The organism is Agrococcus sp. DT81.2 (assembly GCF_049844935.1).
Taxonomy (GTDB): Bacteria; Actinomycetota; Actinomycetes; order Actinomycetales; family Microbacteriaceae; genus Agrococcus.
This window is the reverse complement of sequence record NZ_JBNCLZ010000003.1, coordinates 112472-167996: the sequence shown is the minus strand read 5'-3', so window position 1 is coordinate 167996 and position 55525 is coordinate 112472. Positions and strand designations below refer to the sequence as shown.

54 protein-coding genes, 3 tRNA genes and 1 pseudogene (1 of these 58 only partly in view) are annotated in these 55525 nt (G+C 71.3%); 10 read left to right on the top strand and 48 right to left on the bottom strand.

The window, feature by feature from the left end; genetic code table 11:
• The 14 genes from ACLQ21_RS07230 to ACLQ21_RS07165 form a co-directional block, all read right to left on the bottom strand.
• Window positions 1-758 carry the beginning of a sensor histidine kinase gene (locus tag ACLQ21_RS07230; protein ID WP_425662579.1) on the bottom strand. It extends 892 nt beyond the left edge of the window, so the window shows 758 of its 1650 coding nt (coding positions 1-758); it begins with the start codon at window positions 756-758; the stop codon falls past the left edge of the window.
• On the bottom strand, window positions 755-2596 hold the full coding sequence (locus ACLQ21_RS07225) for a helicase HerA-like domain-containing protein (RefSeq protein ID WP_425662578.1): 1842 nt from the start codon (window positions 2594-2596) through the stop codon (window positions 755-757). The genes ACLQ21_RS07230 and ACLQ21_RS07225 overlap by 4 nt, the downstream gene beginning before the upstream one ends.
• A 71-nt stretch (window positions 2597-2667) precedes the next feature.
• Window positions 2668-3888 carry a multidrug effflux MFS transporter gene (locus ACLQ21_RS07220; protein ID WP_425662577.1) on the bottom strand — a complete coding sequence of 407 codons (1221 nt, stop codon included), beginning with the start codon at window positions 3886-3888 and terminating at the stop codon, window positions 2668-2670.
• Window positions 3885-5102 carry an amidohydrolase gene (locus ACLQ21_RS07215; protein WP_425662576.1) on the bottom strand — a complete coding sequence of 406 codons (1218 nt, stop codon included), beginning with the start codon at window positions 5100-5102 and terminating at the stop codon, window positions 3885-3887. Before ACLQ21_RS07215 ends, ACLQ21_RS07220 begins: the two co-directional genes overlap by 4 nt.
• A 92-nt stretch (window positions 5103-5194) precedes the next feature.
• Entirely contained in the window at window positions 5195-5608 is a 414-nt protein-coding gene (locus ACLQ21_RS07210) for an SRPBCC family protein (RefSeq protein ID WP_425662575.1), read from the bottom strand.
• The gene (locus tag ACLQ21_RS07205; protein ID WP_425662574.1) at window positions 5605-5946 is read right to left on the bottom strand and encodes an ArsR/SmtB family transcription factor; all 342 of its coding nucleotides are present in this window, start codon (window positions 5944-5946) and stop codon (window positions 5605-5607) included. Before ACLQ21_RS07205 ends, ACLQ21_RS07210 begins: the two co-directional genes overlap by 4 nt.
• A gap of 125 nt (window positions 5947-6071) precedes the next feature.
• Window positions 6072-7352, bottom strand: coding sequence for a multiple monosaccharide ABC transporter permease (gene mmsB / locus ACLQ21_RS07200; RefSeq protein ID WP_425662573.1), 1281 nt, complete (start codon window positions 7350-7352; stop codon window positions 6072-6074).
• Window positions 7336-8862, bottom strand: a complete 1527-nt coding sequence (gene mmsA, locus ACLQ21_RS07195; RefSeq protein ID WP_425662902.1) for a multiple monosaccharide ABC transporter ATP-binding protein — start codon at window positions 8860-8862, stop codon at window positions 7336-7338. The genes mmsB and mmsA overlap by 17 nt, the downstream gene beginning before the upstream one ends.
• Before the next feature lie 91 nt (window positions 8863-8953).
• On the bottom strand, window positions 8954-10081 hold the full coding sequence (chvE, locus tag ACLQ21_RS07190) for a multiple monosaccharide ABC transporter substrate-binding protein (RefSeq protein ID WP_425662572.1): 1128 nt from the start codon (window positions 10079-10081) through the stop codon (window positions 8954-8956).
• Window positions 10082-10155: 74 nt separating this feature from the next.
• Window positions 10156-11676, bottom strand: a complete 1521-nt coding sequence (gene araA / locus ACLQ21_RS07185) for an L-arabinose isomerase (protein ID WP_425662571.1) — start codon at window positions 11674-11676, stop codon at window positions 10156-10158.
• A complete protein-coding gene (locus ACLQ21_RS07180; protein ID WP_425662570.1) occupies window positions 11673-12377 on the bottom strand; it encodes an L-ribulose-5-phosphate 4-epimerase in 705 nt (234 codons plus the stop codon). Before ACLQ21_RS07180 ends, araA begins: the two co-directional genes overlap by 4 nt.
• Complete coding sequence (gene araB, locus ACLQ21_RS07175) at window positions 12374-14086, bottom strand: ribulokinase (RefSeq protein ID WP_425662569.1); 1713 nt, start codon at window positions 14084-14086, stop codon at window positions 12374-12376. The genes ACLQ21_RS07180 and araB overlap by 4 nt, the downstream gene beginning before the upstream one ends.
• 139 nt (window positions 14087-14225) lie before the next feature.
• Window positions 14226-15236, bottom strand: a complete 1011-nt coding sequence (locus tag ACLQ21_RS07170) for a LacI family DNA-binding transcriptional regulator (RefSeq protein ID WP_425662568.1) — start codon at window positions 15234-15236, stop codon at window positions 14226-14228.
• A gap of 86 nt (window positions 15237-15322) precedes the next feature.
• The gene (locus ACLQ21_RS07165; protein ID WP_425662567.1) at window positions 15323-15772 is read right to left on the bottom strand and encodes an SRPBCC family protein; all 450 of its coding nucleotides are present in this window, start codon (window positions 15770-15772) and stop codon (window positions 15323-15325) included.
• Between the two features lie 84 nt (window positions 15773-15856).
• On the opposite strand from ACLQ21_RS07165, the gene ACLQ21_RS07160 reads away from it, so the two are divergent.
• Window positions 15857-17224 (top strand): MFS transporter, encoded by a 1368-nt coding sequence (locus tag ACLQ21_RS07160; RefSeq protein ID WP_425662566.1) that lies wholly within the window; start codon window positions 15857-15859, stop codon window positions 17222-17224.
• A 17-nt stretch (window positions 17225-17241) separates the two neighbouring features.
• Here ACLQ21_RS07160 and galK read toward each other — a convergent pair whose 3' ends face one another.
• The 4 genes from galK to ACLQ21_RS07140 are packed head-to-tail and all read right to left on the bottom strand — an operon-like array spanning window position 17242 to window position 22143.
• The gene (galK, locus tag ACLQ21_RS07155; protein ID WP_425662565.1) at window positions 17242-18396 is read right to left on the bottom strand and encodes a galactokinase; all 1155 of its coding nucleotides are present in this window, start codon (window positions 18394-18396) and stop codon (window positions 17242-17244) included.
• Window positions 18389-19552, bottom strand: a complete 1164-nt coding sequence (gene galT / locus ACLQ21_RS07150) for a galactose-1-phosphate uridylyltransferase (RefSeq protein ID WP_425662564.1) — start codon at window positions 19550-19552, stop codon at window positions 18389-18391. The genes galK and galT overlap by 8 nt, the downstream gene beginning before the upstream one ends.
• Before the next feature lie 42 nt (window positions 19553-19594).
• Window positions 19595-20755: a cystathionine gamma-synthase gene (locus ACLQ21_RS07145; RefSeq protein ID WP_425662563.1), complete on the bottom strand. Its 1161-nt coding sequence runs from the start codon at window positions 20753-20755 to the stop codon at window positions 19595-19597.
• 2 nt (window positions 20756-20757) lie between these two features.
• Window positions 20758-22143 carry a cystathionine beta-synthase gene (locus tag ACLQ21_RS07140; RefSeq protein WP_425662562.1) on the bottom strand — a complete coding sequence of 462 codons (1386 nt, stop codon included), beginning with the start codon at window positions 22141-22143 and terminating at the stop codon, window positions 20758-20760.
• Window positions 22144-22231: 88 nt separating this feature from the next.
• Between ACLQ21_RS07140 and ACLQ21_RS07135 the strand changes: the two genes are divergently transcribed.
• Complete coding sequence (locus ACLQ21_RS07135; RefSeq protein WP_425662561.1) at window positions 22232-22603, top strand: MGMT family protein; 372 nt, start codon at window positions 22232-22234, stop codon at window positions 22601-22603.
• Window positions 22604-22610: 7 nt separating this feature from the next.
• On the opposite strand, the gene ACLQ21_RS07130 is transcribed toward ACLQ21_RS07135, so the two are convergent.
• From ACLQ21_RS07130 to ACLQ21_RS07100, 7 genes are all read right to left on the bottom strand, one after another.
• Window positions 22611-24458, bottom strand: a complete 1848-nt coding sequence (locus tag ACLQ21_RS07130; RefSeq protein ID WP_425662560.1) for an ABC transporter ATP-binding protein — start codon at window positions 24456-24458, stop codon at window positions 22611-22613.
• A 93-nt stretch (window positions 24459-24551) separates the two neighbouring features.
• Entirely contained in the window at window positions 24552-24764 is a 213-nt protein-coding gene (locus tag ACLQ21_RS07125; protein ID WP_425662559.1) for a helix-hairpin-helix domain-containing protein, read from the bottom strand.
• Window positions 24765-24837: 73 nt separating this feature from the next.
• Window positions 24838-25221: a 50S ribosomal protein L7/L12 gene (gene rplL, locus ACLQ21_RS07120; protein ID WP_425662558.1), complete on the bottom strand. Its 384-nt coding sequence runs from the start codon at window positions 25219-25221 to the stop codon at window positions 24838-24840.
• Between the two features lie 32 nt (window positions 25222-25253).
• Entirely contained in the window at window positions 25254-25772 is a 519-nt protein-coding gene (rplJ, locus tag ACLQ21_RS07115) for a 50S ribosomal protein L10 (RefSeq protein WP_425662557.1), read from the bottom strand.
• Window positions 25773-25992: 220 nt separating this feature from the next.
• On the bottom strand, window positions 25993-27519 hold the full coding sequence (locus ACLQ21_RS07110) for a sensor histidine kinase (RefSeq protein ID WP_425662556.1): 1527 nt from the start codon (window positions 27517-27519) through the stop codon (window positions 25993-25995).
• A 30-nt stretch (window positions 27520-27549) separates the two neighbouring features.
• On the bottom strand, window positions 27550-28293 hold the full coding sequence (locus ACLQ21_RS07105) for a response regulator transcription factor (RefSeq protein WP_164877027.1): 744 nt from the start codon (window positions 28291-28293) through the stop codon (window positions 27550-27552).
• 88 nt (window positions 28294-28381) lie between these two features.
• Entirely contained in the window at window positions 28382-29389 is a 1008-nt protein-coding gene (locus ACLQ21_RS07100; RefSeq protein WP_425662555.1) for a phosphotransferase enzyme family protein, read from the bottom strand.
• A 73-nt stretch (window positions 29390-29462) separates the two neighbouring features.
• Here ACLQ21_RS07100 and ACLQ21_RS07095 point away from each other — a divergent pair, with 73 nt between their 5' ends.
• Both ACLQ21_RS07095 and ACLQ21_RS07090 read left to right on the top strand, forming a co-directional pair.
• Window positions 29463-30059 (top strand): YqaJ viral recombinase family protein, encoded by a 597-nt coding sequence (locus ACLQ21_RS07095; protein WP_425662554.1) that lies wholly within the window; start codon window positions 29463-29465, stop codon window positions 30057-30059.
• Entirely contained in the window at window positions 30059-30814 is a 756-nt protein-coding gene (locus ACLQ21_RS07090) for an alpha/beta hydrolase (RefSeq protein ID WP_425662553.1), read from the top strand. The genes ACLQ21_RS07095 and ACLQ21_RS07090 overlap by 1 nt, the downstream gene beginning before the upstream one ends.
• Here ACLQ21_RS07090 and ACLQ21_RS07085 read toward each other — a convergent pair.
• On the bottom strand, window positions 30811-31482 hold the full coding sequence (locus tag ACLQ21_RS07085) for a DUF998 domain-containing protein (RefSeq protein ID WP_425662552.1): 672 nt from the start codon (window positions 31480-31482) through the stop codon (window positions 30811-30813). The two genes, ACLQ21_RS07090 and ACLQ21_RS07085, sit on opposite strands and share 4 nt — an antisense overlap.
• 115 nt (window positions 31483-31597) lie before the next feature.
• Here ACLQ21_RS07085 and ACLQ21_RS07080 point away from each other — a divergent pair, with 115 nt between their 5' ends.
• Both ACLQ21_RS07080 and ACLQ21_RS07075 read left to right on the top strand, forming a co-directional pair.
• Window positions 31598-32551 carry an NADP-dependent oxidoreductase gene (locus ACLQ21_RS07080; protein ID WP_425662551.1) on the top strand — a complete coding sequence of 318 codons (954 nt, stop codon included), beginning with the start codon at window positions 31598-31600 and terminating at the stop codon, window positions 32549-32551.
• Window positions 32552-32588: 37 nt separating this feature from the next.
• On the top strand, window positions 32589-34247 hold the full coding sequence (locus ACLQ21_RS07075; RefSeq protein ID WP_425662550.1) for a dipeptide ABC transporter ATP-binding protein: 1659 nt from the start codon (window positions 32589-32591) through the stop codon (window positions 34245-34247).
• 558 nt (window positions 34248-34805) lie between these two features.
• Here the strand turns inward: ACLQ21_RS07075 and ACLQ21_RS07070 are convergent.
• From ACLQ21_RS07070 to ACLQ21_RS07030, 9 genes and pseudogenes are all read right to left on the bottom strand, one after another.
• A complete protein-coding gene (locus ACLQ21_RS07070; RefSeq protein ID WP_425662901.1) occupies window positions 34806-35729 on the bottom strand; it encodes an ABC transporter permease in 924 nt (307 codons plus the stop codon).
• 14 nt (window positions 35730-35743) lie between these two features.
• Window positions 35744-36748: an ABC transporter permease gene (locus tag ACLQ21_RS07065; RefSeq protein ID WP_425662549.1), complete on the bottom strand. Its 1005-nt coding sequence runs from the start codon at window positions 36746-36748 to the stop codon at window positions 35744-35746.
• Between the two features lie 112 nt (window positions 36749-36860).
• Window positions 36861-38537 (bottom strand): ABC transporter substrate-binding protein, encoded by a 1677-nt coding sequence (locus tag ACLQ21_RS07060; RefSeq protein ID WP_425662900.1) that lies wholly within the window; start codon window positions 38535-38537, stop codon window positions 36861-36863.
• A gap of 167 nt (window positions 38538-38704) precedes the next feature.
• Window positions 38705-39430 (bottom strand): FadR/GntR family transcriptional regulator, encoded by a 726-nt coding sequence (locus tag ACLQ21_RS07055; protein ID WP_425662548.1) that lies wholly within the window; start codon window positions 39428-39430, stop codon window positions 38705-38707.
• 106 nt (window positions 39431-39536) lie between these two features.
• Entirely contained in the window at window positions 39537-40226 is a 690-nt protein-coding gene (rplA, locus tag ACLQ21_RS07050; protein WP_425662547.1) for a 50S ribosomal protein L1, read from the bottom strand.
• A gap of 80 nt (window positions 40227-40306) precedes the next feature.
• On the bottom strand, window positions 40307-40738 hold the full coding sequence (gene rplK / locus ACLQ21_RS07045; protein WP_425662546.1) for a 50S ribosomal protein L11: 432 nt from the start codon (window positions 40736-40738) through the stop codon (window positions 40307-40309).
• A 66-nt stretch (window positions 40739-40804) separates the two neighbouring features.
• Window positions 40805-41410, bottom strand: a pseudogene (gene nusG, locus ACLQ21_RS07040) (transcription termination/antitermination protein NusG); the annotation flags it as partial.
• A 120-nt stretch (window positions 41411-41530) separates the two neighbouring features.
• Window positions 41531-41737 carry a preprotein translocase subunit SecE gene (secE, locus tag ACLQ21_RS07035; protein WP_425662899.1) on the bottom strand — a complete coding sequence of 69 codons (207 nt, stop codon included), beginning with the start codon at window positions 41735-41737 and terminating at the stop codon, window positions 41531-41533.
• Between the two features lie 131 nt (window positions 41738-41868).
• Window positions 41869-41941, bottom strand: a tRNA-Trp gene (locus ACLQ21_RS07030).
• Between the two features lie 149 nt (window positions 41942-42090).
• Here ACLQ21_RS07030 and rraA point away from each other — a divergent pair.
• From rraA to map, 3 genes are read left to right on the top strand one after another with little or no spacing between them, the layout of a single operon-like run.
• Window positions 42091-42555, top strand: a complete 465-nt coding sequence (rraA, locus tag ACLQ21_RS07025) for a ribonuclease E activity regulator RraA (protein ID WP_425662545.1) — start codon at window positions 42091-42093, stop codon at window positions 42553-42555.
• A 49-nt stretch (window positions 42556-42604) separates the two neighbouring features.
• Window positions 42605-43798, top strand: a complete 1194-nt coding sequence (locus ACLQ21_RS07020) for a pyridoxal phosphate-dependent aminotransferase (RefSeq protein WP_425662544.1) — start codon at window positions 42605-42607, stop codon at window positions 43796-43798.
• Window positions 43799-43814: 16 nt separating this feature from the next.
• Complete coding sequence (gene map / locus ACLQ21_RS07015) at window positions 43815-44591, top strand: type I methionyl aminopeptidase (RefSeq protein WP_425662543.1); 777 nt, start codon at window positions 43815-43817, stop codon at window positions 44589-44591.
• Between the two features lie 21 nt (window positions 44592-44612).
• On the opposite strand, the gene ACLQ21_RS07010 is transcribed toward map, so the two are convergent.
• From ACLQ21_RS07010 to ACLQ21_RS06970, 9 genes are all read right to left on the bottom strand, one after another.
• Complete coding sequence (locus tag ACLQ21_RS07010) at window positions 44613-45080, bottom strand: SRPBCC domain-containing protein (RefSeq protein ID WP_425662542.1); 468 nt, start codon at window positions 45078-45080, stop codon at window positions 44613-44615.
• Between the two features lie 42 nt (window positions 45081-45122).
• Window positions 45123-45578 (bottom strand): VOC family protein, encoded by a 456-nt coding sequence (locus ACLQ21_RS07005; RefSeq protein ID WP_425662541.1) that lies wholly within the window; start codon window positions 45576-45578, stop codon window positions 45123-45125.
• Between the two features lie 69 nt (window positions 45579-45647).
• On the bottom strand, window positions 45648-46802 hold the full coding sequence (locus ACLQ21_RS07000; RefSeq protein ID WP_425662540.1) for a UDP-N-acetylmuramate dehydrogenase: 1155 nt from the start codon (window positions 46800-46802) through the stop codon (window positions 45648-45650).
• Window positions 46799-47239, bottom strand: a complete 441-nt coding sequence (locus ACLQ21_RS06995; protein WP_425662539.1) for a MaoC/PaaZ C-terminal domain-containing protein — start codon at window positions 47237-47239, stop codon at window positions 46799-46801. Before ACLQ21_RS06995 ends, ACLQ21_RS07000 begins: the two co-directional genes overlap by 4 nt.
• A complete protein-coding gene (locus ACLQ21_RS06990; protein ID WP_425662538.1) occupies window positions 47239-47685 on the bottom strand; it encodes an FAS1-like dehydratase domain-containing protein in 447 nt (148 codons plus the stop codon). The genes ACLQ21_RS06995 and ACLQ21_RS06990 overlap by 1 nt, the downstream gene beginning before the upstream one ends.
• A gap of 9 nt (window positions 47686-47694) precedes the next feature.
• A complete protein-coding gene (locus ACLQ21_RS06985; RefSeq protein ID WP_425662537.1) occupies window positions 47695-48690 on the bottom strand; it encodes a homocysteine S-methyltransferase family protein in 996 nt (331 codons plus the stop codon).
• 150 nt (window positions 48691-48840) lie between these two features.
• Window positions 48841-48914, bottom strand: a tRNA-Met gene (locus ACLQ21_RS06980).
• Between the two features lie 38 nt (window positions 48915-48952).
• A tRNA-Thr gene (locus ACLQ21_RS06975) sits at window positions 48953-49024 on the bottom strand.
• A gap of 59 nt (window positions 49025-49083) precedes the next feature.
• Window positions 49084-49995, bottom strand: coding sequence for a LysR family transcriptional regulator (locus ACLQ21_RS06970; RefSeq protein WP_425662536.1), 912 nt, complete (start codon window positions 49993-49995; stop codon window positions 49084-49086).
• A gap of 73 nt (window positions 49996-50068) precedes the next feature.
• On the opposite strand from ACLQ21_RS06970, the gene ACLQ21_RS06965 reads away from it, so the two are divergent.
• Window positions 50069-51013 (top strand): EamA family transporter, encoded by a 945-nt coding sequence (locus tag ACLQ21_RS06965; protein WP_425662535.1) that lies wholly within the window; start codon window positions 50069-50071, stop codon window positions 51011-51013.
• A gap of 8 nt (window positions 51014-51021) precedes the next feature.
• On the opposite strand, the gene ACLQ21_RS06960 is transcribed toward ACLQ21_RS06965, so the two are convergent.
• The 4 genes from ACLQ21_RS06960 to ACLQ21_RS06945 form a co-directional block, all read right to left on the bottom strand.
• On the bottom strand, window positions 51022-51150 hold the full coding sequence (locus ACLQ21_RS06960) for a methionine/alanine import family NSS transporter small subunit (RefSeq protein WP_425662534.1): 129 nt from the start codon (window positions 51148-51150) through the stop codon (window positions 51022-51024).
• Window positions 51147-52679: a sodium-dependent transporter gene (locus tag ACLQ21_RS06955; RefSeq protein WP_425662533.1), complete on the bottom strand. Its 1533-nt coding sequence runs from the start codon at window positions 52677-52679 to the stop codon at window positions 51147-51149. Before ACLQ21_RS06955 ends, ACLQ21_RS06960 begins: the two co-directional genes overlap by 4 nt.
• Before the next feature lie 74 nt (window positions 52680-52753).
• Window positions 52754-53677: a sugar ABC transporter permease gene (locus ACLQ21_RS06950; protein WP_425662532.1), complete on the bottom strand. Its 924-nt coding sequence runs from the start codon at window positions 53675-53677 to the stop codon at window positions 52754-52756.
• A complete protein-coding gene (locus ACLQ21_RS06945) occupies window positions 53677-55269 on the bottom strand; it encodes an ABC transporter permease subunit (RefSeq protein ID WP_425662898.1) in 1593 nt (530 codons plus the stop codon). The genes ACLQ21_RS06950 and ACLQ21_RS06945 overlap by 1 nt, the downstream gene beginning before the upstream one ends.
• Window positions 55270-55525 lie beyond the last annotated feature (256 nt).

Here is a 55525-nt window from a genome sequence, read left to right as displayed (position 1 = left end):
CGCGCCCCGTCGAGCACGCGGTCGAGGCTCGTGCCTGCGAGCGCGGGATGCTGGCTCAGCGTCGGGTTGGCGCGCACGATCTCGCCGTCGGCGTCGAGCAGCATGAGCCCGACGCGCGCCGTCTCGAAGATCGCGTCGAGGAGCACGCCGTCCGCCACGAGCTGGCGCTGCATCGCGGTCTTGTCGCGCTCGCGCTCGAGGATCGCGAGCTGCTGGTCCTCGAGCCTCCCGGTGTAGCTGTCGGCGAAGAACGCGGCGGCGACGAGGGTGAGCGGCACGAGCACTGCCCCGACCGCGTTCGCCGTCAGGGTCGTCCCCGTCGAGCCTGCGATCTGGAGCGACAGCGCCACGCCCATCGCGATGCCGCCGACGGCCGCCATCACGACGCCCGGTCGGCGCCCGACGAAGCCGAGCCAGAAGGCCGGCACGACCGCGAGCATCGCCGCGATCCGCGGCACGCTCGGCTCGCCGAGCAGCAGCATGATGACGAGGAGGTCCAGCGCCGGCACGAGCACCGGCAGCCAGGTCGCGTTGTAGAGCGGGCCCTGCCCCAGCAGGGCGAGCCCCGTCGCCGCCGCGACGACGGCCGCGCTCCCCCACAGCCACGGCCCGTCCCAGACACCCGGGGCGACGGCCGTCAGCACGATGACGACGAGCGCGAGCACGCCGACGGAGAGCAGTTGACCGCGGACCGTCTCCGTCAGCGCGGCGATGCGCCGGGGTCGCTCGTGAGCCGCGGAGCTCTCGATCACGCTCACCGGCGCCGGTTGCCGAAGACGCCGCGCACGATCTCGCGGATGATCGACTGCCCCGTGCGCGACCCGATGAAGTCGGTCACGACGTTGCCGCCCTCGCGGCCGGCGGTCCGCTGGCCGCTCGCGCGGCCCGCGGAGCGGTTCCGGCGCGCCTCCCGCTCGAGCCGCTTCGCCTCCTCCTCGGCCGCCTCGCGCGCAGCCTCGTCCTGCTCGGCGCGCTGCGCGGCTGCGAGCCTCGCCTGCAGCAGCTCGTACGCCGACTCGCGATCGACGGCCTCGCCGTAGCGCTCGAGCAGCGGCGACGACTCGACGCTCCGCCGCATCGCACCCTCGGGCGTGGGGTCCATCGAGCCCTGCGGCGCACGCAGGCGCGTCCACGCGACCGGCGTGGGAGCGCCGCGCTCGTTCATCACGGTCACGATCGCCTCGCCGATGCCGAGGCTCGTCAGCACCTCCTCGAGGTCGTAGCCGCTCCTCGGGTACGTGCGCACCGTCTGCCGCAAGGCCGTCGCGTCATCCGGCGTGTGCGCGCGCAACTGGTGCTGCACGCGCGAGCCGAGCTGGGCGAGCACGTCGGCCGGCACGTCCTTCGGCGTCTGCGTGACGAAGAAGATGCCGACGCCCTTCGAGCGGATGAGCCGCACGGTCTGGGTGATGGCGGTCAGGAAGTCCTTGGAGGCGTCCTTGAACAGCAGGTGCGCCTCGTCGAAGAAGAACACGAGCTTCGGCTTGTCGATGTCGCCGACCTCCGGCAGGTCCTCGAAGAGATCGGCGAGCAGCCACATGAGGAACGTCGAGAACAGCGCCGGCTGGCTCGCGACGCCCGGCACCTCGAGCAGGCTGATGACGCCGCGACCGTCCTGCATCGTGCGCATGAGCTCGCGGGAATCGATCTCGGGCTCGCCGAAGAAGACGTCGGCGCCCTGCTCACTGAACGCGGTGATCTCGCGCAGGATGACGCCTGCGGTCTGGGTGGAGATCCCGCCGAGTCGCTTGAGCTCTGCCTTGCCCTCGTCGCCCGTCAGCCACAGCAGCAGCTCGCGCAGATCCTTGAGGTCGACGAGCGGCAGCCGCTGCTCGTCGGCGTAGGCGAAGACGATGCCGAGGCTCGACTCCTGCGTGTCGTTGAGCCCGAGCACCTTCGAGAGCAGGGTGGGGCCGAACGACAGCACCGTGGCGCGCACCGGCACGCCGATCCCCTGACCGCCGAGCGCGAAGTACTCCACGGGGAAGGCCTGCCCTTCCCATGCCTGTCCGATGCCCGCGGTGCGGGCCAGCAGCTGCTCGCCGGACTCCCCCGCCGTGGCGACGCCCGACAGGTCGCCCTTGATGTCCGCGGCGAAGACGGGCACGCCCGCGGCGGAGAGCTGCTCGGCGAGCACCTGCAGGGTCTTCGTCTTGCCGGTGCCGGTGGCGCCGGCGATCAGGCCGTGGCGGTTGACCATCGCGAGCGGGATGCGCACCTGGGTGCCGGCGTCCGGGTCGCCGTTGACGAGCGCCCCGACCTCGAGCGCGGGGCCGTCGAAGGCGTAGCCGGCGCGGATCTCGGCGACCTCGTCGTCGGAGAGCGGACCCGTCGTCGAGGCCGGCTGGATCGTGTCGCCCGGCTCGGACGGATGCGCGGGATCGGCCGGTGCGGCCGCCGCCTCGGGCGCCTCGCTGTACGACTCCGGGACCGGCGGCGAGCCCTCTGGGGTCGCTTCGTCCGCGGGCGACGGGGGCAGGTCGGCCTTGGCGCGCCCGGCGCGAGCCTGGAGCTCCGCGATCCGCGCCTCCGCTGCCGCCTGCGCCTGCCTGGCCGCCTCGAGGTCCGCCTGCACCTGCGCCAGCTCGTCGGTCATGTCGCCATCCTAGGTCGGCGGCCTTGCGCGGTTCCGCACGCCGTGCGCGGATGACGTCGTGCAGCCCACGATCACTCGATCGGCGGCACCTGCCTCGGCCGCACGACGAGCCACAGCGAGCAGGTCGCGAGCACGCCGCACGCCAGCATGACCGAGCCCATCGGGATCGCGTTCTCGATGCGGAAGAGGCCGACGACCGGACTGACGAGGCCGGCAATCGACATGTTGAGGGCGCCGAGCAGCGACGCGGCCGTGCCGGCCTCCTCGCCGTGGTTCGCGAGCGCGAGCGACTGCACGCACGGCATCGAGAGGCCGAACGCGAAGGCGAACAGCGCGAGCGGGGGCACGAGGCCCGCGACACCCAGTCCGGCGAGGTCGAGCACGATGATGCCCGAGGCTCCCACGATCAGCAGCGCGGTCGACACCGCGAGCACCCACTGGGGGCCCCATCGGTTGGCGGCGCGGGCCGCGATCTGCGTGCCCGCGAGCACCGCGACCGAGCAGATCGCGAACACGAGCCCGAACTCGCCCGGAGAGAAGCCGTAGACCTCCTGCAGCAGCAGCGAGGAGGTCGCGAGGTAGGCGAACATGCCCCCGAAGATGCTCGCGCCGATCACGGCGACGCCGATGAACACACGATCGCTCAGGACCGCGCGGTAGCGCTGCCGCAGCGTCGTGTGGCCGGGCACGTGGCGCAGTTCGGGCGGGAGCGTCTCGCGCAGGAAGAGCAGCTGCAGCCCGATGACGAGCACCGCGTACCCTGCGAGCACCCAGAACAGGCCGCGCCAGTCGAGCACGCCCAGCAGCCAGGAGCCGACGACCGGCGCGGCGATCGGCGCGATCCCGATCACGAGCGCGAGCCTCGACAGCGCGGTGACGAGCTTCGAGCCGCTGAACAGGTCGCGCACCATCGCCATGGCGACCACGGTCCCCGCGGCCGCGCCGAAGCCCTGCAGGATGCGCAGCAGCGACAGCGACACGATGTCGGGCGCCATGGCGACGCCGACGCTCGCGAGCACGTGCACGCTCGTCGCGACGAGGAGCGGCCGCCGTCGGCCGATGCGGTCGGAGAGCGGTCCGACCACGAGCTGGCCGAGCGCGAACCCGATCGTGGTCGCCGACAGCGTGAGCTGGACAGCCGCATCCGTCGTCTCGAACTCGTCCTTGACCGCCGGGAACGCCGGCAGGTAGAGGTCGATCGTGAAGGGCCCGAGCCCCGCCAGCAGCCCGAGCACGAGCAGCGTCGTGAACCGGCGGCTGGGAGTCAGCGCGTCTCCGGGGTGCGCCGTCACGCGGCGGGGAGCGCCAGCGGCACCTCGTCGCGCGACGCGACCCGCTCCTCACCGGTGGCGGCGTCGTGCTCGAACACGACCCGGCCGTCGATGAGCACGGTGCGGGGGCGCGCCATCGGGTCCATCCAGTCGCCGCCCCACACCACGATGTCGGCGCGCTTGCCGACCTCGAGCGAGCCCACCTCCGCGGCGACGCCGAGCGCCTTGGCGGGATGGATGGTGATGGCGCGGAGCGCCGTCTCGCGATCGAGCCCCTCGCGGACGGCGAAGGATGCCTGGTGCACGAGGAAGGAGATGGGGATGACCGGGTGGTCGGTGATGAGCGAGAGCTCGACGCCGGCGCGGGCGAGCTTGCCGGGGTTCGCGATCGAGCGCTTCCGCAGCTCCATCTTCGACTTCGTCGTGAAGAGCGGGCCGATGAGCACCGGCACACCGCGCTCGGCGAGCAGGTCGGCGACCACGTGCGCCTCGGTGCCGTGGTCGATGATGAGGTCGTAGCCGAACTCCGCCTGCAGCCGCAGCGCGGTGACGATGTCGTCGGCGCGGTGCGCGTGCTGGCGCCAGGGGATCTCGCGGCGCAGCACCTTGACGAGCGCCTCCATGGTGAGATCGACGTCGTGCGTGCGGTCGTTCTCGGGGTCGGCGAGGCGGCGCTGGTAGTTCTGGGCGGCGACGAACGCGTCGCGCAGGATCTTGGCCGTGCCCATCCGCGTCGACGGCGTGACCTTCTTCTCGCCGTACACGCGCTTCGGGTTCTCGCCGAGCGCGCTCTTCACGCCGGCGGGCTCGCGCAGCACCATGTGGTCGACGATGCGGCCGTGGGTGTGGAGGGTCGTCGCCTGGCCACCGATCGGGTTGCCGGAGCCGGGGTTGACGTTCACCGTCGTCACGCCGCCCGCGAGTGCGAGGTCGAAGCCCTCGTCGAACGGGTCGATCGCGTCGATCGTGCGGACCCCGGCCGTGTTGGGGTTCGTCATCTCGTTGGTGTCGTTCGCCGTCTGGCCATCGCCCTCGGGGTGCACGCCCAGGTGCACGTGGGCATCGACGAGGCCGGGCGTCACCTGCGCGCCAGCGACGTCGAGCACCTCCGCGTCCTCGGGCACGGCGACATCGGCGCCGAGCTCGGCGATCCTGCCGTCGCGCACGAGGATCGTCCCCTCGAACTCCGCGCCCTCGACGGGCACGACCTTGGCGTTGACGATGGCGAGCAGCATGCGGATCCTCTTCCGGTCGAAGGTCGTTCGGCCAGAATATCTTAGCCGGGCGAACGACTTCGGCGGACGAGGACGCGGGCCGGCGCGGACGGTCAGGCGGCGACGGGGAGCTGGTCGAGCGTCTCGCGCCAGCCGATCTCGTAGTCGGCCGCGCCCGCGGCATCCGTCTCGTGCACGACCGTCACGAGCGTGCCCTCGCCGTCGTCGGCGAAGCGCACGGTCACGGTGTCGGTCACCTCGGATTCGACGCCGTCATCGATCCAGCGCCAGGTGAAGACCAGCCGCTCCAGCTGCTCGACCTTCAGGTACTCCCCCGTGACGCCGAAGCCCGCGTCCGCTGCCTCGAACCGGTAGGCGCCGCCGACCCGCGCATCCGCCGCGACGGTCGTGCCCGGAACGCGGTGCCACCACCACCGCGCGAGCGCCGCCGGGTCGGTCCACGCCGCCCATGCGGCCGGGCGCGGCGCCTCGACCCGCTGGGTCAGCTCGATCTGGGTCTCGGTCATCGCAACTCCTCCGGTCCGTCGTCCCCGCGGTCCATGTGCGCGGCGAAGTCCGCGAGCCGCGCGCGCCACATCGCCCGCACGCCGGTCGCCCAGTCGGCGAGCAGGTCGAGCCCACCGGGCTCGAGCGTCACGATCGCGCGTCGGCCGACGCGGCGCTTGCGCGCGAGTCCCGCCGCCTCGAGCACGCGCACATGCTTGTCGATCGCGGGCAGTGTGACGCCGAGCACGCTCGCGAGCTCGCTCATCGTCGCCGGGCCCTCCGCGAGCCGGCCGACGAGCAGCCTCCGCGGCCCCGACGCGATGGCGTGGGCGACCGCATCCACCGTGGACTTTACCATATGGTGAAGTGTAGGGCGCCCCCAGCGCTGCCGCAATCGCCGCTGTCGCGATTGCGCAGACGAGCGGGGGTCGCGAGGGACCGGCCCCCGCGACCCCCGGTCGCCTTGCGGTCGTGCTCGCCGCGTCAGCCGAGCGAGCGCGCGCGCCGCTTGTTGTAGACGTCGAACGCGACGGCGAGCAGCAGCACCATGCCCTTGATGAACTGCTGGTAGTCGGTCGAGACGCCCAGCAGCGACATGCCGTTGTTGAGCACACCCATGATGAGGCCGCCGGTGATCGCGCCGACGACGGTGCCGATGCCGCCCTGGACGGCGGCACCGCCGATGAAGGCCGCGGCGATCGCGTCGAGCTCGAACAGGTTGCCAGCGCCCGGGCCGGCCGAGTTCAGGCGGCCGGTGAAGACGATGCCCGCGAGCGCGGCGAGCACGCCCATGTTGACGAAGAGCATGAAGTCGATGCGCTTCGAGCGGATGCCCGACAGGTCGGCCGCGTGCCGGTTGCCGCCGACGGCGTAGATGTGCCGGCCGAAGCGGGTGCGCTGCATGACGACCGAGTAGGCGACGATGAGGATGCCCAGCACGATGAGCACGATCGGCGTGCCGCGTGAGCCCTCCGCGATGCCCAGCAGGTAGGTCAGCATCAGGATGAGCAGCGCGCCGAAGCCGACGCGGGTCCAGAACCACCAGGCCGGCTCGCCCTCGACGCCGAGCTTGATGCGCTTGCCGCGACCGCGCAGCTGCGAGCCGATGAACAGCACGAGCGTCAGCGCTCCGAGGCCCACGGTGATCCACTCGGCGGGACTCGTCGAGGCGGGGAACAGCTCTGGGAAGAGGTAGCCGCCGCCGAGCTGCCGGTACTCGGTCGGGAACGGGGTGATCTGGGTGTTCGACAGCGTGATCTGCGTCAGGCCGCGGAAGATGAGCATGCCCGCGAGCGTCACGATGAACGCGGGTATGCCGACCACCGCCACCCAGAACCCCTGCCAGGCCCCGACGAGCGCGCCGAGGACGATGCCGACGAGGATGCCGAGCCACCAGGGCCAGCCGTACTGCACGATCATGACGCCGGTGGCCGCGCCGACGAACGCGGCGACCGAGCCGACCGACAGGTCGATGTGGCCGGCGATGATGATCATCACCATGCCGATCGCGAGGATCAGGATGTAGCTGTTCTGGACGATGATGTTCGCGACGTTGCCGGCGGTGAGCAGGCGGCCGCCGGTCAGGCCCTGGAACAGCAGCACGATCACGACGAGCGCGATGAAGATGCCGATCTGCTGCACGCGCGACAGCAGGAACGACCCTGCTGTGCGCAGCGGCGAGGGCGCGAGGTCGCGGGCGGGGTCGCCCTGGGGCCGGCGCCGGGGCGGGTCCGCGGTCGTGGTCGGGTCACTGGGCGATGACATGGTCCGCCTCCTTCTCCTGGGTCATGCGCTGCATGAGCGCCTCTGGCGTCGCCGTGGCGATCGGGAACTCACCGGTCATCCGGCCCTCCGACAGCGTGTAGATGCGGTCGCAGATGCCGAGCAGCTCCGGCAGCTCGGACGAGATGACGATGACCGCCTTCCCTGCCGCGGCAAGCTGGTTGATGATCGTGTAGATCTCGTACTTGGCGCCGACGTCGATGCCTCGCGTCGGCTCATCGAGGATCAGCACCTCGGGGTCGGTGAACAGCCACTTCGACAGCACGACCTTCTGCTGATTGCCGCCGGAGAGCTTGCCGACGACGGCGTTGACCGTCGGCGCCTTGATGCGCATGCTCTTGCGATAGCCCTCGGCGACGAGGATCTCCTCCTCGCCGTCGACCAGCACGCGCTTGACGAGCTTGTCGAGCGCCGCCGCCGAGATGTTGCGCTTGATGTCCTCGATCAGGTTGAGGCCGAACCGCTTGCGGTCCTCGGTCGCGTACGCGAGCCCGGCGCGGATCGCGGCCGGCACCGTCCGCACGTCGACGGGCTTGCCGTGCAGGTACGCGGTGCCGGTGATGTGCGAGCCGTAGGAGCGACCGAACACGCTCATGGCGAGCTCCGTGCGCCCCGCGCCCATCAGCCCCGCGATGCCGACCACCTCGCCGGCGCGCACCGAGAGGTTCGCGTCGCGGATCATGACGCGGTTCGCCTCGGTGGGGTGGTGCACCCGCCAGTCCTCGATGCGGAAGACCTCCTCGCCGATCGTCACATCCCTATCCGGGTAGCGCGATTCCAGGTCGCGACCGACCATGCCCTTGATGATGCGGTCCTCGGTCACGTCGTCGGTGACGAGCGTCTCGATCGTCCGGCCGTCGCGGATGACCGTCACCTTGTCGGCGATCGCCTTGATCTCGTTCAGCTTGTGGCTGATGATGATCGACGTGATCCCCTGCTGCTTCAGGTGACGGATCAGGTCGAGCAGGTGTGCCGAGTCCTCGTCGTTGAGGGCGGCCGTGGGCTCGTCGAGGATGAGCAGCTTGACGTCCTTCGAGAGCGCCTTGGCGATCTCGACGAGCTGCTGCTTGCCGACGCCCACCTCGTTGGCGCGCACGGCGGGGTTGTCGCCGAGGCCGACCCGCGCGAGCAGCTTCTGCGCCTCGGTGTTCGTGGCGTGCCAGTCGATCAGGCCGCCTCGGCCGACCAGCTCGTTGCCGAGGAAGATGTTCTCGGCGAGCGACAGGTGCGGGCTGAGCGCCAGCTCCTGGTGGATGATCACGATCCCCTTGTGCTCGGAGTCGGTGATCGAGCGGAACTGCACGGGCTCGGCCTCGTACACGATCTCGCCGTCGTAGGTGCCGTGCGGGTAGACGCCCGAGAGCACCTTCATGAGCGTGGACTTGCCCGCGCCGTTCTCGCCGCAGATGGCGTGGACCTCGCCGCGCTCGACGGTGAGGTTGACGTCGGAGAGCGCCTTGACGCCCGGGAACTCCTTGGTGATGCTGCGCATCTCGAGGATCGCCGTCACAGCGCGCCTCCTTCCGTTCGATGCCGCTGGTGGGCCGGGGCGAGGCGGGGGCTCGCGCCCCCGCCCCGATCCTTCAGGAGAGATCGTCCTCCGTGTAGTACTCGGAGTCGATGAGCACTTCCTCGTAGTTGTCGATCGTCACGATGGTCGACTCGAGCAGGTACGACGGCACGATCTTCTCGCCGTTGTCGTACGACTCGGTGTCGTTCACCTCGGGCTCCTCGCCGTGCAGGACCGAGTCGACCATGGCCACGGCCTGCTCGGCGAGCAGTCGCGTGTCCTTGAAGATCGTCGAGTACTGCTCGCCGGCGATGATCGACTGCACCGAGCCGACCTCCGCATCCTGGCCGGTGATGATCGGCAGCGCGTCGGTCGAGTAGCCGCCCGACGTGAGCGCCGAGATGATGCCGATCGACAGGCCGTCGTAGGGGGACAGGACACCGTCGAGCTTCGTGTCGCCGATGATGGTGAGGATGTTCTCCATGCGGTCCTGCGCCGTCTCGGGCAGCCAGCGGAGGATCGCCGCCTGCTCGAACTCGGTCTGGCCGCTCGGGACCTCGAGCACGCCCTCCTCGATGAGGGGCTCCAGGACGCTCATCGCGCCGTCCCAGAAGAACGTCGCGTTGTTGTCGTCCGGGCTGCCGGCGAAGAGCTCGACGTTGAGCGGGCCGGCGACGTCGGTGCGCTCGCCGTTCTCGTCGAGCACGCCCATGCCGATCAGCAGGCTCGTCGCCTGCTGCACGCCCACCTGGAAGTTGTCGAACGTCGTGTAGTAGTCGACGTTCGGCGTGCCGTTGATGAGGCGGTCGTAGGCGATGACGGGGATGCCGGCGTCGCCTGCCTGCGTCAGCACGTCGGTGAGCGTGGTGCCGTCGATCGAGGCGATGATCAGGGCCTCAGCGCCCGAGGAGATCATGTTCTCGATCTGCGAGACCTGGGTGGGGATGTCGTCGTTCGCGTACTGCAGGTCGACGGAGTAGCCCATCTCCTCCAGCTGCGCCTTGACGTTGTCGCCGTCGGCGATCCAGCGCTCCGACTGCTGCGTCGGCATGGCGACGCCCACGATCTGGCCGGAGCCGCCGGGCTCCTGCGCCCCGTCGGACGCAGCCGGGTCGGCGGTGCCGCCACGGCCGCAGCCGGTCGCGACGAGCGCGATCATGCCGGCAGCAGCGACAGCGCCGAGGATGCGGTGCTTCTTCACTGTGGTTCCTTTCATGGGGTGCCGCGATGCGGCGGGGTAGGTGCGGCCGTTCGGCCGCGGGAAGGGTCCGGGCCTCAGCCCAGGCCCTGTGCGAGTCGGTGGTAGGCGGCGTTCCAGCGCACCTCGCGCTCGAACCCCTCCGTGGTGGTGGCCTCGTCGATGGCGAGGAACTCGATGCCCGACTGCCGGGCGAGCTCGCGGAAGGCGTCGATGCCGACCTGGGTCGACATCACGGTGTGGTGGGCGGCGCCGGCGGTGAGCCAGGCGTTGGCGGAGGTCGCCAGGTCAGGAGCGGGACGCCACACGGCGTGCCCGACCGGGAGCTTGGGCATCGGCTCGGGCAGCGCGACCGTCTCGACGGCGTTCGCGACCATCCGGAAGCGCTCGCGCATGTCGCTCAGCGCGACGACCACGGCGGGGCCCGGGTCGGCGGTGAAGACGAGCCGCACGGGGTCGTCCTTGCCGCCGATGCCGAGCGGGTGCACCTCGAGCCGCGCGCGGGCCGTCGTGAGGCTCGGGCTCACCTCGAGCATGTGCGCGCCCAGGATCACCTCCTCGCCCTCGACGAGGTGGTACGTGTAGTCCTCCATGAGGCTCGCGCCGCCGGGCAGCCCGGCGCCCATGTGGGCGGCGGCGTGCACGAGGATCGCCGTCTTCCAGTCGCCCTCGGCGCCGAAGCCGTAGCCGTCCGCCATCAGGCGCTGCACGGCGAGCCCGGGCAGCTGCGGCAGCGAGCCGAGGTCCTCGAAGCTCGTCGTGAAGGCCCCGAAGCCGCCGTGCTCGAGGAAGCCGCGCAGACCGACCTCGATGCGGGCGCCGTCGAGGAGCGACCGGTGCCGCTCGCCGCCGGGCAGCAGCTCGTCGGCGACGTCGTAGCTCGCCACGTACTCGTCGACGAGCGCGGCGACCGCTGTCTCGTCAGCGGCAGCCACCGCATCCGCGAGCTCGGTGACGCCCCACGTGTTGATCTGCGTGCCGAGGCGGATCTCGGCCTCGGTCTTGTCGCCCTCGGTGACCGCGACGAAGCGCATGTTGTCGCCGAAGCGCGCGACCTTGAGCGAGCGCATCGCGGCGGTGCCGAGCGCGGCGCGCGACCACGTGCCGACCTGAGCGCGCACGCGCGGCGCGGATGCGTGGCCCACGACGATCGTGCGGGGCACGCCGAGCCGCGCGGCGAGGTAGCCGAACTCGCGGTCGCCGTGCGCCGCCTGATTCAGGTTCATGAAGTCGAAGTCGATGTCGCCCCACGGCAGCGCCACGTTGTGCTGGGTGTGGAGGTGCAGCATGGGCTTCGCGAGCGCCTCGAGGCCTGCGATCCACATCTTCGCGGGGCTGAACGTGTGCATCCAGGCGATCACACCGATCACCGAGTCGTCCGCGTTCGCCTCGAGCGCCGCCCGGCGGATGGCGTCCTGGGACGTGAGCACCGGCCGCCACTCGATCGTGACGGGGATCTCGGCCGCGTCGGCGAGCAGCGCGGCGACCTCCTGCGACTGCTCGGCGACCTGCGCGAGCGTCTCCTCGCCGTACAGCCCCTGGCTGCCGGTGAGGAACCACACGGTCCGCGTCGCGGGGTCGGGGATGATGCTGGTCACTGGGTGTCCTTCACGGAGGGAGCCTCCTGCTGGCCGTACACGTGCTGGTAGCGATCGAAGAGCGAGTCGATCGCGGCGGGGTCGATGGGGAGCGTCGCGCCCCCCGCGCGAGCGATGTGCATGGTGCGGGCGACGTCCTCGCACATGACGGCCGCCTTCACCGCATCGCGGGCGTCGCGACCGATCGTGAACGGGCCGTGGTTCTGCATGAGCACCGCGCGCGAGCGGTGGCCGGTCAGGGTGTCGACGATGCCCCGGCCGATCGAGTCGTCGCCGATGATCGCGAACGGGCCGACCGGGATCTCGCCACCGAACTCATCCGCCATCGCCGTGATGTGGCACGGGATCGCCTCGCCTCGCGCCGCCCACGCGGTCGCATACGTCGAGTGCGTGTGCACCACCCCGCCGACCTCCGGCATGTGGCGGTAGACGTACGCGTGCGCGGCGGTGTCGCTCGAGGGCGAGCGGTCGGAGCCCTCGGAGCCCGGCACCACGGTGCCGTCGAGGTCGCACAGGATCATCGACGCCGGCGTCAGGTCGTCGTAGTCGACGCCGGAGGGCTTGATGACGAAGAGGTCCTCCCCCGGCACCCGGCCCGAGACGTTGCCGCCGGTCCAGACCACGAGGCCGTAGCGCACGAGCTCGGCGTGCAGAGCCGCGACCTGCTCGCGGACGGCCGCGATGGCCGCGTCGCGGCTCACGCGCGCACCTCCGCGGGCTCGGTGCTCGCGACGCGCGCGGCGCGCTTGATCGCCTTGAGGCGGCGCATGACCTCGCTGCCGCCGCGACCGAAGTAGTCGTGCAGGGCGAGGTACTCGCGGTAGAGCGCGTCGTAGGCCTCGCGGTCGGGGCCGGGCACGTAGGCGTCGTGCTCGACGTTGCCCATCGCCTCGCCGGCGGTGACCGTGTCGGGGTAGGCGCCGGCCGCGACCGCGGCGTGGATCGCTGAGCCGAGCGCGGGGCCCTGCTCGCTCGCGATGACCGAGATGGGCATGCCGAGCACGTCGGCGTACGTCTGCATGAGGTGGCGGTTCTTCAGCAGGCCGCCGGCCGCGAAGAAGCGCTCGACGGGCACGCCGGCACCGTTGAACGCCTCGACGATGACGCGGGTGCCGAAGGCGGTGGCCTCGACGAGCGCGCGGTACAGCTCCTCGGGTCGCGTCGTGATCGTGGTGCCGACGACCAGGCCCGAGAGGCTCGCGTCGACGAGCACGGAGCGGTTGCCGCCCAGCCAGTCGAGGGCGATGAGGCCGTGGGCGCCGACCGGCTCGGCCCACGCGAGCTCGGTGAGGTGCTCGTGCACGCTCCGCCCCGCCGCTCGGGCCCCCTCGTGCAGCGCGGGCGGCACCTGGTTGGCGACGTACCAGGCGAGGATGTCGCCGACGCCCGACTGGCCGGCCTCATACCCCCACAGACCGGCGACGATGCCGCCGTCGACGACGCCGCACATGCCCGGCACCTCGGTGAGGGTCTCGCTCGACATGACGTGGCACGTGCTCGTGCCCATGATCGCGAGCATGTCGCCCGGCGCCGTCGCCTTCGCCGCCGGGGCGGTGACGTGCGCGTCGACGTTGCCGACCGCGACCGGGATGCCGGCGGGCAGGCCGGTCAGGGCCGCGGCCTCGGCGGTCAGCGTGCCCGCGGCCGAGCCGAGCTGGCCGATCTCGGCGTCGAGCTTGTCGGCGAAGTCGGCGAACCCGGGGTTCAGAGCGCCGAGGTACTCGGGGCTCGGGTAGGCGCCGTCCTGCAGGATGCCCTTGTAGCCGGCCGTGCAGGCGTTGCGCACGTAGCGTCCGCAGAGCTGCCAGACGATCCAGTCGGCCGCCTCGACCCAGCGGTCGGTCATCGCGTAGACCTCGGGGTCCTCCTCGAGGATCTGCAGCGCCTTCGCGAACTCCCACTCGCTCGAGATGGCGCCGCCGTAGCGGGCGAGCCACGGCTCGCCGCGCTCGGCTGCGAGCGCGTTGATGCGGTCGGCCTGGCTCTGCGCCGCATGGTGCTTCCACAGCTTCGGATACGCGTGCGGCCGCTGCGCGAGTCCGCCCACGCGGCAGAGCGGCGAGCCCTCGGCCGTGACCGGCATGGGCGTCGAGGCGGTGAAGTCGGTGCCGATCGCGATGATCGAGTTCGGGTCGACGCCGGATGCGCGCACGGCGGCCGGCACGGCGCGGCGCAGCACCTCGAGCCAGTCGTTCGGCTCCTGCAGCGCCCACTCCGGGGGCAGCCGCTCGCCGGTCGCCGGGAGCCGGTCGTCGATCACGGCGTTCGCGTACTCGTGCACGGCCGTGCCGAGCTCTGCCCCGTCGCTGACGCGGACGACGACCGCCCTGCCGCTCAGGGTGCCGAAGTCGACCCCGATGACGTGCTGGTCGGGCGCCGTGCTGCCGCCCGGCTGGCTCTGTGCATCCATCGCTGACTCCGTTGTCGCTGTCGTGAGGCGCCACCGCACGACGGTTGCCGCGCTGCAGTGGACGCCACTGTATGCGAAACGGTCACAACGGCGCCACTCCGTGATCGAATCGTGACCTTCCGATCACGAGGCGCGCCGACTAGCGGGAAGGCGGGGCCGTGGACGCGCGCACGATGAGCTCCGGCGGGATGCGCTGGTGCACGAGCCCCGCGCGGCCGGCGAGGTCGTCGAGCAGGATCCGCATCGCGGCGGCGCCGACCTGCTCGAACTCCTGCCGCACGGTCGTGAGCGCCGTCGGGTAGTGCGCGGCCTCGGGCACGTCGTCGAAGCCGACGATCGAGACGTCGCCGGGCACCGTGAGTCCCGCATCTCGGCACGCGTGCATGAGACCCAGCGCCATCTGGTCGTTGCCGACCACGATCGCGCGAGCGCCCCGCTCGAGCAGCGCGGCACCGATCGCGTAGCCCGAGTCGGGGCTCCAGTCCCCCACCATCGTGCCGGCCGCCTCGATGCCGAGCTCGGCCGTGCGCTCCGCGAAGCCGCGCGCTCGCGCCGACGCGTCGATGGAGCCCTGGGGGCCGCGCAGGTGCCAGAGGCTGCGATGCCCGAGCCCCGCGAGGTGGTCCACCGCCATCCGGCAGCCGAGGCGCTGGTCGATCGCCACGCTGTGGCCGAAGGCGAGCCCGGTGGGCTCGAGCGTCACGTACGGCACCCCGACCGACAGCTGCCCGAGGGCCTCGAGCATCGCCGTCTCGGCGACGCTCACGACGAGCGCGTCGACGCTCGTCTCGCGCAGGAAGTGCAGGCCCGCGGCGAGGTCGTCGACGCTGGGCGTCGCGGCGTTCGTGAGCACGATCCGATACCCGGCGTCGCGCGCGGCGGTCTCGATCGCGATCTGCTGCGTCTGCGGGCCGTAGTCGGTCGTCGGCAGGGTCAGCAGGCCGATCGCCTGCGAGCTGCGGCGCACGAGCGCGCGGGCGGCGGCGTTCGGCCGGTAGCCGAGCTGGGCGATGGCCGCCTCGACCCGCGCCAGCGTCTCCGGGCGGACGTTCGGGTGCCGGTTGAGTGCGCGCGAGACCGTCTGGTAGCTGACGCCTGCCACCGCCGCGACGTCGCGGATGTTCGGCCGCCTGGTGACCTCGCTCGCCATCGCGCCTCCGTCGGTGTTGCCGTGCTCCCCTTCAGCATCCCACGGGCGTGACCGTTTCGCCTCCGGGTGCCATGGAGTCGGGAGCCTCAGCCCTCGTCGTCGACGAGCTCCTCGAGTCGCGTGAGCGTGTCCTGCCAGCCCTCCCGGATCGACTCGACCTCGTCGAGCGCGGCGGTCTGCGTGACGCGGATGAGCGTGCCGCCCTCCTGCTCGGTGAAGTCGATCGTGACCAGCTGCTCGTACTGCCGCGCGTCCTCGTCCCCGCCCTGCCACAGCCACGTCTGCACGATCCGCCGCCCCTCGTCGAGCTCGAGGTAGCGGCCCTGCACGCCGAAGCCGCCGCTCGACGTGCGGATGCGGTACCAGCCGTCCTCGCGCGCGTCGACCTCGTAGCGCGCGTCGTCGAACATCGGCCACCACCAGCGCTCGAGGCCCTCGGCCGTCGTCCACAGCGGCCACACCGCATCCGCCGTGGTCGTCACGAAGGCGTCGATCTGCGCGCGCTCGACGTCCGGGTCGATCTCGTCAGCGGTCATGCGGCAACGCTATCCGGGGGTGATGCGCCCCGCACTATCGTGGACTCGGTCGGCGCGGAGGTGCGCCCTGAAGAGAGGCCCCTCATGCCAGCCCTCACCGCTTCCGACGGCCTCACGAGGTCCGAGCGGCTCGACCGCCTGCCGTTCACGCCCAAGCACGGGCGGCTGCTCGGCACCGCCGGCATCGGCTGGGCGCTCGACGCCATGGATGTCGGGCTGATCTCGTTCGTCATCGCCGCGCTCGCGCAGCAGTGGAGCCTCACCGCGACCGAGACGAGCTGGATCGCGTCGGTCGGCTTCGTCGGCATGGCCATCGGCGCGACGGTCGGCGGGCTGCTCGCCGACCGCATCGGCCGCCGCAGCGTCTTCGCGCTCACGCTCATCGTCTACGGGCTCGCGACCGGCGCATCCGCCCTCGTCGGCTCGCTCGCGGCGCTGCTCGTGCTGCGCTTCGTCGTCGGGCTCGGGCTCGGCGCCGAGCTGCCGGTCGCGTCGACGCTCATCAGCGAGTTCGCGCCCAAGCGCATCCGCGGCCGGGTGGTGGTGTGGCTCGAGGCGTTCTGGGCCGTCGGCTGGATCGCCGCGGCGGTCATCGGCACGTTCGTGGTGGGCGCCTCCGACGACGGCTGGCGCTGGGGGCTCGCGATCGGCATGGCGCCGGCCATCTTCTCGATCGTCGTGCGCTGGGGCATGCCGGAGTCGGTGCGGTTCCTCGAGGCGAAGGGCCGTCTGCCGGAGGCCGAGCGCACCGTGCGACGCTTCGAGGAGGCGGCCGGCATCGAGGCGCCCAGCCGACTGCCGGACGTGCCGGCCCGGCCCGCGTCTGTCGCGTCATCGGACGCGTCGGCCGCCATGGACGCGGCGCCGCGGGTGTCGATCTGGTCGCGCGAGCTGCGCCGGCGGACGCTCGCGCTCTGGGTGGTCTGGTTCTGCATCAACTTCTCGTACTACGGCGCGTTCATCTGGATCCCGACGCTGCTCGTGGCCCAGGGCTTCTCGCTCGTGCGCTCGTTCGAGTTCACGCTCATCATCACCGTGGCGCAGCTGCCCGGATACGCGGCATCCGCGTTCCTGATCGAGAAGTGGGGCCGGCGACCGACGCTGACGGTCTTCCTCGTCGGGTCGGCGCTCGCGGCCGCCTGGTACGGCACCGCCTCGACCGAGGCGATGATCATCGCCGCGGGCTGCACACTGTCGTTCTTCAACCTGGGCGCGTGGGGCGCGCTCTACGCCATCGGGCCCGAGCTCTACCCAACCAACGTGCGCGGCACCGGCACGGGTGCGGCGGCCGGCTTCGGCCGCATCGCGTCGATCCTCGCGCCGCTCGCGGTGCCCGTGCTGCTCGGCATCGGCGGCTCGATCGCGCTCTTCGGCGTCTTCGCCGCGGCGTTCGCGATCGCCGCGATCGCGGCCTGGACCATCCCGGAGCGCCGCAACCAGCCCCTCGAGTAGCCGGGTGGAGGGCGGGGTCAGGCCTCGGGGTCGCGGCGCGCGCCCTGCGAGGCCTGCACGGCGAACACGACCGGGCGGGCGTGGCCGGCGGCCACCACGGCATCCGCCACCGCCGCGCCGATGCGCGCCGACTCGGATGCGTCGACGAGCGCGATCGCCGCGCCGCCGAAGCCGCCGCCCGTGAGCCGCGCGCCGAGCGCGCCGACAGTGACGGCGGCATCGACGGCCGCGTCGATCGCCGGCACGGAGTCCTCGAAGTCGTCGCGCTGCGAGACGTGCCCGTCGGTGAGGATCGGCCCGATGTCGCGCGGCCGCCCCTCGCGCACGAGCGCGGCGACGCGCGCCGCGCGGTCGGTGTCGGTGACGATGTGCCGCAGGCGGCGGTGCACGTGCGGCGGCATGCGGTCGGCCCACGACTCGATCTCGTCGACCGCGATCTCGCGCAGCGTCGTCACGCCCGCGATGCGCGCGGCCTCCTCGCACTCCCTGCGCCGGTCGCCGTAGCCGCCGGTCGCGTGGTCGTGGCGGACGAGCGAGTCGATCACGAGGATCTCGAGCCCGGCCGCCTCGAAGCCGAGCGGCACCTGCTCGGCCGTCTCGGCGCGGAAGTCGAGCAGCACGGCGTGGTCGCGCTGCGCGAGCAGCACGGCCGACTGGTCGAGCGTGCCGGTGGGGGCGCCGACGACCTCGTTCTCGACCAGCTGGCCGAGCCGCACCATCTCGGTGCGCTCGATGCCGAGCTGCCAGAGCTCGTCGAGCGCGACGAGCGCCGCCGACTCGAGCGCGGCGGAGGACGAGACGCCCACCCCGACGGGCACGTCGCTCCAGACGAGCGCGTCGAAGCCGGTGCCGCCGATCCCGAGCTCCCGGCGCAGCACGTGCACGACGCCCAGCAGGTAGCGGCTCCAGCCGGTCGCCTCCCCCGCGGTGGCGAGCGTCGCCGTGACGATGCCCCCGCCCTCGTCGGCGTGCGCCTGCGCCGAGTCGGTCGCGACCCGCACGACATCGTCGTCGCGGAGCCGCACCGCGACGCGGGTGCGGCGGTCGATCCCGAACGGCAGCGCGAGGCCGCCGTTGTAGTCGGTGTGCTCGCCGATCAGGTTGACGCGACCGGGGGCCGACCAGATGCCGTCGGGCTCGGCACCGAAGGCCGTCGCGAACGCCTCACGCACGGGCGGCTCCGGTGCCGGTGCCGGCCGTCAGCGGCTCGACCGGGCGTGACTCGTCGGCCCTCGCGATCGCGTCGCGGAGGCGGGCGGCGCCGTCCTCGGGGCTGATGTCGGCGACCCAGGCGCCCATCGCCGCCTCGGAGCCGGCGAGGAACTTCAGCTTGTCGGCCGCGCGGCGCGGGCTCGTCACGTGCCACGACAGCCGCACGTCGTCGCGGTGCTGCGCGACCGGCGCCTGCAGCCAGCCGGCGATGTAGGGCAGCGGGGCGTCGTACAGCGCGTCGAGGCCGCGCGCGATGCGCAGCGTGAGCACCGCGAGCTCGTCGCGCTCGGCGTCGGTCGTCTCGGCGAGGTCGGGCACCTGCCGATGGGCCATGAGCTGCACCTCGACCGGCCAGCGCGCGGCGAACGGGACGAACGCGGTGAAGTGCTCGCCCGCGACCAGCACGCGCGGACCCTCGCGCTCGCTGTCGAGGACGTCGGCGAACAGCCCCGGCCCGTACGCCTCGACGGAGGCGGCGATGCGGCGCATGCGCTGCGGCACGTAGGGGTAGCCGTAGATCTGGCCGTGCGGGTGGTGCAGGGTGACGCCGATCTCGACGCCCCGGTTCTCGAACGGGAACACCTGCGCGATTCCCGGCACCGCCGAGAGCGCCCGTGTGCGCTCGGCCCACGCCTCGACGACGGTGCGAGCGCGCAGCGTCGACTGGGTGCCGAAGGAGCCCTCGTGGTCGGGGCTGAAGCAGACGACCTCGCAGCGGCCGATCGCCGGCCGCGCCGCGCCGATCGCGATCCGAGCGGCATCGTCCGCGGCGTCTGCGGCCGGCAGGTCGGATGCCGTCCCCGGCCCGAACGACGGCGACCGGTTCTCGAACACGGCGACGTCGTAGTCGTCGGGGATCTCGCTCGGATTGGTGGGCGACTGCGGGGCGAGCGGGTCGAACTCCGCCGGCGGCAGGTGCACGCGGCCCTGACGCGCGGTCGCGACCGTCACCCACTCGGCGCTCAGCGCGTCGAAGCGCATCGTGGGCGTCGCGGGCCGCGGCTCGAGGGCGCGGCTGTCGGCACGCCGCTCGCGCACCGGCGTGCCGGCGTCGTCGAAGTAGACGATCTCCCGCCCGTCGGCGAGGCGGTCGGAGGTCTGACGGATGCCGGTCACGCGGACCATCCTGCACCAGCGGGGGGTGCGCGACCGCATCCGTCACTGCAGCGAGGCGAGCGCCTCCAGCAGGTCGGCGATCTGGTCGTCGGAGTCCTCGAGCCCGACCGAGAGGCGCAGCAGGTCGTCCGGCACCGCGAGCTCGGTGCCCTTGACGGAGGCGTGCGTCATCTCGGACGGCAGGCAGACCAGGCTCTCGACGCCGCCGAGCGACTCCGCGAGCTGGAAGACGCTCGTGCGCCGCACGAGCTCGAGCGCCGCCTGGTGACCGCCCGCGAGCTGCATCGACACCATGCCGCCGAACCCGCGCATCTGCCGCACCGCGAGCTCGTGCTGCGGGTGGTCCGGGAGCCCCGGGTAGTGCACCGCGGTGAGCGCCGGGTTGCCGACGAGCGCCTCGGCGACCGCCTGCGCGTTGCTGCAGTGCCGGTCCATCCGCACCGCGAGCGTCTTCAGCGAGCGCGAGGTCAGCCACGCGTCGAAGGGGCTGTTGACGGCGCCGACCGCGAACTGCTGGAACGCGATGCGGTCCGCCAGGTCGGCGTCGGCGGTGATGAGCGCTCCGCCGACGAGGTCGGAGTGCCCGCCGATGTACTTGGTCGTCGAGTGCACGACGACGTCGGCGCCGAGCGTGAGCGGCTGCTGCAGGTAGGGGGTGGCGAAGGTGTTGTCCGCGAGCACGATCGCGCCGGCCCCGTGTCCGATCTCGACCAGCCCGGCGATGTCGGCGACCTTCATGAGCGGATTCGAGGGCGTCTCGACCCACAGGATGCGCGTGTTGGGCCGCATGGCGGCGCGCACGGCGTCGAGATCGGATGCGTCGGCGGTGGTGATCTCGACGCCCCAGCGCGCGTGGATCTGGGAGACGAGGCGGTGCGTGCCGCCGTAGACGTCGTTGCCCATGAGCACGTGGTCGCCGGGCTGCAGCACCGCGCGCAGGAGCGCGTCCTCGGCGGCGAGGCCGGAGCCGAACGTGAAGGCGTGCGTGCCGCGCTCCAGGCTCGCGAGCTGCACCTGCAGCGCGTCACGCGTGGGGTTGCCGCCGCGCGAGTACTCGTAGCCGTCGCGGAAGCCGCCGACGCCGTCCTGCACGAAGGTCGACGTCATGAAGATCGGTGGGATCACGGCGCCGGTGCGCGGCTCGAAGGACTGGCCCTCGTGGATCGCGCGCGTCGAGAAGCCTCGGTTCGAGGAGTCGGTCACGGTCATGCCTCCTTCGCGAGGTAGGTGAGCAGGTCGGTGCGGGTGATGACGCCCGCGGGCTTCGCCTCGTCGAGCACGAGCAGCGCGTCGGCGTCCTTGAGGGCGGCGCGCAGCGCATCCACCGACTCCGAGATGCCGATCTGCGGCAGCCGCGGCCCGAGGTGCTTCGCGACGGGGTCGGCGAGCTCGGCGCGCTCGGCGAAGACGGCGTCGAGCAGCGAGCGCTCGTCGACGGCGCCGGCCACCTCGCCGACCACGACGGGCGGCTCGGCGGTGAGCACGGGGAGCTGGCTGACGCCGTACTCGCGCATGATCTCGATCGCGTCGTGCACGGTGTCGGCGGGATGCGCGTGCACGAGCGCGGGGACGGCAACGGTGCCGTTCGGGCCGGCCTTGCCGGTGAGGACGTCGCGCACCGTCTCGCCGCCATCCGGTCCGGCGAAGCCGTAGGAGCGCATCCACGCGTCGGAGTACACCTTCTGCAGGTAGCCGCGGCCGGAGTCGGGCAGCAGCACCACCAGCACGGCGTCGGCGGGCAGGTCGCGGGCCACGCGGAGCGCCGCGACGACGGCCATGCCGCTCGAGCCGCCCACGAGCAGCCCCTCCTCGCGCGCCAGCCGGCGCGTCATCGCGAACGACTCGGCGTCGTTCACGGCGATCACCCGGTCGACGACGCTCGGGTCGTAGTTGCCGGGCCACATGTCCTCGCCCACGCCCTCGACGAGGTAGGGGCGGCCGGTGCCGCCCGAGTAGATCGAGCCCTCCGGGTCGGCGCCGATCGTCGTGACGGCGCCGTCGGACGCGCGCTTGAGGAAGCGCGAGGTGCCGGTGATCGTGCCGCCTGTGCCGACGCCCGCGACGAAGTGCGTGATGCGGCCGTCGGTGTCGCGCCAGATCTCGGGGCCGGTGGTCGCCTCGTGAGCCGCGGGCGCCGCGGGGTTGAAGAACTGGTTCGGCTGGTAGGCGCCCTCGATCTCCTCCGTGAGCCGGTTGGCGACGCCGTAGTACGACTCGGGGCTGTCGGGCGCGACGGAGGTGGGCGTGACGACGACCTCCGCACCGTACGCGCGCAGGGTCGAGCGCTTGTCCTCGGAGACCTTGTCGGGGCAGACGAAGACGCAGCGGTAGCCGCGCTGCTGGGCGACGAGGGCGAGGCCGACGCCGGTGTTGCCGCTCGTCGGCTCGACGATCGTGCCGCCGGGGCGGATGAGCCCGCGCTCCTCGGCGTCGAGGATCATCGCGAGTGCGATGCGGTCCTTCACGGAGCCACCCGGGTTGAGGAACTCGACCTTCGCGAGCACCGTCGCGGCGATCCCCTCGGTGACCTTCGAGAGCCTCACGAGCGGGGTGTCGCCGATGGTCTCGAGGATCGACTCTGCGTAGCGCATCGTGCCTCCTGACTGCCGATCGAGCCTACCGGCCCCGCCCCGGGGCATGCCCCGTCGCAGCAGGGTGGCGAGCGGGCAGGATGGGGGCGTGGACGCCAAGCGTGAGCTCGTGATCGAGCGGGTGCTGCGCTGCGTCGAGCAGGTGCCTCCTGGGCGCGTCGCCTCGTACGGCGCGATCGCCGCCGTCTGCGGCATCGGGCCGCGGCAGGTGGGCTCGATCATGAAGGCCTACGGGCACGACGTCAGCTGGTGGCGCATCACGAACGCCGCGGGCGACCTGCCGCCCGGGCTGCTGCCGCGGGCACTCCCCCACTGGGACGCGGAGGGCATCCGGGTGAAGCCGAACGGGCTCGGCTGCCGCTACGCGGACTTCGTCGTCGACGCGGATGCGCTCGCGCGCGCGTGGCGGACGGCGATCGCCGACCTGCCGGACCCGGACGCCGTCGACGCATCCGTCTGAGCCTCGGTCAGCCGCGCGCCTGCTGCGCGAACAGCGTCGCGTAGGTGCCGCCGCGCGCGAGCAGCTCGTCGTGCGTGCCCTGCTCGACGACCTGGCCGGCGTCGATGACGAAGATGACGTCGGCGTGGCGGATGGTCGAGAGCCGGTGCGCGATCGCGAGCGTCGTGCGGCCGCGGGCAGCCTCGTCGAGCGCGGCCTGCACGATGCGCTCAGAGACGGTGTCGAGCGCGCTCGTGGCCTCGTCGAGCACGAGCACCGCGGGATCCTTCAGAAGCACGCGCGCGATCGCGATGCGCTGCTTCTCGCCGCCGGAGAGGCGGTAGCCGCGCTCGCCGACGATCGTGTCGTAGCCGTCGGGGAAGCGGTGGATCGTGTCGTAGATGCTCGCGGCGCGGGTGGCGGCGTCGAGCTCGTCGTCGGTCGCATCGGGCTTCGCGTAGCGGAGGTTCTCGGCGATGGATGCGTGGAACAGGTACGGCTCCTGGCTCACGATGCCGATGTTGTCGGTGAGCGCGTCGGGGTCGAGCTCGCGCACGTCGACGCCCGCGAAGCGCACGGCGCCCGCGGTCGCCTCGTGCAAGCGGGGCAGCAGGTAGCCGATCGTGGTCTTGCCGGCGCCGGAAGGGCCGACGAAGGCGGCGAAGGTGCCCGGCCGCAGCTGGAACGAGACGCCGTCGAGCGTGGCCCGCTCGCCGTCCTTCGCGTCGGGGTAGTGGAACTCGACGTCGTCGAACTCGACCTCGCCGAGCCGAGCGGGGTCGAGCGGCTTCGGGTCGGCGGGCGGCTCGATCGCGGGCTTGAGGTCCATGTACTCGAAGATGCGCGCGAACAGCGCTCCGGAGGTCTGCAGGTCGAGCGCGACCCGCAGCAGTCCCATGAGCGGCATGAGCAGTCGCGCCTGCACCGTGGTGAACGCGACGAGGGTTCCTGCGGTGACGCCCGCATCCCCACCGGTGATGAGGAAGCCGGCGATGAGGTAGACGACCGCGGGCAGGATGGAGATGAAGATGGAGACGAGCGCGAAGAACGTCTGGCCGCTCATCGTGAGCCGCACCTGCAGATCGATCTGGCGGTCGTTCTCGGCGCGGTAGCGGTTCGACTCGTCGGCCTGGCGTCCGAACGCCTTCGCGAGCAGGATCCCCGACACCGACAGCGACTCCTGCGTGATGGCCGTCATGTCGCTCAGCGACTCCTGCGTCTTCGTGGCGATGCGCGCGCGCACCTGGCCGACGCGGCGCTGGAGCAGCACGAGCAGCGGCGTGAGCAGCACGGCGACGATCGTGAGCTGCCACGACAGGATGAGCATCGTCACGAGGCTCGCGATGACGGTGACCGTGTTGCCCACGACCGACGAGACGGTGTTCGAGAGCACGTTCGCGACGCCGCCGACGTCGTTCTGCAGTCGCGACTGGATGACTCCTGTCTTCGTGCGGGTGAAGAACGCGAGCTCCATGCCCTGCAGGCGGTCGAACAGGGCGTTCCGGAGCTCGCCCATCACCCGGTTGCCGACCCGCGAGGTGATCCAGGTCTGCCAGACGCCGATCAGGTTGGCGGCGATCAGCAGCGCCACCATCGTGCCGACCAGCACCCACAGCAGCTGCAGGTCGGGGCCGCCCTCCTGCGGGAAGAGCGCCTCGTCGAACACGCGCTGCGTCAGCAGCGGCGGGAACACCGAGATCGTGGCGACGACGATCACGAGCACGATCGTGAGGATGAGCGCCGGCTTGTGCGGCGCGAACAGCGCGACGATGCGCCTGCCGAGGTCGGGCACGTCCGGCGCGTCCGCGTTCGCCGCCTTCTGCGCCGCCTCGTCACGCATCGCCACGCGCCCGCCGCGGCCACCCATCATGCTCATCGGGTCAACCGTAGCGCCGGGCGGGGACGCGGATCGCCGCGTGCGGTCCACGCGTGCGGGCGCGGTCTCACTGTCCCGCGGCGACCACCGCCATCAGGGCCGGAAGCCGAGCCCAGCCGACGCGAGCGCCGCCCGCAGGATCGCGACAGCCTTCGGCCCGACGCCGTGCAGCGCGAGCAGGTCGGCCTCGCGCCACTGGGCGACGTGCTCGAGCGTCGAGACGCCCTGCTCCCGCAGCGCGCGAGCAGCGGGCCGGCCGATGCTCGGGAGGTCACCGGCGGGAGACGGCGGATGCGTCGATGCCATGCCGTCGATCATCCCGCCGACGACGAAGGGCCGCACCCTCTCGGATGCGGCCCTTCGTGGTGGTGCGGGAAGGCTACTTGACGGTGACCGTCGCGCCGACCTCTTCGAGGTCAGCCTTCGCCTTCTCGGCGTCCTCCTTCTTGGCGCCCTCGAGCACCGTCGCGGGTGCACCGTCGACGAGTGCCTTGGCCTCGCCGAGGCCGAGGGACGTCAGCGAACGGACGACCTTGATGACCTGGATCTTGCTCGAACCGGCGGCCTCGAGGACGACGTCGAAGTCCGTCTTCTCCTCGACCTCCTCGGCGGCAGCAGCAGCTGCGGGGGCAGCGGCGGCGGCGACCGGGGCGGCGGCGGTGACCTCGAAGGTCTCCTCGAACGCCTTCACGAACTCGCTGAGCTCGATGAGGGTGAGCTCCTTGAACTGCTCGAGCAGCTCGTCAGTCGACAGCTTTGCCATCGTCTTCTCCTTGTTTCTGGTTCAGACCGGGCCTATTCGGCCGCGGACTCCTGCTTGATCCGCAGCGCGTCGACCGTGCGAACGGCCTGTGCGAGCGGAGCGTTGAACATGTAGGCAGCGCCGAAGAGCGAGGCCTTGAAGGCACCGGCCAGCTTGGCCAGCAGCACCTCACGGGACTCGAGATCGGCGAGCTTGTTGACGTCGTCGGCCGTGAGCGGGTTCCCGTCGAAGAAACCGTCCTTGACCACGAGCGCCGGGTTCGCCTTGGCGAAGGCACGCAGCTCCTTCGCGACAGCGACAGGGTCGCCGTGCACGAATGCGATCGCCGACGGGCCGACAAGCGACTCGTCGAACGCCGAGATGCCGGCGTTGTTGGCTGCGATCTTGGTGAGCGTGTTCTTCACCACGGCGTACGTTGCGTGCTCACTGATGTTGCGGCGCAGCGTCTTCAGCTGGCCGACGGTGAGACCGCGGTACTCGGTCAGCAGAACGGCGTTCGAGGTCTCGAAGAGGTTCGAGAGCTCGGCGACCGCAGCTTCCTTGTTCGCCATGGTGCTCCTTGCGTCGTTGCTGGCTTCCCTGGCTCGAACATGAAAAGAGCTCCGGCGCACGCGCACGGAGCTCGACCCTCGACGGGGTGTCACACCTGCGCGGGACGTCGCTCCTGGGCGAGCCTTCGACTGCTGCACGCCCTTCCGAGCACGCACCAGCGACCAGCGGTCTTTGGTATGGGATCAGACTACGGCATGGCGGATGCACGACGCAAACCGGTCACGGCGCCTCACCGCGATCCGGGGTGGTCTGGACCTGCGCCGGGTGGCCGCGCCGCGCATCCGACCCCGCGTTCCATCGGGGCAGCCGCACGGTGAACGCGGTGCGGCCGGGCCGGCTCTCGAGGTCGATCGAGCCGTGGTGCGCGTCGACGAGCGCCCGCACGATCGCGAGCCCGAGCCCCGATGAGCCGGTCGCTCGCGAGCGCGACGAGTCGCCGCGGGCGAAGCGCTCGAAGACGGTGCGCTGCTGGTCGAGCGGGATGCCGGGACCGGCGTCGACGATCTGCAGCACCGCATCCGGACCCTCGGCACGCAGCGTGACGTCGATCGCGGTGCCTTCGGGCGTGTGCACGCGCGCGTTCGCGAGCAGGTTGGCGATCACCTGCTGCAGCCGCAGCGCGTCGCCCGCGACCGTCAACGGCTCCCCCGGCAGCTCGAGCGCGATCGGATGCGAGCGGCCGGCCGCCTGCGCGTCGGCGACCGACTCGACCACGAGCAGCGACAGGTCGACCTCGCCCTGCTGCAGCTCGCGGCCCTCGTCGAGCCGGGCGAGCAGCAGCAGGTCGTCGACGAGCGCCTGCATGCGGACGGCCGCCGCCTCGATGCGCTCGAGCGACTCCCGGGAGTCGGGCCGCAGGTCGCCGTCGTGCTTGCGCGTCACCTCCGCGTAGCCGCGCACCGCCGCGAGCGGGGTCCGCAGCTCGTGCGAGGCGTCGGCGACGAACTGGCGCACGCGCTTCTCGCTCGCGGAGCGCGCGTCGAACGCCTCCTGGATGTGCGTGAGCATGCGGTTCATGCTCTCCTGCACGCGGCCGACCTCGGAGGCGGGCTCCTCGATGCGCACGCGGTTCGTGAGCTGCGCGTCGCCGGAGGCGAGCGGCAGCTGCGAGATGCGCTCGGTGGTGGCGATGACGGCGGTGAGCGGCCGCAGCGCGCGGCGGATGATCATGTCGCCGAGCATCAGCACGATCGTGACCGCGGCGAAGGCCGACACGGCGATGACGAACGCGAGCGCGGCGAGCGTCTGGTTGGTGTCGGAGAGCGAGAGGCCGACGATCACGCGCACGTCGTTGCCCAGGTCGTGCGCGATCACCCGGTAGGTGCCCCCGCTCGGGAGCGCCTCGTTGACGATGCCGCCGGCCTGCGTCGAGATGACGGCCGCCTCGTCGAGCTCACTGAGGCCGCGCTGCTGCCCGCTGCTCGTGGTGGTGAACGCCTGCACCAGCCGGTCGCCCTGCTGCACCGCGATGAGGGTGCCCGCCGGCACTCGCGGGTCGAGCGACGCCTGGGTGCCGGTCGAGAGGAACCGCTCGACGTCGACTGCCGTGCGCTGCGAGATCTCCGTCAGCTGCTCGTCGACGCGCGTCTCGAGCACGACGCGCATCGTCATGACGCTCGCGATCGCGACGGCGGCGGTGAGCAGCGCGAACAGCGCGACGACGACCACCAGCAGCCGTCGCCGCAGCGACCACGACGACGGGTTCTGGATGCGCCTGGCCTGGTGGTTCGACGTGTCAACGGTCACGGGCGCCGGGCTCGGTTCACGCAGGAGCGCTCACTCGGCGGCGCGCAGCTGGTAGCCCACGCCGCGGACGGTGTGGATCATCGGCGGGCCGAGCGTGTCGATCTTCTTGCGCAAGTACGAGATGTACAGCTCGACGACGCTCGCCCGGCCCCCGAAGTCGTACGACCACACGCGGTCGAGGATCTGCGCCTTCGAGAGCACCCGACGCGGGTTGCGCATGAGGTAGCGGAGCAGCTCGAACTCGGTGGCGGTGAGGTCGACCTGCTGGCCGCCGCGGCGCACCTCGTAGGAGTCCTCATCCATCATCAGGTCGCCGACCCAGAGCACGCTCGACTCCTCGGCGGTCTGCGCGGTGCGGCGGATGAGCCCTCGCAGCCGCGCGACGACCTCCTCGAGGCCGAACGGCTTCGTCACGTAGTCGTCGCCGCCGGCGGTGAGCCCGGCGACGCGGTCGTCGAGCGAGTCCTTCGCGGTGAGGAAGAGGACGGGCACGTCGAAGCCCGCGGAGCGGAGGCGCTGGAGGACGGTGAGTCCGTCGATGTCGGGGAGCATGATGTCGAGCACGACGGCGTCCGGGCGGAACTCGCGAACGGCCTGCAGCGCCTGCTGGCCGTTGGCGGCGGTCTTCACGTCCCAGCCCTCGTACTTGAGGCCCATGGCGACGAGGTCGGCGAGGCTCTGCTCGTCGTCGACGACGACGACGCGGATGGGGGATCCGTCCGGGCGCGTGAGGCGGGGCTGCGCACGCAGCTGCTGCTGAGCGGTATCGGTCATGCCATCCATTCGGCCAGAGTCTCCTGTGGGTAGATCCGACCGTACTCTGTGGACTTCCTGTGTGCTTGCAATCACGTTCGGTAGGGCGTCAGACGGATGCGTCCGGCAGTGCCCGCGTGAAGCGTCCGGTCGCGAGCCAGTGCCGGAGCCTGGCGACGGAGACGCGGGTGTAGTCCTCCGCCTGGGCACGGAGGTCGGCGGTGGTCGTCACGAGCAGGCTGTTGGCGAGCAGCAGCTGGCGCGCGGCCACGAGCGCCTCGAAGTCGGCCGGGCCGATCCGCGGCAGCGGCGCGACCTCGGCGTAGCCCTCGATCATCGACTCCTCCTGCACCGGGTCGTCGGCGCGCAGGTAGAACGCCGAGATCGCGAGATCGAGCGCCGGCAGCCCGAGCCCGGCGTCGTCGAAGTCGAACACCGCCAGCCGCCCCTCGCGCCACTTCAGGTTGCCGCCGTGGAGGTCGGCGTGCAGCGGCCGCAGCCGCGCGCCGCGATGCAGGCGCTCGAAGACCTCGCCCGTCCGCGCACGGGCGAGCGTGAGCACCGAGCGGTCGTCGGCTGACAGTCCTGGGGCGCGATCGAGCGCGTCCTCGTCGCCGAACAGCGGGATGTCGAAGCGCGGCAGCGCGCCGCCGGGCGGCAGCGACCATCCGGCGGCATGCGCGTGGAGGGTCGCCATCGTCCGTCCGAGCGCGCGAGCGGCGTCAGCCGTGAGCGCGTCGGCATCGTCGCCGTCGAGCCAGCTCGCGATCGTGACGAGCGCTGCGCGACCGAGCACCGGCGCATCCACCTCGACGGCCCAACGGTCGTCGGGCGTCCGCAGCGGCACCGGCACGACCACGTCGGTCTGCTCGGCGATCGCGCGCACCCACGCCTGCTGGGCGAGCGCATTCGCGAGCGTGCTGTGCGAGTTGGTGCCCACTCGCAGCGCGAACCGGCGCCCGTCGGCCGCGTCGACCGCGAACGTGGTGTTGTAGGCGTGCAGCACGACCTCCATGCGCTCGACGTCGAGGCCGAACGCGTCGGCCGCGCGCAGCGCGATCGGGCGCAGCGCATCGATCTGCTCGGCCTCGCTGCGCTCGTCGTAGCGGTCATCCACGCCGCCATCCCACCACGTCGCGGCGCGGGCGAGGCGAGCGCGCCGCGTCGGTCCGCCGTGGGACGATGGAGCCATGCAGCTCCAGCTCGACATCTTCGGCGATGAGCCGACGGTGCTGGGGCACACGAGCCGCATCGTGGCTCGCTCGAGCGACCGCATCGCATGGCTCCGCGCCCGCTCCCGGGGCGTCACCGCGACCGACGCCGCGCGGCTGAGCACCTCGGCCGCGGTCGTCGCCGTCGCGCGCGAGAAGATGGGCATCCGCGGGTTCTCCGGCAACGCCTTCACCGACCACGGGCGCGCCCGCGAGCCGCACATCGCGAGCTGGGTGCACGACCACTTCTCGCTCGTGCCGTCGGATGCGCTGTTCCACTCGGTGCCCGACCGCCGGCACCTCGCGACCCCCGACTGCATCAGCGATGACGGCGCGGTGCTCGCCGAGATCAAGACGACGTCGAAGGCGTTCGACCGGGTGCCGAAGCAGTACCTGCGGCAGATCTGGTGGCAGCAGTACGTGCTGGGCGCGGAGCGCACGCTCTTCGTCTGGGAGCAGCACAGCGAGTTCGTGCCCGTCGGTCCACCCAAGCACGTGTGGGTGGAGCGCGACGAGGACGAGATCGCGATGCTCGTCGACCGCGCGGATCGGCTGCTCGAGCTGCTGCGCGGCTGATGCTGCTCGCGATCCACGGGCTCGGGTCGGAGTCGGGTGCGATGCGCGCCTACCTCGAGGGCGCGGTGCCCGCCGGCGTGCGGGTGCTCGCGCCCGACCTCCGCGCGCACGGCAGCAACCCGCTCATCGGCGAGCCCGACGACTTCGCGCTCGAGGCGCTCGCCGGCGAGGTCGCGGACGACCTCGAGCGCCGGCGGGAGGAGGCCGGCGACGGCTCACCCGTGTCGATCGTCGGCGTCTCGCTCGGCGCGGCGCTCGCCGCGAGCATCGCCCGCTCGGGGCGGTTCCCGCTCGATCGCGTCGCGCTCGTGCGGCCGGCCTTCACGACCGAGCCGCTGCCCCCGAACCTCGCGATCTTCCCGCTGCTGGGGCGGCTCCTCGAGGAGCACCGCCCCCGGCGCGCGATCGCCGAGCTGCACCGCTCGGGGGCATGGCGGGCGATCGCGCACGAGTCGCTCGCGCACGCGCACGGCATCGAGGAGCAGCTGACGCAGCCGCTCGCGGCCGAGCGTCGCATCCGTCTGCTCGAGATCCCGCGCAACGTCGGCTACCGGCCCGGCGAGCTCCGCATCCCCGCTCCCGCCGTGGTGCTCGGCAGCCCTCGTGACCCGGTGCATCCGCTGCACATCGCGGAGGCGTGGCGCCACGAGCTCGGCTGCCGGATGCTGATCTCCCCCGCCCGGGACGACGGCGAGGCCGCGATGTTCACGTGGTTCCGGCAGCAGCTGGGCAGCTTCCTGGTGGGAATCCGCTAGCGCGCCGTCTCGACGAGCACCGACCGCGGCGTGACGGATGCCCGGAGCGGCGCGGCGTGCACCGTCACCATCGCGAGCATCCACACGATGCCGAGGCCTGCCGCCACGTACTCGAGCGTCGACCCCACGTCGGTGTTGCCGCGCGCCAGCGAGATGATGCCGCCGGTCGCGGCGATGAGCGCGACCGCGAGCCCGCCGACGGTCGACAGCCGCGCGACCCAGCGGTCGCTCGCGGTAGCGAACTGCAGCATCGCGACGCACCCCGCCGCGAACCCGAGCACGGCCGCGGCGATGTGCACCCAGTCGCGCCACTGCGCCTCGGCGGTCAGCAGCGACGGGCAGCCGAGCGAGCACGGCACGGCGGCCGCGACGAGGAAGAGCCCGCCGGCCGTGACGAGGGAGGCCGCTGGCGCCCAGCCGCGCAGCAGCGGCACCCGGGATCGCACGTCGCGCACGATCACGCCGACCAGCAGGATGCCGGCGACGACGAGCACGAACCCCGCCTGAAAGAGGCCGGCCGTCGGCATCGTCAGCGCGCCGAGCTCGGAGATGTAGAGGTAGATGCCGAGCTGCACGCGGGCGACGCCGATCACGATGGCGCCGGCGACGAGGCTCGCGACGGAGAGCGAGGCGACGACGGCATCGGCACGGCTGCGGCGCTGGAGCACACGAGCACTGTAGCCGCGCGGCGCCGCACGGCGCGCGCCGTCGTCACACGTCGTCATCCCGACATCTGCCCGTCACACGTGTGCGCTAGCGTCGTGGCACGTGGAGGGACGTGCGATGCGAGCAGTACTGGTGCGGGAGTTCGGGCCGACGGAGCAGGTGGAGGTCGGCGAGACGGAGGCCCCGCTGAAGCTCGGCACCGAGGTGGTCGTCGACGTCCACGCGGCGGGCATGAATCCCATCGACTTCAAGACGGTGATCGGCAAGGGCGCCGCGAAGGCCGTCGAGCCGCTGCTGCCCTGGATCCCGGGCGGCGACGTCGCCGGCGTGGTCGCGGAGGCGCCCTACGAGGCGCACGACCTGCAGCCCGGCGACGCCGTCTACGGCATCGTCAACCACTGGCGCACGCGCGGCTCCTACGCGGAGCAGGCCGTCGTGCCGAGCCTCGCGCTCGCGCTCAAGCCGGAGTCGCTCACCTTCGAGCAGGCCGCCGCCGTGCCGTGCGCCGCCCTCACCGCCTGGGACGCCGTCGTGCGGGTCGCGAAGGCCCGCGCCGGGCAGCGCATCCTGATCCACGCGGGCGCCGGCGGTGTCGGCCACTTCGCCGTGCAGTTCGCGAAGTACTTCGGCGCGCAGGTCGCGACCACCGTCTCGACCCGCAACGTCGACTTCGCGCGCTCGCTCGGGGCCGACGAGGTCGTCGACTACACGCAGCAGCGATTCGAGGACGCGCTGCAGAAGGTCGACGTCGTCGTCGACCTGGTGGGCAACGTCTCGGCGGAGACGGGCACCCGCTCGCTCGACGTGCTCAAGCACGGCGGCCTCTACCTGAACGTGCCGACCGGGTCCTGGCCCGAGTACGCGTCCGCCGCGGCCGCGCGCGGGCTGCGCGCGTCGTCGGTGAAGGTGGAGTCGGACGGCTCGAACCTCGGCATCATCGGCCGCCTGATCGACGCCGGCGACGTGCGCGTCGAGGTGCAGCACGTCTACCCGCTCGCCCAGGTGCACGAGGCGTTCTCGGTGCTGCAGGGCGGGCATGTGCGCGGCAAGCTGGTGCTGAAGGTCCGCTGATCCACCGAAAGCCGTCGGGGCAGTGCAGGATGGTCGCATGAGCGACGCGAAGAAGCCGCTGCTGGAGGTCTCCGGACTCAAGGTGGAGTTCACGACCCAGGACGGCGTGGTCACGGCCGTGCACGAGGCGGACATCACGCTGGGCGCGGGCGAGACGCTCGCGATCGTGGGCGAGTCGGGCTCGGGCAAGTCGACGACGGCGATGGCGATCATCGGCCTGCTGTCGGGCAACGGCCGCATCACCGCGGGCAGCGTGCGCCTCGACGGCGAGGAGCTCGTGGGGGCGAACGAGACCGCGATGCGGAAGGTGCGCGGTCGGCGCATCGGTCTCGTGCCGCAGGACCCGATGTCGAACCTCAACCCGGTCGCCCGCATCGGCTCGCAGGTGGCGGAGACGCTCCTCGCGCACGGCCTCGCCGACCGTCGCAACGTCGACGCGAAGGTGGTCGAGACGCTCGAGGCCGCGGGCCTCCCGAATGCCGCCGAGCGCGCCAAGCAGTACCCGCACGAGTTCTCCGGCGGCATGCGCCAGCGCGCGCTCATCGCGATCGGGCTGGCCTGCCGGCCACAGCTGCTCATCGCCGACGAGCCGACGAGCGCGCTCGACGTGACGGTGCAGCGCACCATCCTGGATCAGCTCGACACCATGACGAAGGAGCTCGGCACCGCCGTGCTGCTCATCACGCACGACCTCGGTCTCGCCGCGGAGCGTGCGCAGCGGGTCGTGGTCATGCACCGCGGCCGGGTCGTCGAGCAGGGACCTGCGAAGCAGATCCTCGAGTCGCCGCAGCACCCGTACACGCAGTCGCTCGTGGCGGCCGCGCCGTCAGTGGCGATGGCGCGCTTGCGTCCTGAGGACTTCGCCCTCACCGAGGGGCGACCCACCGTCTCGGTGCCGCGCAACGCATCCGACATCATCGTCGAGTTCGAGAACGTGAGGAAGGAGTTCCACGTGCGCGGGCGGCGGGAGCCCTTCGTCGCCGTCGATGACATCAGCCTCAAGGTGCCGCGCGGCACGACCGTCTCGATCGTGGGCGAGTCGGGCTCCGGGAAGACGACCGCGGCGCGGATGCTGCTGAAGGCCTTCGAGCCGACGAGCGGCACGGTGCGCTTCGAGGGCAAGGATGTGTTCTCGCTCTCGCGCGAGGAGCAGAAGTCGTTCCGCCAGCGGGTGCAGCCGGTGTTCCAGGACCCCTACTCGTCGCTGAACCCGATGTTCACGATCGAGCGGATCATCGACGAGCCGCTGTCGTTCTACAACAAGGGATCGAAGGCTGAGCGGCAGCGGCGCGTGCGCGAGCTGCTCGACCAGGTGGCGCTACCGACCGACATGGCGCGACGCTACCCCTCCGAGCTCTCGGGCGGACAGCGCCAGCGCGTCGCGATCGCGCGGGCGCTCGCCCTCTCCCCCGACGTCATCGTCTGCGATGAGCCGGTCTCGGCGCTCGACGTGCTCGTGCAGGACCAGATCCTGCGGCTGCTGGGCGACCTGCAGCGCGACCTCGGGCTCAGCTACCTCTTCATCTCGCACGACCTCGCGGTCGTGCGGCTCATCAGCGACTACGTCGCCGTGATGCAGAACGGCAGGCTCGTCGAGGCCGCGACGTCGGAGGAGATCTTCACCAACCCGCGCGACCCCTACACGCGACGACTGCTCGCGTCGATCCCCGGCAACGAGCTCAAGATCGCGAGCTGACGGTCACTCCCCGGGTGAGTGGTCACTCCCGCAGGTGAGTGGTCACTCCCGCGGGTGAGTGGTCACTCCCGCGGCTGAGTGGTCACTCCCGCTCGTGAGTGGTCACTTCCGCGGGTGAGTGGTCACCCCGGACGTGAGCGGTCCCTCCAGCACGTAAGTCGTCACTCCTGCACGTGAGTGCTCGCTTCTCGCAGGTGAGTGGCACCTTCGAGCATCCACGGTTGGGCAGGGATGCCGTGAGGCACCCACAGAACATCAGTCACCGTCCGTACCCCTCACCCACTTCCCGGATGCGTTGCGTGATCACCGCCTCCCAGACCGGCAGCTGCACGCGCGAGTCACCCACCGGCGGCACTACTCACCTGCCGGAGCGACCACTCACCGACCGGAGCGACCACTCACCCGCGGACGTGACCACTCACCGACCGGAGTGACCACTCAGGCGCGGACTTGACCACTCATCCACCGAAGTGACCACTCAGGCGTGGACTTGACCACTCAGCCACCGGAGTGACCACTCAGCGCGGACGCGGCACGCGGGGCGGGCTGCGGTACCGGTCAGCGCTTGCGGGTGCGCGGGTCCATCGCCTCGCGGAGCGCCTCGCCCAGCAGCGTGAAGCCCAGCGCCGTGATCATGATGCAGATGCCGGGCAGGAAGGCCAGCGACGGCGCGATCGCGAGCTCGAACTGGGCGTAGGTGAGCATGCGCCCCCACTCGGCCGCCTCCGGGCGCGCGCCGCCCAGACCGAGGAACGACAGCGCCGCTGCGTCGATGACGGCCGTCGCGAGCGTCAGGGTCGCCTGCACGATGACCGGCCCGACCGAGTTCGGCAGCAGGTGCGACATCGTGATGCGGCCGGTGCCGAGGCCCAGCGTGCGTGCCGCGAGCACGTAGTCGGAGCCGCGCTGGCCGAGCATCGACGAGCGCAGGAGGCGCGCGAAGATCGGCACCTGCGCGACGCCGATCGCGATCATGATGGCGAGCGGGGTGCGGCCGAGGACCGCGGCGATCGAGACCGCGAGCAGCAGGTGCGGGACCGACAGCAGGATGTCGACGACACGCATGACGATCGTGTCGACCCATCCGCCGAACGCGCCGGCGAGCGCCCCGAGCACCATGCCGCCGACGAGCCCGAAGAACGTCGAGGCGATGCCGATGATGAGCGAGGCCTGCGCGCCCCAGATGAGCTTCGAGACGACATCCCCGCCGAAGCGGTCGATCCCGAGCGGGAAGCCGGGGATCTCGCCGATGCCCGGCAGCGACGTCGGCCGAAGGTACTCGCGACCCGGGGTCGCGAGCTCCGGGTACGGCGCGAGCCACGGCGCGAGCACCGCGACGAGCACGAACGCCGCGATGACGACGGCGCCGATCCATGCCGCCGGGTTGCGACGCACGCGGCGCAGGACATCGCCCCAGAAGCTGCCGCTTCGGCGAGGCGCGCTCGCTCCGCCGTCGCCCTCCGGCGACGCGATGGTGGGCATGGCCTCTGCGGCGCTCACTGGATCCTCACTCGGGGGTCGATGATGCTGTACGAGATGTCGACCAGCAGGTTGATGAGCGCGTAGGAGATCGCGATGAACAGCACGAATCCCTGCAGCACCGCGAAGTCGCGGGCGAAGATCGCGTCCTTCATGAAGGCGCCGATGCCGGGGAAGGCGAACACGGTCTCGGTGAGCACTGCGCCGGAGATCAGCAGACCGGCCTGCAGGCCGATCGTCGTCACGACGGGCAGCATCGCGTTGCGAAGCACGAAGCGGTTGCGGATGACTTCGCGCGAGACGCCCTTGGCCCGGCCCGTGCGCACATAGTCCGCGTTCACGACCTCGAGCACCGAGGCGCGGGTGATGCGCACGATGATCGCCAGCGGGATGGTGGCGAGCGCGATGGCGGGGAGCAGCAGGTGCACGATGGCGTTGATGGATGCGTCGAGCTCGCCAGTGAGCAGTCCGTCGAGCACGAAGAAGCCGGTCACGTGCGTCGCATCGATCTCCCTGTCCTGCCGGCCCGTGGACGGCAGCCAGCCCAGCTGCACCGCGAAGACGTACTTGAGCATGAAGGCCAGGAAGAACACCGGGATCGTGATGCCGATGAGGCTGCCGGTGACGGAGAGGTTGTCGATCCACTTGCCGTGGTGGCGCGCAGCCCAGTAGCCGAGCGGCACACCGATGCCGACCGCGAGGATGAGCGCCACGATGGCGAGCTCGAACGTGGCCGGGAACCGGTTGACGAACTCCTCGAGCACCGGCCTGCGCGTCTCGATCGAGTTGCCGAAGTCGCCCTGCAGGAGCTTGCCGAGCCAGGTGATGTACTGCTCGGGCAGCGGCCGATTGAAGCCGTAGGCCTCGTTGATGCGCTCGACCGCCTCAGGCGTGGCCCGCTCGCCGAGCAGCGCGGAAGCCGGCCCGCCGGGTAGCGACCGCACCCAGACGAACAGCAGCACGGTCAGGCCGAACAGCGTCGGGATCAGCAGCAGCAGTCGTCTGCCGATGGTTCTCAGCACGTGGTCTCTCCGTCGAGGGCGGACTTCGGGCGGCGCACGCGTGCCGCGGGCCGTTCGTGGCGGATGCCGCGGGCCTGGACTGGCCCGCGGCATCCGCCGGTGACGATCGAGGCTACTCGCTCAGCTCGATCATGTTGAACACCTCGTCGTTGACGGGGCTTGCCGGGTACGAGGTGACCCGCGGGTCGAACGCCAGCGACGGCGCGGGGTGCGCGAGCGGCACACCGGGCACGAACTGGGCGATCTGCTCGTTGATCTCCTGGTAGGCCGTGGCCGCCTCGTCGGCGTCCGCGATCTGTCGCGCCTCGCTCAGCGCGCTGAAGAGCTCCGGGTTCTCGAAGCCCCACTCGTTGGAGTAGCCGTTGAAGAACACGCCGACGAAGTTGTCGGTGTCGTTGTAGTCACCGGTCCAGCCGAGCAGGTGGATGCCGTGGTCGGCACCGCCGCGCATGCGGTCGAGGTAGTCGGTCCACTCGTCGGAGACCGGGTTGACCGTGATGCCGACCTCGGACAGCTGCGACGCGAGGTCGGTGAAGATCTGCTCCGGGTTCGGCATGTACGGGCGCGAGATGTTCACCGGGTAGTTGAACGTCAGCTCGAGGCCATCGGCGAAGCCCGCCTCGGCGAGCAGCGCGCGCGCCCGCTCGGGGTCGTAGGCGTAGTCCGTGACGTCCTCGTTGTAGCCGTTGACCACCGGCGGGATGAACTGCGACGCGACCTCGGTGCCCTCGGGCAGCACCTGCGTCACGAGGGCCTCACGGTCGATCGCGTGTGCGATCGCCTGGCGCACCCGCACGTCCTGCAGCTCGGGCACCGTCTGGTTGAAGCCCAGGTAGAGGATCGTGAACGGGTCGCGCTGCATCACGTTGAAGCCCGCGTCCTCGAGCGCCGCGGTGTCGGCCGGCGCGACGTAGTCGAATCCGTCGATGTCGCCAGCCTCGAGCGCCTGCCGGCGCGCGGTCGGGTCGTCGATCGTGCGGAACACGATCTCCTGGATCTGTCCCTGCTCGCCCCAGTAGTCGGCGTTCGCCGTCAGGACGACCTCGCTGCCGGGAGCCCAGGACTCGAACACGAACGGCCCGGTGCCGGTCGGGTGCGCCTCGCCGTACGCGCTGTACTCGGGCGCCTCCTCGGAGCCGCCGACGTCATCCGCGCCGTACTCCTCGAGCGCCGTCGGGCTCTGCATCGAGAAGGCGGGGAGCGACAGGGATGCGATGAAGCCCGAGAACGGACGGGTCAGGTTGACCGTCGCCGTGGTCTCGTCGTCGGCGGAGCACGACGCGTAGAGCGCGTTCGGGTCGCCGGCGAAGCCGCCGTAGAGCGAGCCGTAGTAGTACGAGAGGCTCTCGGTCGCCGTCAGCCCCGTCCAGTTGTACCAGCGGTCGAAGTTGGCGCAGACGGCCTCGGCGTTGAAGGGGGTGCCGTCGTGGAAGGTCACGTCGCTCTTCAGGTCGAACGTGTACGAGAGGCCGTCCTCGCTCGACTCCCAGCTCTCCGCGAGCAGCGGGGCGGGGTCGGCGGTGCCGGGCTCCACGCCGACGAGGCCCTCGAAGATCTGGCGCGAGATGCGGAAGGTCTCGCCGTCGGACGCGAAGGCCGGGTCGAGGCCCGACGGGTCTGAGGACGCGCCGAAGACGAACGTCGAGTCGACGTCGCTCGCCGGGGCAGCCGAGTCGCTCGTCGCGGGGTCGCCGCTGTCTCGCTGGCTCTGGCAGCCGGTGAGCACGATGGCGAGTGCTGCGCCGCCTGCGATGCCTGCGATGAGGCGTCGCCGCTGTGCGGATTGGATCACGGTGCTGGACCTTTCCTTCTGGGACTGGACGCACGCCCGCGGCTCCGCCGTGAGGCTGCGTAGGGACAACCTAGCGACTGCCAGGCGTCTCGAAGGTCACAGCAGGGTCACGATCCGGTCTCGTCCGCTATGCCCGGCTGCGGTCGGAGCACGGGAACCGCGGGTCAGCGGTCGGGCGTCGCCGCGGGCGCCGACTCGATCGCCGCCACGATGCCGGCGACGGATGCCATGTGCTCGCGCATCGCGGACTCCGCGCGGGGGGCGTCCCCCGCAGCGATCGCCGCTGCGATCGCCTCGTGCTGCTCGTGCTCGACGCCGAGCAGCCCGTGCTCCTCGCGGTGCTGCCGCACCTGCACGATGGCCTCGTAGACGCGATGGCGGACGGCACCCGTGAACCACAGCAGCGCGGGGTTGCCGGTGAGCTCGGCGATGCTGCGGTGGAGGTCGAGATCGGCGAGCGCGTAGGCGCTGCGATCGTCGGCGAGCGCGGCCATGCGGTCGACCTCGTCGACGAGCGCAGACCTGCCCTCGGTGGTCGCGCGCTCCGCCGCGAGCCGAGCGGCCTGGATCTCGAGCGGCGCGCGCACCTCCATGAGGGCGGCGAGCGGCTCGCCCGTCGACTGCAGCGCGCGAGTCAGGAAGAGCGAGATGAGGTGGTCGTCGAGCTGCCGCACGATCGCGTTGCGCCCGTTCATGAGCTCGACGATGCCCGTCGCGTGCAGCGCGCTGAGCGCCTCGCGGACGACCGGTCGCGACACCTCGAACCGCTCGCTGAGCGCGGCCGTCGAGGGCAGCGACTGTCCGGGCTGCAGTCCCTCGACATCGATGAGATCGAGGATCGCTCGCTGCACCTGCGCGGTGAGCGTGCTGGAGGCGGTGACGGAGGACATCCACCCCATCCCACCACGAGAGCGAGCGGCTCCCCAAACCCGCGGCTCGCCGCCTGCAACGCGGAAGAGCCCCGCCGAAGCGGGGCTCTTCACGGTGACGAGTGCGTCAAATAGTGGTCACGTCCACGGGGATGCCGGGGCCGAAGGTGGTCGACACGGTCGCCTTCTGCACGTAGCGGCCCTTCGAGGACGACGGCTTGAGGCGGACGACCTCGTCGAGCGCCGCCTGGATGTTGTCGCTGAGCTGCTCCTCCGAGAACGAGGCCTTGCCGACGATGAAGTGCACGTTGGCGTGCTTGTCGACGCGGAACTCGATGCGGCCGCCCTTGATGTCGGTCACGGCCTGCGCGACGTTCGGGGTGACGGTGCCGGTCTTCGGGTTGGGCATCAGGCCGCGCGGGCCGAGCACCTTGCCGAGTCGGCCGACCTTGCCCATGAGCTCGGGGCTCGCGACGGCGGCGTCGAAGTTGGTCCAGCCAGCGGCGACCTTCTCGATGAGGTCGTCGGAGCCGACCTCGTCGGCGCCTGCGGCGATGGCGGCCTCGGCGGCCGGGCCCTGCGCGAAGACGATGACGCGAGCGGTCTTGCCGGTGCCGTGAGGAAGAGAAACGGTACCGCGGACCATCTGGTCAGCCTTGCGGGGGTCGACGCCGAGCTTGAGCGCGACCTCGACGGTCGAGTCGGTCTTGGTCGAGCCGGTCTCGCGAGCGAGCGCGACGGCCTCGGCGGCCGTGTAGGACTTGTCAGCGTCGATCTTCGCCGCTGCGGCCTTGTAGGCCTTGGACTTCTGTGCCATGTGGATCTCCTAGATCAGAGTTCGTGGTGCGCGCCTGGCCGGCGCTCCCACTGGTGAGCCGTGCGGCTCGGTGGTCGAGGTCAGCCCTCGACCGTGATGCCCATGGAGCGGGCGGTGCCGGCGACGATCTTCTTCGCGCCCTCGATGTCGTTCGCGTTGAGGTCAGCCATCTTCTGCTCGGCGATCTCGGTGATCTGCGCGGCGGTGAGCTTGCCGACCTTCGTCGTGTGCGGGACGCCGGAGCCCTTCTTGACGCCAGCGGCCTTCTTGATGAGCTCTGCGGCCGGCGGGGTCTTGAGGATGAAGTCGAACGAGCGGTCCTCGTAGACGGTGATCTCGACCGGGATGACGTTGCCGCGCTGGTTCTCCGTCGCGGCGTTGTACGCCTTGCAGAACTCCATGATGTTGACGCCGTGCTGACCGAGCGCCGGTCCGATCGGGGGCGCCGGGTTCGCGGCGCCGGCCTGGATCTGCAGCTTGATCAGACCCGTGACCTTCTTCTTGGGTGCCATGTCTCTTCCTTCTTGGTGTGTTGCGGTCGTGGGCGTGCCCGGGACCGCATCCAGCCCCTACGGGGACTAGAGCTTGCTGACCTGCCCGAAGCCGAGCTCGACAGGGGTCTCGCGCTCGAACAGGCTGACGAGCACGGTGAGCTTGCGGCTCGCCGGCTGGATCTCGCTGATCGTGCCCGGGAAGCCCGCGAACGAGCCCTCGGTGATCGTGATGGTCTCGCCGACCTCGAAGTCGACCTCGACCGCGAGCTGCGTGGGCTGCTGCGCGGGAGCGGACTTCTGCTGCTCGGCGAGCTGCTCGTCGGCGATGGGCTTCAGCATGGTGAAGGCCTCGTCGAAGCGCAGCGGCGCGGGGTTGTGGGCGTTGCCGACGAAGCCCGTGACACCGGGCGTGTGGCGGACGACCGACCAGGTGTCTTCGTCGAGCTCCATGCGCACGAGCACGTAGCCGGGGACGCGCACGCGGTTGACGCGCTTGGCCTGGCCGTTCTTCGTCTCGAGCACGTCCTCGGTGGGGACCTGGATCTCGTAGATGCCGTCGACCTGCATGTTCTCGGCACGCGAGGCGATGTTGGCCTTGACCTTCTTCTCGTAGCCCGCGTACGAGTGGATGACGTACCAGCGGCCCGGCTTCATGCGCATCTCGCGCTTGAAGTCCTCGTACGGGTCGGTCGCGGGCTCCGCGGGCTTCTCGTCGGCAGGGACGAGGTCGTCGAGGGCCTTGTTCAGCTCGATGTCGAGGTCGTTGACGTCAGACACAGTCCACCTTCTCCTTCAGATCCTGGATCGGGCTCAGCCGCCGAGGCCGAACATCGGCAGATCGCCGAACACCCAGCCCACGAGCGAGCCGAACAGGAGGTCGAGGCCAGACACCAGCAGCATCATGAAGACGACGAACACGAGCACGACGAGCGTGTACCGGATCAGCTCCTTGCGGGTCGGGGTGACGACCTTGCGCAGCTCGACCAGGACTTCCTTGAGGAAGGCCCACAGGCGCATGAACGGGTTGCGAGACGCACCCTCGCGCGTGCGGGGTGCCTCCTCGATCGCGTTCTCAGCCACGGTGACCCTTCGGTTTGTTCGGCCCGGCGAGTGCCAGGCCCGTCAGGCGTCCTGTTGGACGCCTCGAGCAGGGCGGACAGGACTCGAACCTGCAACCTGCGGTTTTGGAGACCGCTGCTCTACCAATTGAGCCACCGCCCTGGGCGGGTGGAGTGCCATGCTGTCGCGTCGGGCTGCCCGTGCAGGGCGTGCAACATCATGGCGGTTGTCAACCACCAAGGAGACAGTCTACGACGACGCGGCGCGTGCTGTCCACTTGACGGCGGCATGGCGTCGCTACGGTGGCGACCATGACGAGCACGGCAGACCTCTACGACGAGCGCGGCGACGAGCTGCAGTCGCTCGAGACCCAGCTGCAGGACCTCGGTGGGCGGATGCGCTTCGAGGGTCCGGTGCGCACGGTGCGGTGCCTCGGTGACAACGCGCTCGTGAAGTCGATGCTCGGCTCCCCCGGTGACGGCGCGGTGCTCGTCGTCGACGGCGGCGGTTCGCTGTCGAGTGCGCTCATGGGCGACATGATCGCCGAGTCGGCCGCGCGGAACGGCTGGGCCGGCGTCATCATCCACGGGCCCGTGCGCGACCGCGCGGCGCTCGCGCGGCTCGACCTGGGCGTGAAGGCACTCGGCTCGAATCCTCGCAAGAGCGCGAAGGACGGCGTCGGCGAGACGGATGTGCCGGTCGAGTTCGGCGGCGTCGCGTTCCGTCCCGGCGCGATGCTGTGGGCCGACGAGGATGGCGTGCTCGTCGAGCACTGACCGCACGCTGATCGCCGGGCGGGATGCGGGGGCACCTAGGCTTGGAGCCGTGAACCGCATCGCCGCGCGCATCGCCGCCATCAACGAGTCCGCGACCCTCAAGGTCGACGCGAAGGCCAAGTCGCTGAAGGCGGCCGGTGGCGACGTCATCTCGTACGCCGCCGGGGAGCCCGACTTCGCCACGCCGCCCAACATCGTCGAGGCAGCCCAGCGCGCTCTCGCCGATCCGAAGAACTACCGCTACACGCCCGCGGCGGGCCTCCCGGAGCTGCGCGAGGCGATCGCTGCCAAGACGCTGCGCGACTCGGGGCTGCAGGTGGAGGCGAGCCAGGCGCTCGTCACCAACGGCGGCAAGCAGTCGGTCTACCAGGCGTTCCAGACGATCCTCGACCCGGGCGACGAGGTGCTCGTGCCGACGCCCTACTGGACCACCTACCCGGAGGCGATCGCGCTGACCGGCGCGACGCAGGTCGACGTCTTCGCGGGCGCCGACCAGGGCTACCTCGTCACCGTCGACCAGCTCGAGGCGGCGCGCACCGACCGCACCAAGGCGCTGCTGATGGTGAGCCCCTCCAATCCCACGGGCGCCGTCTACCCCGCCGAGCGCGTGCGTGAGATCGCGGAGTGGGCGGAGTCCAACGGCCTCTGGGTCGTGAGCGACGAGATCTACCAGAACCTGGTCTACGACGGCGAGCGGGCCGTGTCGGTGACCGAGGCCGTGCCGGCGCTCGCCGAGCGCACGATCCTCGTCAACGGCGTCGCGAAGACCTATGCGATGACCGGTTGGCGCGTCGGCTGGATGGTCGGCCCGGCCGACGTCATCAAGGCCGCCGCGAACCTGCAGTCGCACCTGACGAGCAATGTGAACAACGTCGCGCAGCGCGGCGCGCTCGAGGCGCTCACCGGCCCGCAGGACGCGGTCGGCGAGATGCTCTCGGCTTTCGACCGCCGCCGGCAGACGATCGTCGCGGAGCTCTCGCGCATCCCCGGCATGAGCGTGCCCACCCCGAAGGGCGCGTTCTACGTCTATGCGGATGTGTCGGGCCTGCTCGACCAGGAGTGGGGCGGCGTGACCCCCACGTCGAGCCTGCAGCTCGCCGACCTGATGCTGGAGCAGGCCGAGGTCGCCGCGGTGCCTGGCGAGGCGTTCGGTCCGTCCGGCTACCTGCGGTTCTCCTACGCGCTCGGGGACGACGCCCTGCTCGAGGGCGTCCAGCGGCTGCAGCGGCTCTTCGGCGCCTGATCCTCGAGGTCGCCGCATGATCGAGATCCTGAACCCCGCCGAGCTGGAGCGAGCGCGGAGGGCAGGCGCTCTGGTCGGCGACATCCTGCAGTCGCTGCGCGGCCGCAGCGCCGTCGGCACGAACCTGCTCGAGATCGACCGCTGGGCGAAGGCGATGATCGAGGAGGCCGGCGCCGAGTCCTGCTACGTCGACTACGCGCCCTCCTTCGGCCGCGGACCGTTCGGCCACCACATCTGCACGGGCGTGAACGACGCGGTGCTGCACGGCCGACCGCGCGACTACTGGCTCGCCGACGGCGACCTGCTCACGCTCGACCTCGCCGTCTCGGTGGACGGCATCGCGGCCGACGCGGCGGTCAGCTTCGTGGTCGGCGAGGCCCGACCCGCCGAGAGCCTCGCCATGATCGAGGCGACCGAGCGCGCACTTGACGCGGGCATCGCCGCCGCCCTGCCGGGCAACCGCATCGGCGACATCTCGCACGCGATCGGCTCCGTGCTGAGCGCGGCCGGCTACCCGATCAACATCGAGTTCGGCGGCCACGGGATCGGCTCGACGATGCATCAGGACCCGCACGTCGCGAACACCGGACGGCCGGGACGCGGCTACCGGCTGCGCCCCGGGCTGCTGCTGGCGCTCGAGCCCTGGATCATGGCTGACACCGATGAGCTCGTCGTCGACGACGACGGCTGGACCCTGCGCAGCGCGACCGGCTGCCGGACGGCGCACAGCGAGCACACGATCGCGATCACCGAGGGCGGCGCCGAGATCCTCACCCTGCCGACGCGGCGCTGAGGCGAACCGGACGCGACCGCGCTACACGTGCTGCGCGTATGCGCGGTAGCGCTCGAGCAGCACCGACCAGTCGGCGTACCGCCAGCGGGCCTGCCGGTTCGAGTCGTTCCAGCCGGAGTGCGTGAGCCGCACCCTCGTGCCGCCGTGCGGCAGGTCGACGAACGTCACCGAGACCGTGCTCGCGTCGCCCGCGTGCGTGGAGCGGAACGTGTGGACGAAGCGCTCGCCCGGCACCGAATCCGTCACCTCCCCCCACTCGATCGCGCGGCCGTCGCGGCCGTGCTCGACGATGCGGCCGCCCTCGTGCGTGGCGACCTCGATGTGGTCGATGCCGGAGCCGGTCGCGGTGAGGCTCGGCAGCCACCACTCGGCGAGGCCGTGGACGTACGCGTCCCACGCGCGGGCGCGGCTCACCGCGACCTCGAGCTCGTGCTCGATCGGTGAGGTCCCCTCCGACGCGTCCCGGTGCGCGGCGCCCTGCTCGTCCATGGTGTCCCCCGACCTCGACTGTCCCACGACCGTGCTCGCGGATCAATCGTCGGCGGGCACGAAGCGCTCCTCTCCGTCGAGCTCCTGGAACAGCGTGAGCGTCAGCCCCGCGGGCGCCTCGAGTCGCGCGTTCAGCGAGCGCCACGGGGTCTCGACGGGCTCGGCGATGACCGCGGCTCCCGCGCCCTCCAGCCGTCTCGTGACGCCCTCGGCGTCGTCGACCTCGAAGGCGACGCGGATGCGTGGGCTGGGCGTGCCGTCGGCCTCGATGCGGTCGATCATGCGCTTCTGCGCCGGGTTGGCGAGCTCGAGCGTCGCGCGTCCCGCCTCGAGGATCGCGACGCGAGCGTCGCCGGAGCCCTCGAACGCCGCGAGCTCGGGCAGCCCGAGCTCGTCGCGGTAGAAGGCGAGGGCGGCGTCGAAGTCGTCCACCTCGACGACGAGCCGGAGCTGCGCCGGAGCGCGAGGGGGCTGTGGTCGCTGCGCGTGCTGTGCCATGGCGGAGGCAACGCCCGTGGGCGGGGATGCATTTCGGCCGCCGCACGCGGCGGCGCCCGTGCCGCGGGGCTAGAGCGAGAGGCCGACCAGCACCGGCTCGGGCACGAGGTGCACGCCGAACTGGTTCTCGACGCGCGCCTGCACGAAGCGCGCCAGCTCCGCGATCTCCTCGCCCGTCGCGCCGCCGCGGTTCGTCAGCGCGAGCGTGTGCTTCGACGAGATGGCCGCGCGCGACCCGGGCAGCGAGAATCCGCGCCGGATGCCCGCGTGCTCGATGAGCCACGCGGCGGACAGCTTGACGCGCGGCACGGGCCGATCGAGCGACGGCAGGGCCGTGTCGACGTCGAGCGGCAGCACCGTCGCGCGCGGCTCGGGCGCCGTCGACCAGCGCGGCAGCTCCTTCGGCAGCGCGGCGGCGAAGCGGGCCGACACGATGGGGTTGGTGAAGAACGAGCCGGCGCTCACCGAGTCGGGATCGTCGGAGAGCACCATGCCCTTCGAGGAGCGCAGCGCGAGCACCGAGGAGCGCACGTCCTCGAGCGGCACCCGCGTGCCGAGCTCGACGCCGAGCGCGGTCGCGAGCTGCTGGTAGGCCACGGGCTGGCTGCGGCCGTCGGGCGAGCGCCGCAGCCGGAAGTCGACCGACAGCACGACGCCCGTGAGCACGCCCCGCTTGATCGCCGAGTCGCGGTAGCCGAGCATGAGCTCGGAGGCGGGCACCGACCGCACCTCGAGCTCGCCGCCCTCCCCCGGCGCCAGCAGCTCGATGGCCTGCAGGGTTGAGGACACCTCCTGGCCGTAGGCGCCGATGTTCTGGATCGGGGCCGCCCCCACCGAGCCCGGCACGCCGCTGAGCGCCTCGATGCCGGTGAGTCCCTGCTCGACCGCGAGCGCGACGAGCGCGTCCCACGACTCCCCGGCCTCGACGCGCAGCACGACGGCGTCGTCGACGGGCGGGTCCTCGCCGACGGGCCGATGCGGCCGCTCCGCGGCGGGCATGGTGCGGATGCCCCGGGTCGCGACCCGCAGGACCGTTCCCGGGTAGGGCTCGTCGGAGGCGACCGTGTTCGAGCCGCCGCCGAGCAGCAGGTGCTCGTCGTCGCGATCCAGGATCTCGGCGTAGGCCGAGACGACCTCGTCGCGCGTCGTCGCCTCGATCCAGTGCTCGACGTCGCCGCCGACGCGCATGGTGGTCGCGTCGGCGAGCCTGCGCGGAGCGGTCATCGGCCGGTCGCCACGACGACCTGCGCCTTGCCGAGCACGGTCTTCCCATCGACCGTGACGGTGAGGTCGATGCGCGCGCTGGCCTCGTCGACCCGGCCGACCGTCGCGACGACGTGCAGCTGCGCACCCGTCGCGGGATCGACCACGACGGGGCGCGTGAACCGCACCTGGTAGTCGAGGATGCGTGACGGGCCCGCCCAGTCGACGACCGGCTGCACTGCGGCGCCCATCGTGAGCATGCCGTGCGCGAGCACGCCCGGCAGGCCGACGGCCGACGCGATGTCGTCGCGGTAGTGGATGGGGTTGAAGTCGCCAGAGGCGCCCGCGTACCGCACCAGCGAGTCGCGCGTCAGGGTGAGGTCGCGCTCGGCGACCACCGTGCCGACCTCGAGCTCGCTGAGCTCGTGCGCCGAGTCCATCGGCGGCATGCCCTCCATCAGGCCTCCGCCCGCACCACGAGCGTCGACGTGGCGGTCACCACGTGCTCGCCGTGCGCATCCGTGATGACGCTCTCGCTCGTCACCATGTCGTTGCCCCCGAGCGACTTGACGCTCGTGACGGTCAGCTGCGCCGTCAGCTGGTCGCCGGCGACGATGGGCCGGATGGCCGTGAAGCGCTGGTCGCCGTGCACGACGCGTGTGAAGTCGACCCCTGCGGTCTCGTCCTCGAGCAGCTGCCGGAGCGTGAGCTCCTGGATGACGATCGGGAACGTCGGGGGCGCGATGACGTCGGCGTGGCCGGCGGTGCGCGCCGCCTCGACGTCGAGGTGCTCGGGGTGCGTGGCCTGCACGGCGCGCGCGAACTCGCGGACCTTCTCTCGGCCGACGAGGTAGGGGGCCGTGGGCGGGTACTGCCTGCCCTGGATCTCGGGGTTGACTGGCACGGAGCCAGTCTAGGCAGAGGCGCGATCCTCCCAGAGTGCGGCGATGTGCCTGCTGTCCGTGCCGCAGCATCCGCCGACGACCGCGAGGTTCGGCAACCGCTGGCGCAGCTCGTCGTGCCCGGCCCGCAGCTCGTCGATGTCGCCCGCGTCGAGCGCGGTCGCCTGGTCGAGCTCCGCGTGGCTCTTGGTGGAGGCGTTGTAGCGCACGCTGACCACGCGTTCGCGCCACGCGCCGCCGTCCATGCCGCGCAGGATGTGCTGCGGATGCGCGCAGTTGAGCATGAAGTGCACGGCGTCGGTCTCGTCGTCCACGAGCAGGATCGCCTCGCCCAGCGGCATGCCGCCCCGCAGCCGGCCGTCGGTCTCGACGGTGAAGCCGATCACGGCCGGGAGGCCGTGGAAGAACGCCGCGCGCGCGATCCCGATCGCCTCCCCCGGATCCGACAGGGTGAACGCCGTCACCACGTCGACCCCCGCCTCGGCGAAGGCATCGATCTGCCGCTCGTGGTAGACCTGGGCGTCGTCCGGATCGACCGGGGGCACGTCGGCATATGCGTCCGCTCGCGGCCCCACGGCGCCGCTGATGAGCACGTCCGCGACGTCGACGTAGGTCTCCCGCAGCTCCTGCAGGTGCCGCACGGCTCGGACGTTCACGTCGTAGAGCGCCTTGCGAGAATCGCCGAGCCTGGCGCCCCAGTCGGGGTTCGCCCGCCATGTCGCGGTCTCGAGCAGCAGCCCGGCCCCGACGCGGGCGGCGAGCGCCGCGTACTCGGCGAAGTAGTCAGCGAGCACCGCGCGCCCGCGCTCGCTGCGCAGCAACGGGTAGGCCGCGAAGTGCTGCAGGTCGACGCCGCGACGGAAGATGAGGTCGGTCTCGAGTCCGCCGTCCGTGACGAACGGATGCGCCGGCGACGGCCAGTCCGGACGGTGCGGCACCGCGTGATGGTGGACGGAGGGCTTGGTGGTGATCGCGGAGGTCATCGGCCTCCGCGCGACGGTGGACATGCCTGTCTCCTCGCATCGCTGGAGCAGGTGAGCCGCCTGCTCGCGGGCAGAGTACCTCGCGACGCGCTGCCGGTCCATGCCCCTGTTGCGCTCGCCACCGGGCACGAAGAAGGGGACCGGATGCTGATGATCCGATCCCCTTGCTGGCGGTAGCGAGGGCGGGGTTCGAACCCGCGACCTCACGATTATGAGTCGTGCGCTCTCACCAACTGAGCTACCCCGCCAGAACGCCCACCCAAGCACGAAGCATCAAGCGAACGCGAGCCCCGAGCGAGGATTGAACTCGCGACCCCTTCCTTACCATGGAAGTGCTCTACCGCTGAGCTATCGGGGCGATGCCGTTCATGGCAACCGGAATATCGTAGCACCGCGCGAGACCGGATCTGCAACGCGTCAGCCGCTCAGCGCGTCGGCGCCCACGATCGCGGTGGCGCACCGCCGCAGCGTGTCGAGCGCATGGCGCACGGCGGCGCGCTCGGCGACATCCCGACGGGCCAGGGCACTCACGGTGCGACCGGTCGGCACCCCGGCGAGGGGCACGAGGGCGATGCCGCCGCCCGGTGGGGTGCTGAACCGCGGCAGCATGCCGATGCCGAGCCCCGCCGCGACGAGCGCCTCGACGAGCCGGTTGTCGCGCACGCGCTGCGCGATCGCGAACGGCTCGCCCGCGGCCGCCTCGATCGCGATCCGCAGGTCGTCGAAGGGGAAGCCCTCCGGCACTCCGATCCAGCGCTGGCCGGCGATGTCCACCGGGCGCACCGCGGGCGCGCCGGCGAGCGGATGCGCGGCGGGCACGGCGATGTCGATCGGCTCCCGCAGCAGGTCCACCACGCGCAGCCCGCGCCAGTCGAGCGGCGGGGTCTGCGCCATGCGGTGCCCGATGACGAGGTCATGGTCGCGCGCGAGCACCGCGTAGTCGGCCTCGGCCACGTCGTGGTCGTGCACGTGCACATCGAGCTCGCCGGCGAGCTCCGCGAGGAGCGACGGCAGCAGCACGACGCCGGCGCTCGGCAGCGCGGCGATGTCGATCCGGCCGCCGATGCCACCACGGAAGGCGGCGAGGCGCGCGTCGACCTGCGCCACCGCGGCTGCGACCTCGATCGCGCCGGCCGCGAGGATCCGCCCGGCCTCGGTCAGGCGCAGGCCGCGACCAGCTGGCTCGGTGAGCGCGAGCCCGACCGAGCGCTCGAGCGCTCGGAGGCGCTGCGACACCGCCGAGGGCGTCACTCGAGTGGCGCGCGCGACCGCGGTGAGGCTGCCACGCTCGTCCAGCTCTCGCAGCAGAGCGAGGTCGCGCAGCTCCATGCAGCAACGCTACACAGTCGGTACACAATCCCTCGCTTGTGCTGCACGATGCCGGTCTGCTCACCTGTCGGGCATGACGACTCGCGAGCGGCTCCTCGGCGTGATGGTGGCGGTCCTATGGGGCCTCAACTTCCTCGCCATCCACCTCTCCCTCGAGCAGTTCCCGCCGTTCTTCCTCGTCGCGCTGCGGTTCGCGCTGATCGCGCTGCCGACGATCCTGCTCGTGCCGCGGCCGGACGTGCCGCTGCGCTGGCTCATCGGCTACGGGCTCGGCTTCGGCACGCTGCAGTTCCTCTTCCTGTACTGGGCGCTGGCCGCCGGGATGCCGGTGGGGCTCGCCTCCCTCGTGCTGCAGGCGTCGGCGCCCTTCACGGTGCTGCTCGGCGCGACCGTGCTGCGCGAGCGGCTCGACCGCGGCCAGGTCGCCGGCATCCTGCTCGCCGTCGCCGGGCTCACGGTGATCGGTGCGCAGCAGCTGGGCACCGCCGCGATCGGTCCCTTCCTCCTGACCCTCCTCGGCGCGCTCGGCTGGGCGCTCGGCAACCTCTCGAGCCGCCTTGCCCGCCCCTCGAAGCCGCTGCACCTCACCCTGTGGATGTCGGTCGTGCCGGTCGCGCCGATGCTCGCCACGTCGCTGTGGCTCGAGGGCCCCGACCGCATCGCCCAGTCGTTCGACGGGCTCGCGACGCCGACAGGGCTGTGGGCGCTCGCGGGACTCGGCTACACGATCCTGCTCGGCACCGTCGTGGGCAGCGGCGTCTGGACCTGGCTGCTCAGCCGCCATCCAGCCGCACGAGTGGCGCCGTTCTCGATGCTCGTGCCCGTCGTCGGGCTGCTCACGGCGTGGGTCGCGCTGGGCGAGACCCTCAGCGCGGCGGAGATCGTCGGAGCCGCGATCGTCGTGCTGGGCGTGCTGCTCGGCTCCGGTGCCCTGCCGGCCTTGCGCCGGCGCACTCCCCCGCCGGAGCGACGGTCACCCGAGCATCACCGGGCATCCGTCGCTGCGCGACGGCCTTGAGCAGGGCGTCAGAGGTCGCGAGCCGACTCGGTCGGCTCGGGTCCCGGGTAGCGCACGATGTTCACGATCGCGACCCCCAGCCCTCCCCAGAGCACGACCATCGCCACGACCATCATCACGATCGCTCCGATCGTCATCGGATCACCACCTCGTCGTGCTCGGGCGCCTCGAGTGGCGTCGTCGCCTTCCATTTCGGGATCGACAGCAGGATCCCGATGAGCAGCGCGGCACCGGCAGCGCCCCAGCCGAACACCGCCAGCATCCACGTCGGGTAGCCGCCGTACGGCTCGGACACCGCGGTCACGACCTCCAGCACAAGCATGAAGGCGATGAGCACCGGGGTGACCGCCATGACGAGCACCACCCACCAGCGGCCGAGCTTGATCGAGCCGTACCGGCTCATGTGCGCTGCCAGGGACGGCACGCGCCGGATCGCCCACGCGACGGCCACCATGGCCACGAGCGCGACCAGCAGGATGCCGAACCGGTTGATGAAGTAGTCGGCGATGTCGAGCACGAGGATGCCGCTCGTGGTCGAGAACAGCAGGATGCTGACGAGCGCCATCGGAACGGTGACGGCGAGCGTCGCGGTCACGCGGCCGAGCTCGAGCTTGTCGCGCACGGCCGAGATGACCACCTCGAGGATGCTGATGAGCGACGTGAAGCCTGCGAGCACCAGCGATACGAAGAAGAGCATGCCGAGCAGCGCACCGAACGGCGCCTGCGAGATGATCGCCGGGAAGGCGATGAACGCGAGGCCGATGCCGTTGGCCACCACGTCGGCGACGGCTGCTCCGGACGCCTGTGCGAGGAAGCCGAGCGCGGAGAAGACGCCGATGCCCGCGAGCAGCTCGAAGCCGGAGTTGGCGAAGCCGACCACGAACGCCGATCCGGTCATGTCGACCTTGCGGCCCACGTACGAGGCGTAGGTGATCATGATGCCGAAACCGACGGAGAGCGAGAAGAAGATCTGCCCGAAGGCGCTGGCCCAGACTGCCGGCACGAGCAGCGCGCCCCAGTTCGGCGCGAACAGCGTCTGCAGCCCATCGATCGCGCCGGGCAGCGAGAGAGCCTGCACCACGAGCGCCCCGAATGCGATGAGCAGCACCGGGATGAAGATCACGGACGTGGCGCCGATGCCCTTCTGAACACCGAGCGCCATCACCGCGATCGCGACGATCCAGACGATGGCCATGGGGATGAGCACGGCGGGCACGAAGTCGAGGGTCACTTCGCCCTCGGTCGCTCGCAGGAAGTCGGTGAAGAAGAAGGCTTCGGGGTCGTCGCCCCACGCCTGGCTGAAGGAGAAGCCGACGTACTGCACCGACCACGCGAGGATCGCGGCGTAGTAGACGGAGATGACGACGCAGATCGCCACCTGCCACCAGCCGATGAACTCGAGCTTGCGCGACAGCCGCGCGAACGACAGCGGTGCCGAGCCGCGCTGCGAGTGACCGATCGCATAGTCGAGCAGGAGCAGCGGGATGCCCGCGACGAGCAGGGCGACGAGATAGGGCAGGATGAACGCCCCACCGCCGCCCTCGTAGGCGACGTAGGGGAAGCGCCAGATGTTCCCGAGCCCGACTGCCGAGCCGATCGCGGCCATGATGAAGACGGTCTTGTTCGAGAACCGTCCGCGGTCGATCGGCGCCTTCGTGATCGTCATGCCGAGCCGTCGTCGGGGGTCACCGCTGCTTCGAGGGACATGGCCCTAGCGTGCCACAGCCCGGGGTCGTCGGACTACTTGACGGCGCCCGCCGTGAGCCCGCTCACGATGTACTTCTGCAGCCACAGGAACAGCGCCATCACCGGGATCGCGGCAAGCACGGCGCCGGCGGCGAAGATCGTGTAGTTGGTGCTCGTCTCCTCGGAGACGTAGCGGAACAGCCCGACCGCGAGCGTGAGCTTCTCGGGGCTCGTGAGGATGACCGACGCGATGACGAAGTCACTCGTGGTGCCGATGAACGAGATCAGGCCGATGACGGCGAGGATGGGCGCGACGAGCCGCAGGATGATGGTGAAGAAGATGCGAGCGTGGCCAGCCCCGTCGAGCTTCGCAGCCTCATCGATCGATGCGGGGACCGTGTTGAAGAAGCCGTACATCAGGTAGGTGTTCACGCCGAGCGCGCCGCCGAGGTACACCAGGATGAGGCCGATGAGCGAGTCGAGCCCGATCGCCGGGAACACGTCGCTGATGCCTCGCATCAGCAGGTAGATGGCGACGACCGCGAGCAGCTGCGGGAACATCTGGACGATGATCAGGCCCAGCAGCCCCGGTCGCCTGCCGGTGAACCGCATCCGGCTGAAGGCGTACGCCGCGAGCGCGCCGAGGAAGACGGTGCCGGCCGAGGTCGTGAGCCCGACGATGAGCGTGTTCGCGAACCAGGCGGCGTAGGGCCGGCGCGGATCGCCCAGCAGGTCGACGTAGTTCTCGAGCGAGATCTCGCGGAAGAGGTTGTTCGAGCCCGTGAGCGTGCCGCCCGGGTTGAACGACGCGCTCAGCACGTAGACGAGCGGGAAGACGGCGAACAGGACGACGGCGATGCCGACGAGGTGGCGCCATCCCAGCTCGCGCATCCACTTGCGGAACGACATCCTCGTGGACGGCGCGACGCGGGGCGGGCGGCCCTCTCGCGCGGACTGATCGATCGGCAGGATGTCCATCAGTGCAGGTCCTCCAGCGCCTTGGTCCGACGGAACGCGATCGTCGAGACGGTGGCAACGATGATGAAGATGACGATCGAGAGTGCGGCGGCGAGCCCGTAGTCGCGGGTGCCGTCCTGGAACGCCGTCTTGTAGACCAGCGTGATCAGGAGGTCGGTGTGGCCGACGTTCTCCTCCACCCCCTGCATGCGGGGGCCACCGCGCGTGAGGAAGTAGATGGTGTTGAAGTTGTTGAAGTTGAACGCGAACGACGAGATGAGCAGCGGTGCCGTCGCCACGAGCAGCAGCGGGAACTTGATGCGGCCGAAGATCTGCCAGCCGCTCGCGCCGTCGACCGACGCGGCCTCGGTGAGCTCCTCGGGGATGGACTGCAGCGCGCCGAGGCAGATCAGGAACATGTACGGGAAGCCGAGCCAGAGGTTCACGACCAGCACCGAGATCTTCGCGAGCACGGGGTCGGTGAGCCACGGGATGTCGGCGGAGCCGAGGAAGATGTTGTTGATGAAGCCGAACTCGGTGTTGAGCAGTCCGAGCCAGACGAGCGAGCCGAGGAACGACGGGAACGCGTACGGCAGGATCGACAGCACCCGGTAGACCTGCTTCGACCGCATGCGCGGGTCGTTGAGCGCGATCGCGAGGAAGAGGCCGAGGAAGAACGAGAGCCCGACCGACAGGATGGCGAATCCGAAGGTCCACGCCAGCACGCCGAAGAGCGCGAACCCGTAGCTCGGGTTCTGGAACGGGTAGAGGAAGTTCTCCCCGCCGATGAAGATCTGCCAGCCGGTGCCGAGCCGCTGCCCGTCGGCGGTCTCGAACGCACCGTTGCCGAGGTCCCGGTAGACCGTGCCCGTGACGGTGTCGGTCACGGTGTCGGCCGTCTCGTCGTAGACGAAGGTCGACTGGTAGACGTAGCCGTTCGACGCGTCGGTCGTGCGGAGGAAGCCGTCGGCGAGATCATCCGACAGCGGCACCTGGAGCGCCGCCACCTCCTGCTGGCGCTGCAGGATGTCCTGCATGCTGAGCGACGTCCAGCCGGCGAGCGCAGTCGGGCGGTCTCCGTCGAGCGTGACCGTCGCCGGATCGACGGGCTCGAGCGGCTGCTCCTGCGTGCCGACGAGCACCTCCCCGTCGGGTGCGGCGGCGAGCACCCCCAGTCCGCCGACGCCCTCGACGACCGTGACGCGGTACGCGGGCGAACCCTCGACGCGCACCGTGTTCTGCTGCACGATCGACGAGATCGCGTCCTCCTTCGTGGAGTTGTGGCCGTCGCCGTAGTTCGTGAACGCGATGTAGAGCGAGTACACGATGACGAACAGCTGGAAGATGGCGAGGAAGACGAGTCCGGGCGTGAGGTACTTGGCCGGCAGCAGTCCCGGGCTCAAGTAGATCCAGTTGACCAGCAGCGTCGCCACGAGCACGATGCCTGCGACGAGGTAGTCGCCCTTGAAGAACAGGATCGACATCGCGAACACCGCCACCGCGTCGACGATGGCGAGCAGGACGATCTTCACCACGATCACGCGCATGCTGGGCGGCTGGTGGTGGATGCCTCGCTTGGGCGCCCTGGTCGGGGCCTTCTGGGCAGACGTCATCGTCACGCGGTGTTCTCCTCTTCGCCTCGTGCGGCGCGGACAGCGGGAAGAAGCGGGGGGGGGGGGGGGGGGGGGGGGGGGGGGGGGGGGGGGGGGGGGGGCGGGGGGGGGGGGGGGGGGGGGGGGGGGGGGGGGGGGGGGGGGGGGGGGGGGGGGGGGGGGGGGGGGGGGGGGGGGGGGGGGGGGGGGGCGGGGGGGGGGGGGGGGGGGGGGGGGGGGGGGGGGGGGGGGGGGTGGGGGGGGGGGGGGGGGGGGG

What these genes read in the sequence shown, in the direction of transcription:
- ACLQ21_RS07225 (WP_425662578.1), bottom strand. Translation starts at nt 2,596, where the DNA reads ATGACCGACGAGCTGGCGCAGGTGCAGGCGGACCTCGAGGCGGCCAGG.
- ACLQ21_RS07215 (WP_425662576.1), bottom strand. Translation starts at nt 5,102, where the DNA reads ATGCTGCTCGCCATCGTCAACGCCAAGGTCGTGCCCGTCGAGGGCGCG.
- ACLQ21_RS07210 (WP_425662575.1), bottom strand. Translation starts at nt 5,608, where the DNA reads ATGACCGAGACCCAGATCGAGCTGACCCAGCGGGTCGAGGCGCCGCGC.
- ACLQ21_RS07205 (WP_425662574.1), bottom strand. Translation starts at nt 5,946, where the DNA reads ATGGTAAAGTCCACGGTGGATGCGGTCGCCCACGCCATCGCGTCGGGG.
- mmsB (WP_425662573.1), bottom strand. Translation starts at nt 7,352, where the DNA reads ATGTCATCGCCCAGTGACCCGACCACGACCGCGGACCCGCCCCGGCGC.
- mmsA (WP_425662902.1), bottom strand. Translation starts at nt 8,862, where the DNA reads ATGCGCAGCATCACCAAGGAGTTCCCGGGCGTCAAGGCGCTCTCCGAC.
- araB (WP_425662569.1), bottom strand. Translation starts at nt 14,086, where the DNA reads ATGGATGCACAGAGCCAGCCGGGCGGCAGCACGGCGCCCGACCAGCAC.
- ACLQ21_RS07170 (WP_425662568.1), bottom strand. Translation starts at nt 15,236, where the DNA reads ATGGCGAGCGAGGTCACCAGGCGGCCGAACATCCGCGACGTCGCGGCG.
- ACLQ21_RS07165 (WP_425662567.1), bottom strand. Translation starts at nt 15,772, where the DNA reads ATGACCGCTGACGAGATCGACCCGGACGTCGAGCGCGCGCAGATCGAC.
- ACLQ21_RS07160 (WP_425662566.1), top strand. Translation starts at nt 15,857, where the DNA reads ATGCCAGCCCTCACCGCTTCCGACGGCCTCACGAGGTCCGAGCGGCTC.
- ACLQ21_RS07140 (WP_425662562.1), bottom strand. Translation starts at nt 22,143, where the DNA reads ATGCGCTACGCAGAGTCGATCCTCGAGACCATCGGCGACACCCCGCTC.
- ACLQ21_RS07130 (WP_425662560.1), bottom strand. Translation starts at nt 24,458, where the DNA reads ATGAGCATGATGGGTGGCCGCGGCGGGCGCGTGGCGATGCGTGACGAG.
- ACLQ21_RS07125 (WP_425662559.1), bottom strand. Translation starts at nt 24,764, where the DNA reads ATGGCATCGACGCATCCGCCGTCTCCCGCCGGTGACCTCCCGAGCATC.
- rplL (WP_425662558.1), bottom strand. Translation starts at nt 25,221, where the DNA reads ATGGCAAAGCTGTCGACTGACGAGCTGCTCGAGCAGTTCAAGGAGCTC.
- rplJ (WP_425662557.1), bottom strand. Translation starts at nt 25,772, where the DNA reads ATGGCGAACAAGGAAGCTGCGGTCGCCGAGCTCTCGAACCTCTTCGAG.
- ACLQ21_RS07105 (WP_164877027.1), bottom strand. Translation starts at nt 28,293, where the DNA reads ATGACCGATACCGCTCAGCAGCAGCTGCGTGCGCAGCCCCGCCTCACG.
- ACLQ21_RS07095 (WP_425662554.1), top strand. Translation starts at nt 29,463, where the DNA reads ATGCAGCTCCAGCTCGACATCTTCGGCGATGAGCCGACGGTGCTGGGG.
- ACLQ21_RS07090 (WP_425662553.1), top strand. Translation starts at nt 30,059, where the DNA reads ATGCTGCTCGCGATCCACGGGCTCGGGTCGGAGTCGGGTGCGATGCGC.
- ACLQ21_RS07080 (WP_425662551.1), top strand. Translation starts at nt 31,598, where the DNA reads ATGCGAGCAGTACTGGTGCGGGAGTTCGGGCCGACGGAGCAGGTGGAG.
- ACLQ21_RS07075 (WP_425662550.1), top strand. Translation starts at nt 32,589, where the DNA reads ATGAGCGACGCGAAGAAGCCGCTGCTGGAGGTCTCCGGACTCAAGGTG.
- ACLQ21_RS07070 (WP_425662901.1), bottom strand. Translation starts at nt 35,729, where the DNA reads ATGCCCACCATCGCGTCGCCGGAGGGCGACGGCGGAGCGAGCGCGCCT.
- ACLQ21_RS07055 (WP_425662548.1), bottom strand. Translation starts at nt 39,430, where the DNA reads ATGTCCTCCGTCACCGCCTCCAGCACGCTCACCGCGCAGGTGCAGCGA.
- rplA (WP_425662547.1), bottom strand. Translation starts at nt 40,226, where the DNA reads ATGGCACAGAAGTCCAAGGCCTACAAGGCCGCAGCGGCGAAGATCGAC.
- rplK (WP_425662546.1), bottom strand. Translation starts at nt 40,738, where the DNA reads ATGGCACCCAAGAAGAAGGTCACGGGTCTGATCAAGCTGCAGATCCAG.
- secE (WP_425662899.1), bottom strand. Translation starts at nt 41,737, where the DNA reads ATGCGCCTGTGGGCCTTCCTCAAGGAAGTCCTGGTCGAGCTGCGCAAG.
- rraA (WP_425662545.1), top strand. Translation starts at nt 42,091, where the DNA reads ATGACGAGCACGGCAGACCTCTACGACGAGCGCGGCGACGAGCTGCAG.
- map (WP_425662543.1), top strand. Translation starts at nt 43,815, where the DNA reads ATGATCGAGATCCTGAACCCCGCCGAGCTGGAGCGAGCGCGGAGGGCA.
- ACLQ21_RS07010 (WP_425662542.1), bottom strand. Translation starts at nt 45,080, where the DNA reads ATGGACGAGCAGGGCGCCGCGCACCGGGACGCGTCGGAGGGGACCTCA.
- ACLQ21_RS07005 (WP_425662541.1), bottom strand. Translation starts at nt 45,578, where the DNA reads ATGGCACAGCACGCGCAGCGACCACAGCCCCCTCGCGCTCCGGCGCAG.
- ACLQ21_RS07000 (WP_425662540.1), bottom strand. Translation starts at nt 46,802, where the DNA reads ATGACCGCTCCGCGCAGGCTCGCCGACGCGACCACCATGCGCGTCGGC.
- ACLQ21_RS06995 (WP_425662539.1), bottom strand. Translation starts at nt 47,239, where the DNA reads ATGGAGGGCATGCCGCCGATGGACTCGGCGCACGAGCTCAGCGAGCTC.
- ACLQ21_RS06985 (WP_425662537.1), bottom strand. Translation starts at nt 48,690, where the DNA reads ATGTCCACCGTCGCGCGGAGGCCGATGACCTCCGCGATCACCACCAAG.
- ACLQ21_RS06970 (WP_425662536.1), bottom strand. Translation starts at nt 49,995, where the DNA reads ATGGAGCTGCGCGACCTCGCTCTGCTGCGAGAGCTGGACGAGCGTGGC.
- ACLQ21_RS06965 (WP_425662535.1), top strand. Translation starts at nt 50,069, where the DNA reads ATGACGACTCGCGAGCGGCTCCTCGGCGTGATGGTGGCGGTCCTATGG.
- ACLQ21_RS06960 (WP_425662534.1), bottom strand. Translation starts at nt 51,150, where the DNA reads ATGACGATCGGAGCGATCGTGATGATGGTCGTGGCGATGGTCGTGCTC.
- ACLQ21_RS06955 (WP_425662533.1), bottom strand. Translation starts at nt 52,679, where the DNA reads ATGACGATCACGAAGGCGCCGATCGACCGCGGACGGTTCTCGAACAAG.
- ACLQ21_RS06950 (WP_425662532.1), bottom strand. Translation starts at nt 53,677, where the DNA reads ATGGACATCCTGCCGATCGATCAGTCCGCGCGAGAGGGCCGCCCGCCC.
- ACLQ21_RS06945 (WP_425662898.1), bottom strand. Translation starts at nt 55,269, where the DNA reads ATGACGTCTGCCCAGAAGGCCCCGACCAGGGCGCCCAAGCGAGGCATC.